Below are 57,671 nucleotides of genomic sequence, written 5' to 3' on the forward strand. Positions count from 1 at the left end.
GCCGTTGGCCTGCATCAGGGCGAGAATCTCCTGATGGGGATGGGAGTTTTTCGAATAGGTAATGATCCGTTCCCGCGCCAGGTCGGCAATCCCCGAATACTCGCGGTTGTAGATCGAGTTAGTCGCCACAATCCAGCCCATTGGGTGACTGGCCAGCTCAAGGCTGCGCACGCTTTCCTGACGCAACAGGTCGGTTTGCAGGATCAGATCGAGAAAGCCTTTTTGCAGCTGATCGCAGAGGTTGAGCGCCGTATCGGCCACCAGCTCGATTTCCACCAGCGGATAGTGATCCATCATCTGTGCCACCAACGGGCTCAACCAGGTATGGATGACCGTGTCCATCACGCCGATGCGGACCCGTCCGACCTTGCTCGAACGGGTTTCGATCGACTGCTTGAGGGTTTGCATGGTGTCCATCATTTGCTTGGCGTACTCGAGCACTTTCAAGCCTTCGGGCGTCAGGCTCACGCCACGTGAATCGCGCAGGAACAGCTTCACGCCGAGCTCGCCTTCGAGCACCGCGATGCGGCTGGAAATCGACGCCTGGGTGGTGAAGAGCTTGTCTGCCGTCAGGCGAAAACTCTTGAGTCGGGCGACCCAGACAAAGGTCTCGAGAAACTTCAGGTTCATGGGGTCTGCTCGGGGATAAAGAATTCTTATGTCTAGGGCGGGGTTTTATTAGTTGGACGCAACAGGGCCGGACAACCAAAAATCAGGCCATCCGGTTCCCACGATAGGCGTCGTCGGGGCTCAGAACAATACCAATAAAATTTGCACGGAGATTTGCCATGAGTGCGCCCGACACGCTCGACATCCCCAAAACCACGCCTCGCCCGGGACCTTTCGACTGGTACCGCAACATCAATCAGCAGGAACGCCGCACCTTCTGGAGCTGCAAGATCGGCTATGGCCTGGACGGCATGGACACCCAGATGCTCAGCTTCGTGGTGCCGACCCTGATTGCCATGTGGGGCATCACCACCGGCGAGGCCGGGCTGATCCATACCAGCACGCTGATTGCTTCGGCTATCGGCGGTTGGGTGGCGGGGATTCTGTCGGACCGCATCGGCCGCGTGCGCACCTTGCAACTGACGGTGCTGTGGTTCGCCTTCTTCACTTTCTTTTGCGGCTTCGCGCAAAACTACGAGCAACTGTTGATCAGTCGCACCCTGATGGGCTTCGGCTTTGGCGGTGAGTGGACCGCCGGCGCAGTGCTGATGGGCGAGGTGATTCGCGCCAAGGACCGCGGCAAGGCGGTGGGCATGGTGCAATCGGGCTGGGCGCTGGGGTGGGGGCTGACGGCGATTCTTTATGCGCTGCTGTTCTCGGTATTGCCGCCGGAAGATGCCTGGCGCGCGCTGTTCATCCTCGGCATCGTGCCGGCGATTTTCGTGATTTTCGTCCGCCGACTGGTCAAGGACCCGGAAATCTACCGCGAAGCCAAGGCCAAACAGGAGCCGGGCAACGCCGCGAAGTTCTACGAGATCTTCGCCCCCGGCATCCTCTTCACTACGATTCGCGCTTCGGTGCTAACCACTGGGGCACTGGGCGGTTACTACGCGATCACCTCCTGGCTGCCGACGTTTCTGAAAAACGAGCGTGGTTTGAGCGTACTCGGCACGGGCGGTTATCTGGCGATGGTGATCGTCGGTTCCTACGTCGGCTACGTCATCAGCGCGTATTTGACTGACATCCTCGGCCGCAAAAAGAACTTCATCCTGTTCGCTGTGGGCTCGTTCACCATCGTATTGCTCTACACCCAACTGCCGGTCAGTAACGGCGTGATGCTGTGGCTGGGCTTCCCGCTGGGCTTCTTCGCCTCGGGGATTTTCAGTGGCATGGGCGCGTTTTTGACCGAGCTGTTTCCGACGCGGATTCGCGGTTCGGGGCAGGGCTTTTGCTACAACATCGGCCGGGCCTTGGCGGCGTTGTTCCCGCTGCTGATCGGTTTGCTGAGTCAGACGGTGCCATTGAGTGTGGGAATTGGTGCGTTTGCGGCTGTTTCCTACGGCGTGGTGATTCTTGCGGCGTTGAGTCTGCCGGAAACCCGTGGCAAGCAACTTGAAGCCGAGTAACTGATAATCTGCGGGGCAACTGCCCGACAGTAAAAAAGAATATGCCTACAGGAGTGTTCACCGTGAGCCGCCTGCTATTGAACTGCGACATCGGCGAGAGTTTCGGCAACTGGACCATGGGTCTGGACGCCGAGGTCATGCCCTTCATCGATTGCGCCAACATCGCCTGCGGCTTCCATGCCGGCGACCCGAGCATCATGCGCAAGACCGTCAGCCTGGCCCTGAGCAATGGCGTGCAGATCGGCGCACATCCGGCTTATCAGGATCTGGTGGGTTTCGGCCGCCGTTCCATGGCCTACGCCGCCCAGGAACTTCAGGACATTGTGCATTACCAGATCGGCGCCCTCGATGGCATCTGCCGGGCCCAGGGCGGGCGCGTCAGTTACGTCAAACCCCACGGCGCGATGTACAACGACATGATGGCCAACCCGGCGCAGTTGCGCGCGGTGCTTCAGGCTGTGGCGGCGTATGACCGGACCTTGCCGCTGATGCTGATGGCCACGCGCGACAACAGCGCCGCCCAACAACTGGGCGATGAATACGGCATGACCCTGTGGTTCGAAGCTTTCGCCGACCGCGCCTACGACAGTGCCGGCATGTTGGTTTCGCGGCAACTGCCGGGGGCGGTGCACCACGATCCCGAAAAAATTATCGAGCAAGCGCTGACCATTGCCCGTGGCGATAACCTCACCGCCAGCGACGGCAGCGCCTTGCACTTGCAGGCCAACACTCTCTGCGTCCACGGCGACAACGCCAGTTCGGTGGCGGCTGTGCGCCGGATTCGCGAAGCCCTTGATCAGCAGAGCGCACCATGAAACCGCGGGTTGAGGTGGTGGCGCTGGATTGCCTGATGGTGCGTCTCTTTGATGAGATCGCCGAGGCCAATATGCCGTGGATGCTGGCGGCCAGCGAAAACCTGCGCGCGGCGTTCGCCGGGCATCTGATCGATCTGGTGCCGTCGTACACGACGTTGATGGTGCATTACGACCTGACTGCGTTGAACCCGGCTCAGGCCCGGGAATTGATCGCCGAAGCGCTGATCGACCTGTCGCCCAACGCGAGCGCCCGCGGTAAATGCCATGTGCTGCCGGTCTGGTATGACTTGAGCGTCGGCCCGGAGTTGAGCCTGTTGTCCCGCCGCAGCGGGTTGGCGGTGGACGAGGTGATCCGCCGTCACAGCGAGCGAGAGTATCAAGTGTTCGCCTTGGGCTTCGCACCGGGGTTCGCCTTCATGGGGCTGGTGGAAGAAGTGCTCGCCGCGCCGCGCCTGAATACGCCGCGCAAAAAGGTTGCCGCCGGCAGTGTCGGTATTGCAGAGCGGCAAACCGCGGCCTACCCGGTGGTTTCCCCTGGTGGCTGGAATTTGATCGGCCGCACGCCGGCCAAATTGTTCGACCGCGAACGCGACGGCTACAGCCTGATGCAACCGGGCGACACCGTGCGCTTTGAAGCAGTCACTCATGCGGAGTTCATCAACCTGGGCGGTGACGACACGCCATTGGAGGCCCAGGCATGAGCCGTCTACTGATTGAAGCGAGTACGCCGCTGTGCCTGTTACAGGACGCGGGTCGTTTCGGCGTGCGGCACTTGGGCGTGACCCAGGGCGGCGGGCTGGATTGGCGCTCGATGTCGTGGGCCAACTGGCTGCTGGGCAATGGAGTGGATGCGCCGGTCATTGAAATCACCCTCGGCGGCTTCAGCGTGGTGGCCGAGGACGATTGCGTATTGGCGCTGGCCGGGGCGGATCTGGGTGCGCAAGTGGATGGCGAGGCATTGGCGCCGTGGCGCAGTTTCCGGCTGAACAAAGGTCAGCGATTGCAGTTCACTCAACCGCTGCTCGGCGCTCGGGCTTATCTGGCGGCGCCCGGCGGGTTCGACGCGCCAAAGGTGCTGGGCAGCAGCGCGACGGTGGTCCGTGAAGAACTCGGCGGCCTGGATGGCATGGGCCGGCCGTTGGCAAAAGACGCTTCGTTAAGCTATCGCGGGAGCGCGTTGATATTGCTGCGGGAGTTACCGGCAGAACACCGGCCGGACTTCAACGTCGATTCGCCACTGGATGTGGTCCTCGGCGCGCAGATCGGTGAATTCAGCGGGCAAAGTCTGTTCGACGCCTTCAACAGCGTCTGGACCCTCGACAGCCGTGCCGATCGCATGGGCATTCGCTTGCTGGGAACGGCGTTGCAGTATCAGGGCAAACCGATGATTTCCGAAGGCATCCCGCTAGGCGCGGTCCAGGTGCCGCCGGACGGGCAGCCGATAGTGTTGCTCAATGATCGGCAGACCATTGGCGGTTATCCGCGATTGGGGGCGTTGACGCCGTTGGCATTGGCACGACTGGCGCAGTGTCTGCCGGGGGCGAAGGTGCGATTGCGGCCGGTGGTGCAGGAGGTGGCGCATCGGCAACAAGTCGAGTACCTGCGCCGGTTTGCTTCGCACTGATCGTTCCAACGCTCTGCGTGGGAATGCCTCACCGGACGCTCCGCGTCCGCTTTGGGGACGCAGAGCGTCCCTGGCCGCATTCCCACGCGGAGCGTGGGAACGATTGGCGGTCTATTTGGAAAGAAACCGCATCCCTTCCTCCAGCCCCCGCAACGTCAACGGATACATCTGGTCATCAATCAAGTCCCGCACGATATTGGTCGACGACGTATAGCCCCACGTATCTTTCGGATACGGGTTGATCCAGATGACCTTCTTGTACTTCTCCATGAACCGCTGCATCCACACATAACCGGCTTCTTCGTTCCAATGCTCGACGCTGCCGCCGGCCTGGGTGATTTCATAAGGCGCCATCGCAGCATCGCCAATGAAGATCACTTTGTAGTCGGCACCGTACTTGTGCAGCAGGTCCTGGGTCGAAGTGCGCTCGGAGGTGCGGCGCATGTTGTTCTTCCACACCGATTCATAAATGAAGTTGTGGAAGTAGAAGTACTCCAGGTGCTTGAACTCGGTCTTGCAGGCCGAGAACAACTCCTCGCAAATCTTCACATGCGCGTCCATCGAGCCGCCGATGTCGAACAGCAGCAACAGCTTGACGGTGTTACGCCGCTCCGGCCGCATCTGGATATTCAGCAGGCCGGCATCGCGCGCGGTGTGGTCGATGGTGCCGTCGATGTCCAGCTCTTCCGCCGCCCCCTGACGGGCGAATTTACGCAGCCGCCGCAGGGCGACCTTGATGTTGCGCGTGCCCAGTTCCACCGAGTCGTCGAGGTTCTTGTACTCGCGCTGATCCCACACCTTGACCGCTTTGCCCTGGCGCTTGCCGGCATCGCCGACCCGAATGCCTTCCGGGTTGAAACCGCCGGAGCCGAACGGGCTGGTGCCGCCCGTGCCGATCCACTTGTTGCCGCCGGCGTGACGTTCTTTCTGTTCTTCGAGGCGTTTCTTGAACTCTTCGATCAGCTTGTCCAGACCGCCGAGGGACTGGATCGCGGCCCGCTCTTCTTCGGACAGGGAACGCTCGAATTCCTTGCGCAGCCAGTCTTCGGGAATCAACGCCTGAAGGTGATCGTCGAGTTTTTCCAGGCCATTGAAGTAGGCGCCGAACGCGCGGTCGAACTTGTCGAAATGCCGTTCGTCCTTCACCAGAATCGCCCGGGACAGGTAATAGAACTCGTCCATGTCGGCGAAGGTCACGCGCTGTTTCAGCGCATTGATCAGGTCCAGCAGCTCACGCACCGAGACCGGCACCTTGGCTGCGCGCATTTCATTGAACAGGTTGAGCAGCATGGCGATCAGCCTCTTAGCGGGTGCCGCGACGGCTCATGAATGCCAGGCGCTCAAGCAATTGAACATCCTGTTCGTTCTTCACCAGGGCGCCTGCCAGCGGCGGAATCGCTTTGGTCGGATCGCGTTCGCGCAATACCGCTTCGCCGATGTTGTCGGCCATCAGCAGCTTCAGCCAGTCCACCAGTTCGGAGGTCGATGGCTTCTTCTTCAGGCCCGGCACCTTGCGCACGTCGAAGAACACGTCCAGCGCTTCGCTGACCAGGTCTTTCTTGATGTTCGGGTAGTGCACGTCGACGATTTTTTGCAGCGTCACGCGATCCGGGAAGGCGATGTAGTGGAAGAAGCAGCGGCGCAGGAAGGCGTCCGGCAGCTCTTTCTCGTTGTTGGAGGTAATGATGATGATCGGGCGTTTCTTGGCCTTGATGGTTTCGTCGATCTCGTAAACGTAGAACTCCATTTTGTCGAGTTCTTGCAGCAAGTCGTTCGGGAATTCGATGTCGGCCTTGTCGATTTCGTCGATCAGCAGGATCACCCGCTCTTCGGACTCGAACGCTTCCCAGAGCTTGCCTTTTTTCAGGTAATTGCGAACGTCGTGGACCTTTTCCGTGCCCAGCTGCGAGTCACGCAGACGGCTGACCGCGTCGTACTCGTACAGGCCCTGATGCGCCTTGGTGGTGGACTTGATGTGCCAGGTGATCAATTTGGCGCCGAAGGACTCGGCCAGTTGCTCGGCGAGCATGGTTTTGCCGGTGCCCGGTTCGCCCTTGACCAGCAGTGGACGCTCCAGGGTAATGGCGGCGTTGACCGCCAGCTTCAGGTCATCGGTGGCGACGTAGGCCTGGGTGCCTTCGAACTTCATCTGCTAATCCTCGAACGGTAACGCCGACCTGAACGGGGCAGGGCGGGGCGCAATAATTGTAGTACCCGACTATAACGCGCAGGCTGGTCGACTGTGAACGCAGACGGCTTATTCAGTCTCTGAATGGGGCGTCACATCTTGACTCAGTCTCGGCTGCTGGCCGGGTTTGAGATATCGCCATTTTGGCGATAGTCTCTCCAGCAGGTGAAAATGCTGGAGGACTGGAAACGATGTTACCCATGAAACGACCACGGCTGTCGGCTGTGCAGGCGTTACCGGATTACCGCCTGGCGCTGACCTTCATCGACGGTCAGCAGCTGACCCTCGATTTGAGTCGCGACCTGCACGCCTATCCAGGATTGCAGCCATTGCTGGAGGCTGACGCATTCGAACGTGCAATATCGGGTGATGATGGCTGGAGCGTCGAATGGCCCGAGCAGGATATCCAGATCGGCGCCGATACCCTGTATCTGGATGCCCTTGCGCAAAATGCCTTGGACGAAAACACCCGGATTTTCATCGACTGGCGCGCTCGCACCGGGCTACCGCTCAATCAGGCGGCCGAGGCGCTGGGTGTCAGTGCTCGAAGCATCACCCGATACAGCAGCGGCCGCGAAGCAGTGCCTCGATCATTGGCGCTGGCCTGTCTGGGCTGGCACTTCCTGCAGCAATCGAACCCGGCACGGGCAGCCGAAGAGACTGGTCGCTACACCGTGACGCGCAAACCTTAACCCGGTTCCGGCTTCGGCCGCTCATACCGGGCATTGAACGCCTGGACAAAACCATTGCGCAAAATCTGCAAAAATGCCTGGAACGCGCTGATATCTTGTCGATGCACATTGCCTCTCAGCTCAACGCGAGTGGCAAACTGGTTCTTGCCCTGGTTTTTCAGCACGGTTTCGGAGCCGCCGACAATGGCCTCCCAGATGGAACGGAAAAGCCCTTTGTCCTTGTTTTCCACGTCCTGCTGCCAGTTGAACACGTCGACGTCTTTCAGCAGTGGCTTGATGTAGCCCGTCAGTTTGGCCTTTTTGGCCTGCGCTTCGATCACCACGTCGCCGTGACCGGCATTGAAGTCGAATTTGCCATAGGCGGAGGCAAAGTCGTTCATTCGTTTGAGCTCGATGTCTTTGACCCGCAGGCGGAATTCGAAGTCTTCAAAGTTGCTCAAGGGGTCGAAGGTGGCCGTAGTTTCCAGTGGCGCGTGCCCCAGCAACAGCGCCTTGCCTTCAAATCGGGCGTCGCGTTTGCCTTCGGTATCGACCACGTTGGTCAGGTTGTAAATGCTGGCGTTGACCTGGGAGGCGTTCATGTTGACGGGGGGCTTGGAATTGAAGTTTCGAAAGGTGATCTTGCCGTCGTAGATGCGTATTTCGTTAAAGGTGAACGGCGCCAGTTTGCTCAACTGTGCGCGCCAGTCGGTGCCTTGACCGGTCTGGGAATTCTGTTTGTTGGCGCCGCCGTCGACGAAGTTCACCTCGGGGTTGAAGAACTGCACCTCGGCCACTACGGCGCGGTCGGACCAGAGTGAGTGCCAACTGACAGAAAGGTCGATCAGCGGCGCGTTGACGAAAGGCACCGGGACCTTGCCGTCGACCTTGACGATTTTCAGTCCATTGATTTTGTAAGCGCCGCGCCACAGGGCCAGGTCCACGTCGGTCACCTGGCCTTGGTAATCACCCATGTCTGCCAGTTTGTCGTTCAGGTAGTCGCGCACCAGGTAGGGCAGGGCGATATGCAGGGCAATCAGCAGCACAACGAGGCCGGCGAGGGTCCACAGGGGCCAACTGTATCGACGTTTCATGACGGCAAATCTCTGGCGGTATAAAGCGATTGACTGCGCTGATGACCGGACGTTCGACCTGACTGGACGACCACCGGCAACAGGCATACCTTTGGGAGCTTATTCAACGCTGTACAAGGACCCAGCCATGAGCCGTATTTACGCTGACAACGCCCATTCCATCGGCAATACGCCGTTGGTGCAGATCAACCGTATTGCCCCGCGCGGTGTGACCATTCTGGCCAAGATCGAAGGGCGCAACCCGGGTTATTCGGTCAAGTGCCGGATCGGCGCGAGCATGATCTGGGACGCCGAAAGCTCCGGCAAACTAAAGCCTGGCATGACCATCATCGAACCGACGTCGGGCAACACCGGTATTGGCCTGGCCTTTGTTGCCGCTGCCCGTGGTTACAAATTGATGCTGACCATGCCGGCGTCGATGAGCATCGAGCGACGCAAGGTCCTCAAGGCACTGGGCGCCGAACTGGTGCTGACCGAACCGGCCAAAGGCATGAAGGGCGCCATCGAGAAGGCTGCCGAGATCCTGGCCAGCGATCCGGTCAAATATTTCATGCCGGCGCAGTTCGACAACCCGGCCAACCCGTCCATTCACGAGAAAACCACCGGCCCGGAAATCTGGAACGATACCGACGGCGCGGTCGATGTGCTGGTGGCGGGCGTTGGAACCGGCGGAACCATTACCGGTGTTTCGCGGTATATCAAGAATACGCAGGGCAAACCGATTATCTCGGTGGCGGTGGAACCGGTGGTGTCGCCGGTGATAACCCAAGCGATTGCCGGTGAAGAAATCAAGCCGAGCCCACACAAGATTCAGGGGATCGGTGCCGGTTTTGTCCCGAAGAATCTGGACTTGTCGATGGTCGATCGGGTTGAGCTGGTCAGCGACGACGAATCGAAGGCCATGGCCCTGCGCCTGATGCAGGAAGAAGGGATCTTGTGCGGTATTTCCTGTGGCGCCGCGATGGCGGTGGCGGTACGTCTGGCCGAGACACCGGAAATGCAGGGCAAGACGATCGTGGTGATTCTGCCGGATTCCGGTGAGCGCTACCTGTCGAGCATGCTGTTCAGTGATCTGTTTACCGAGCAGGAGAATCAGCAGTAAGAGCATCAATGCGATGTTTTGATCATTTGGTGAGAGGGCTGATTCAGGTCAGCCCCCGTTCAGGAACCTTATGTTAATAAGTGCTTTATTGCACAAACCTTAATACTGAATGTCGAGTTTTGCGGGTTTTTCCCGAGGCCGGTAATGTTTATCATGGCCGGCTGCCACGTCGGGTAAATGGCGTTGTGCAAAGAGTCTAATCAAGGAGCCGTAGATGACCTTTTCCTTCGCCGCGAAAGCGTCAGCGTTGCTGCTATTTCTGGGCAGCACCCTCTATGTGCATTTGCGCGGCAAGTCGCGATTGCCGGTTCTGCGTCAGTTCGTCAACCACTCGGCCTTGTTTGCACCTTACAACGCCTTGATGTACCTGTTTTCCAGCGTGCCGTCCAAACCCTATCTGGACCGCAGCAAATTCCCGGAGCTGGACGTGCTCAAGGACAACTGGGAAGTCATCCGCGACGAAGCCATGCACCTGTTCGACGAGGGTTACATCCGCGCCGCCGAAAAGAACAACGACGCCGGTTTCGGTTCGTTCTTCAAGAAAGGCTGGAAACGCTTCTACCTCAAGTGGTACGACAAACCCCTGCCATCCGCTGAAACTTTGTGCCCGAAAACGGTGGCGCTGTTGAGCAGTATTCCAAACGTAAAGGGTGCGATGTTTGCGTTGCTGCCGGGTGGCAGCCACCTCAATCCGCACCGCGATCCGTTTGCCGGTTCGTTGCGTTATCACCTGGGGCTGTCCACGCCGAACTCCGATGATTGCCGCATCTTCGTCGACGGTCAGGTGTACGCCTGGCGCGATGGCGAGGACGTGATGTTCGATGAGACCTACGTGCATTGGGTCAAGAACGAAACGGAGAAAACCCGAGTCATTCTGTTCTGCGACATCGAAAGACCGCTGAGCAACCGCGTCATGACCCGTATCAACCGCGGGATCAGCGGCTTGCTCGGTCGCGCCACCGCACCTCAGAACCTTGATGATGAACGTGTCGGCGGGATTAACGAGGCTTATGCCTGGAGCAAGAACTCCAGCGACAGGGTCAGCGGCGTGGTCAAGCGCTGGAAACGTCGTAATCCCAAGGCGTACCGCGTGTTGCGGCCGGTGTTGGCGTTGGTGGTGTTGACGTTGTTGGGGTATTGGTTGTTTGGTTGATCATCGGCAATAAAAAACCGCTCCTTGTGAGCGTTTTTTTTTGAGAGGAATTTAAACGACGCGCCCGCAAGAACATCGTCAGGCTCATCAGCTACAGGATTTGCCGACAGTGGCCTGCTTTCGAACTTTCGAGCTTTCGAGCTTTCGACCTGTACAGCTGATGCCGAAGTTGAGTCCGTTCCCTTGGCATGTGATCGCTTGCATTCCACGTCCCGGCTATTATCTGTATTCCCTTTAAGGCAGATCGAGCGATCGCGCTATCGGTACTGGCCCTTTGTCCAAGTCATTGCAATGCATGTCGGCCGCTGGTTATAGTCGGCGCTCTGTGGTTCTATTACCCCCCGTCCACCCCATCAAAAAAGATCAGCCCATGCCAGCTTCCCTCATCAACGCGGTAGTCGATTCAGCGGTCAACGCTGGCGTCGTGCCGTGCGGGGATCAGCAGCCTGCGCAGATCAGTCATTACCCTCCACCTGTCAGTAGCACGCCGGTGTGCGCAGTCGTATCACCGCCGGGCGTTGGCTTTTCGGGCTGATCAGCTTTTCTTTGCTGTGCCCCGTGCCCGCCTGAAAAAACTACTGAATTTCAGCTTCGGCTGAGTTGGCTTTTTGCCTGACTACAGGTGGTATTCATGTTTGTCCTTTCGAAAAAATCCGCGCTCGCGGCGGCGTCCACGAGCCTGTTCGTTCTGCTGTGGAGCAGCGGTGCGATCTTCTCCAAATGGGGCCTGGCCCACGCATCGCCCTTTGCCTTTTTACTGATTCGCTTTGCCATCGCCTTGTGCGGATTGCTAGTGCTGGTGCCGTTGCTCAAGCTGAAATTGCCCAAGGGCGGCAAGCCGATGTTGTATGCGATGGCCACGGGCGTGGTGTTGCTGGGGGCTTATCAGATTTTCTATCTGCTTGCCCTGGACTTGAAAGTCACCCCGGGCGTGATGGCAACCATCATGGGCGTGCAGCCGATTCTCACGGTGGTGATCATGGAGCGTCAGCGCTCAGCCAGCCGGATGTTCGGCCTGGCGCTGGGACTGGCCGGGTTGATCATGGTGGTTTACCAGGGCATCGGTCTGGCCGGCATGTCGCTGGCCGGGATGCTCTTCGGTTTGCTGGCGCTGGCGAGCATGACGTTCGGCTCGATCATGCAGAAGCGCATCACCGACAACCCGCTCGGCACGCTGCCGGTGCAGTATCTGGCGGGGCTGTTGCTCTGCGGGATTTTTGTGCCGTTCCAGCCGTTTCATTTTGAACACAGCAGCGGGTTTTTCGTGCCCGTGCTGTGGATGGGATTGGTGGTGTCGGTGCTGGCGACGTTGCTGCTGTATCGCTTGATCGCCCGGGGCAATCTGGTGAATGTCACCAGTCTGTTTTACCTGGTGCCGGCCGTGACAACGGTGATGGACTACCTGATTTTTGGTAATCGCCTGGCGGCATTGAGCATGCTTGGGATGGTGCTGATTATTGTCGGTCTGGTGTTTGTATTCCGTAAGACGGGGTAGGAACGAGTCGGGGGCATATCCGTTTCTTTGGTTATGGCGGCTAATGGTTCCGCCCTTACCCAAAAAACGGATATGTACCCCAACCAAAAAACCATGTCACTTGGTCAGCGCATGCTCAGCCCGCACCGAATTCATGAACGCCTGCATCGCCGACGATTGAATCCGGTGGCGTCGGGTGATCAGCCCATACGGCGGCAGCCGTGCCTCAAACTTGATCGGCAACACCGCCAGCAAATCACGGCCCGGATAATCCTCCACCACCGACACCGGCGTGACGCCGAGCATGTCGGTCTGCTGGATCAAGGACAGCAAGGTCATGATCGAGGTGGTTTCAACGATGCTGCTGGGGATGTCGACCCGTGCGTTGTGAAACACCTGATTGATGATCGCGCGCATCGGGCTCGGTTGCTGTTGCAGAACCCAGGTCATGTTCTGCAACTCTGCCCAGCTCAGGTTTTTCTCCTTCGCCAAGGGGTTCTGTGCGCCGGCAATGACGCACAAAGCTTCTTCGCCGAGGCTGTCGAACAGCAACTCCTCGGCCCGCGCGCCCGCCGGAATCCGGCCCAATACGATATCCAGTTGATCCTGCAACAGCGCCTGCACCAGCACATCGCTGGTGTCGACCTGAATGCTCATCGACAAGCGTGGATGGCTTTGCTTCAAGGTCGCGATGGTGCGGGTCAACAGCCCCGAGGCCAGCGCCGGAATCGCGCCAACTGCAACCCGGCCAAGGTTGCCGGATTCCAGCGCGACCAGTTCTTCACGCATGCCGCTCAGTTCAGCAAACACCATGCGGGCGTAGTAGATGACGGTTTCCCCGAACGGGGTGGAGCGCATGCCCCGAGGCAGGCGTTCGAAGAGTTCGACGCCGAGCAGGTCCTCGGCTTCGTGCAACATCTTGGTCGCCGCCGGCTGAGTCATGCCGATGTGGTCGGCGGCGCGGCGCAACGAGCCGAATTCCTGCAACGCCAGCATCAGTCGCAGTTGGCGTAGACGCAGTCGACTGTGGATCACATTGGCAGCAGGAATTCGGGTCATGGGCCGTGCTCGCAATAAGGACTGCGGCAGCCTGACAACAAATGTCAGGCGTTGCCAGCATTGCCGCGTTACAGCACCGATTTAGGCTTGGCGATCTGGGGTTTGCGCAGCCCCATCAGGGTTCCCAGCGCCTTGGAAATCAACGGCCAGAACAGCATCAGCAACGCTGCCGTGGTCAGGCAGCCCACCAACGGGTTGGACCAGAAGATCCCCAAATGGCCGTCGGAGAACAGCATCGACTGACGGAACGCATCTTCCGCCTTATCGCCCAGCACCGCGGCCAACACCAGCGGAGCAATCGGGTAACCGAGTTTCTTGAACAGATAACCCAGCGCACCGAAGCCCAGCATCAACACCACGTCGACGAACGAGTTGTGCACCGAGTAGGCACCGATGGCGCAGACCATGATGATGATCGGCGCAATGATCGAGAACGGAATGCGCAGGATCGAAGCGAACAGCGGCACCGTTGCCAACACCACGATCAGGCTCACCACGTTGCCGAGGTACATGCTGGCGATCAGGCCCCAGACGAAATCGTGCTGCTCGACGAACAACGTCGGGCCAGGATGCAGGCCCCAGATCATCAAGCCACCGAGCATCACCGCAGCGGTCGCCGAACCTGGAATGCCCAACGTCAGCATCGGCAGCAGGGCGCTGGTGCCGGCGGCGTGGTCGGCGGTTTCCGGGGCGATCACGCCTTCGAGTTCACCCTTGCCGAAGTTCTCGCGGTTCTTCGAGAAGCGCCGCGCCAGGCTGTAGCTCATGAACGAGGCCGCCGTCGGACCGCCCGGCGTGATGCCCATCCAGCAACCGACCAGCGTGCTGCGCACAATCGTCCACCAGTAACGCGGCAACTTGGCCCAGGTGCGCAGGATGATCATTGGCGTGATGCGCGCATGCTCGCCGCGAAACACCAGGCCTTCCTCGACGGTGCAGAGGATTTCACCGATCCCGAACAAGCCGATCACTGCCACCTCGAAACTGATGCCCGTCATCAACGCCGGCTGATCGAAGGTCAGGCGCAGGTTGCCGGACACGGTGTCCATGCCCACGGCCGCCATGGCGAAGCCGATCATCATCGCGACCACGGTTTTCAGCGGCGGGTTCTTGCTCATGCCAATGAAGGTGCAGAACGCCAACAGGTACACCGCGAAAAACTCCGGCGAACTGAAGGACATGGCAAACGCGGCGATCTTGGTCGACAGGAAGGTCAGCAGCAACACACCGGCCAGGGCGCCGATCAGTGCCGAACTGAACGCGGCGGTCAGGGCTTCGGCGGCACGACCTTCGCGGGCCATCGGGTAGCCGTCGAAGGTGGTCGCCACCGATGAGGGCTCACCGGGGATGTTGAACAGAATCGAGGTGATCGAGCCGCCGAACAGAGCTCCCCAGTACATGCACGACAGCAGAATGATCGCCGACACCGGCGACATGGTGAACGTCAGCGGCAGCAACAACGCCACGCCGTTGGGGGCGCCGAGGCCGGGCAACACGCCGACCAGAATGCCCAGCAGCACGCCGATCACCATCAGGCCGATGTGGCCCGGGGTCAGGATCAGGTTCATGCCTTGCAGCAGGGAATCGAACTCGCTCATTTGAAATTTCTCCCGGCCAGGGTAATCCAGTCGCCCATCGGGCCGGCATCCAGCGGGACCTTGAACCACAGCGCGAAAATCAGGTAACTGGCCAGCACCGCGCCGAGGGACACGGTGCCAATCATCCACTTGCCATACGGCTTGGCGCGGACCTTGTCACGCCACATGAACCAGGCGATGAAGCAGGCCGAGGCCACGTAGATGCCGGTGAACGGCATGGCGCCGACAAACAGCGCAATCGGGATGAACACCGACAGCACTTGCTTGAATGCACTGCGGCTGACGAATGCAATGCTCAGGGCGTGCCAGCGCACCACGGTCAACACGCCGTTGCCCACGCTCGCGGCGCTCAACAGCAGGCCGATGTAGAAGGGGAAGTAACCCGGCTCGGGGCCGGAATCGCCCCAGCCGATACCTTGTTCGAGACTGCCGAACATCACCACCGCGCCGATCAGCGTGGTGAAGAGTGTCAGACCGAGTTCGACCCAGCGGGTACCGACCAGCGCCGGTGAATCCGAAGAATGGGACATGAAAGCACCTCCAGAGGTGACGGCCGTGCGCACGCGGACGGCCGTGGACAACTCAGTTTTTCAGCCAGCCGGCTTCTTTGAACACCGGCGTGACGCGGGCGGTGTCTTTCTCAATGTAGGCGGTCAGCGGCTCGCCTTCGAGGAAGGTGGGTACCAAAGCGTTCTGCTTGACGTAGGCCTTGAACTCCGGGGTCTCGGTGACTTTGCGCATCAGCTCGACATAGAACGCCCGCTGTTCGGCAGTGACTTCGCCGGGCATGAACACGGTGCGCGGGAAGCGATACTGATCGATGCCCAGACCTTCTTCGTGGCAGGTAGGGACATCGGCCCAGGATTTATCGCCAGCGACCTTGTCGGTATAGCTCATGCGCTCTTTACTGAACACGCAGAGTGGCTCGACCTGGTCGCCGCGCCATTGGCTGATGCTTTCGCTGGGGTTGTTGACGTTGGCGGCGATGTGTTTGCCCGCCAGTTGGGTCGCGGCTTCGCTGCCGCTCTTGAACGGGATGTACACCAGTTTGCTGTTGTTGGTCTGGTTCAGCAGCAGGGTCAGGGTCTGGTCGACATCCTTGGACTGACTGCCGCCCATGCGCAGGTTTGACGGGTCAGCCTTGACCGCGGCATAGAAGCCTTTGGCGTCTTCCCACGGCGCGTCTTTGTAGCTCCAGAGAATGAAGTCGTCCTCGGCCACGGCCGCGACCGGGGTCAGCTCCTGCCATTGATACCCAAGCTTGGAAACCAGCGGCAACAGGTAGATGTTGTTGGTGCCGATCACCAGCTTTTCCGGATCGCCCTTGTTCATTTTCAGGTCGAGGAAGGCTTCGGCGCCGTTGCCGCCGCCCTTGTTGAGGACGATGGTATTGACGTCGAGGAACTTGTGCGTGGTGATGATCGACTGGATCAGCCGACCGAGTTGGTCAGTACCTCCACCAGGGCCGCCGGCAACGACGATTTCGACGTTCTTGTCCGGCTGCCAGGCGGCGTTGGCGAGAGCGGGGAGGGCGCCGGCGGCGATCAGCGTGCAGCCAAGAACCAGACGGGATGTGCGATGGACGAATGCATTTCGCATGGAAGGGCCTCGTTTTTTGTAATTGTTATGAATGACTTGTCGGTGCTCAAAAACTGCAAGCCTGGCCTGAGTGTGGGAAGCCTCCGCCCCGGCGTCTAGTCAAAACAAAACATACACCGATAGCCTGCGGTTATAGGTCGAGACGGAAAAATCAGTGATTGTCGCTGAACGCTTTGCGCCAGAGCCTTTTGAGCGGAAAGTCGGCATAGGCGGCCGACCGTGAAAGCGCCCCGAAAACAGCGCTTGCCATAACCCGAGGCTATCGCCGTATCTCAATCATTGATTAGACGGTTATCACTGAGCCTTCGATAGTGCTCACCAACGCCGTGAAAACGCGGCAAGACGCCGAACCCGGCTTGCTGGCGATAGCGGTGCATCATCCAACATCAATCAGAGATCGACGTCTGCACTTCACAAAAATAATAAAAGAGGTACGCACCATGGCTCGTCCCAGTGCTTCCCTGCATTTGCCCAGCGCAGGTGTTCAGCCAGCGGCCACACCGCTGACCAGCGCCACCAAAGACAGTAGCGTGCGCTGGCGGATCTTCGCCATCATTTTCGCGCTGACCATGGTCAACCTGATCGATCGGGTCTCGCTGTCGATCGCGATGCCGACCATCGCCGATGAATTTTCCCTGTCGCCGAGCACGCAAGGACTGATCCTCAGCAGCTTCTTCTGGGCCTATGCGCTGTTGCAGATTCCCGGCGGCTGGCTGATCGACCGCTTCGGTCCGCATCGGGTCATCAGTTGGTCCACCGGGTTGTGGGGCACCTTTCAAGTGCTGGCGGCATTTGCGACGGGCGGCTTGTCCTTGCTGTTCGCCCGGGTTGCACTCGGTGCCGCCGAGGCGCCGTTGTTTCCGTCTGGCGGCAAGCTGATTTCCCTGTGGCTGGCGCCGAGCGAGCGCAGTCTCTACTGGAGCTTCCCGGCGTTGCTGGCGGCACCGGCGCGGGTCGGGTTGCTCGGCGGCGTGATGAACATGGCCGGCAGCACCGGATCGTGCGTGAAGTGATCGCGATGTTCGGCACCGACCGGGCGATGTTCGCCAGCAACTTTCCGGTGGACAGCCTGTGCAGCTCGTTCGACGACATCTACAGCGGTTTCAAATCCATCGTTGCTGATCTGCCGAGCGCCGATCAGGAGCGACTGTTCTACAGCAACGCGCAGCGAGTCTATCGCTGCGAGCCTTGCGCCATTGACCGCCAATGGCCTGAATCCTTGAGGAGTGAAGCATGAACAAGACAACCATCGCCATGGTGCTGGGTGACCCGGCGGGCATCGGCCCGGAACTGATCGCACGCCTGCTGGCGGAGCCTCAAGTGCGCAGCCAGGCCAATGTGATTTTGATCGCCGACGAGGCCGAAATGCGCCGTGGCATGCGCATCGCCGGGACGGAGTTTCCTTACCGTCGCGTCGAGTCGCTGGATCAGCTGTCGTTTGTCGATGACACGCCGCTGTTTTATGACTTTCGTGGCGACACCCTCGGTGAGTTTCCACGCAGTGAAGCCAGTGTCATCGGCGGTCGCTACAGCCTCGACACCTTGGAAAAAGCCCTGCGCCTGACCGAGGCCGGGACCACCGACGCGGTGCTGTTCGGGCCGTTGAACAAGACCTCGCTGCACATGGCCGGCATGGCCCACAGCGACGAGCTGCACTGGTTCGCCGAGCTGCTGGATTTCCACGGGCCGTTCTGCGAATTCAACGTGCTCGACAACCTCTGGACCTCCCGCGTGACCTCCCACGTGGCGCTGGCCGAGGTGCCGGGCATGCTCAGCCAGACGCGGGTGGTGGAAGCGATCCAGCTGATCGATACCGCGCTCAAGCGCAATGGCCTGGAAAAACCGCGCATCGGCGTGTGTGGGCTGAACCCGCACAACGGCGACAACGGCTCGTTCGGACGCGAAGAGCTGGACATCATTGGCCCGGCGGTTCGTTCGGCCCAAGCGCTGGGGATTGTGGCCGAAGGGCCATACCCCGCGGACACGATTTTCCTCAAGGTCCAGGGCGATGCCAGTGCATTTGACGCGGTGGTGACGATGTATCACGACCAGGGGCAGATCGCGATCAAGTTGATGGGCTTCTCCCGGGGCGTGACGGTGCAGGGTGGGTTGCCGATCCCGATCACCACACCGGCACACGGCACTGCATTCGACATCGCGGGGCAGGGCAAGGCAAACGTCGGGGCGATCCGCCAGGCATTCGAAATCGCCTGCCGGATGGGCGTCAACAGCTACTGACCCCCGATTTCTAAAACAACATCAATCCCCGGTGGGAGCGGGCTTGCCCGCGATAGCGGTCTGTCAGTCACAGCAGAAGTGACTGACCTGCCGTCATCGCGGGCAAGCCCGGTCCCACATTTTTTTGTGTGGTGGCTGATAACCCTATCTACCTACAAAACGATCTATGCGATCACCCCAGGTTATCGCCGGATACGCATAAGTGATTATCCGCACCCCCCGAGCGCTGGCTAAAGTCGCTCCATCGAATGCCGGAACCCGCCACCCGAGCGGTTCTGCGCAGCGACCCGACAACTACAAAAAGCCGGCAGCGCAAGGAACTGTATTCATGAAAATCAAAGCCATCCGTACCCGCGTTTTTGAGTGGAAAGGCAAAGTCGTTCCGCCTCAAGCACACTTCTGCACCAACGCCAGCGACATCCTGTTCGAGCGCGGCGACGCCATGGGCTCGTTCCGTTTCCATGGCTGGCTGGTGGTGGAAGTCGAGACCGATACTGGCCTCGTCGGCATCGGTAATTGCGCCCTGGCGCCCCGTGTGGCCAAGGAAATCATCGACACCTACCTGGCGCCAATCGCGATTGGCGAAGACCCGTTCGACAACGAATACATCTGGCAGAAGATGTACCGCCAGAGCCACGCCTGGGGCCGCAAAGGCATCGGCATGGCGGCGATCTCGGCGATCGACATCGCCATCTGGGACATCATGGGCAAAGCCGTGAACAAACCGGTGTTCAAACTGCTCGGCGGGCGCACCAAAGAGAAGATCTGGACCTACGCCTCCAAGCTCTACGCCAATGACAACCTCGACCTGTTCCTCGAAGAAGCCCAGGGCTACCTGAACCAGGGCTTCACCGCGCTGAAAATGCGCTTCGGCTATGGCCCGAAAGACGGCCCGGCGGGCATGCGCAAGAACATCGAGCAAGTGCGCGCCCTGCGTAATCTGGCCGGTCCCGACATCGACATCATGCTCGAGTGCTACATGGGCTGGACCCTGGAATACGCCCGCCGCATGTTGCCAAAACTCGCCGAGTTCGAACCGCGCTGGCTCGAAGAGCCGGTGATCGCCGACGACATCGAGGGTTACATCGAGCTGAAAAAAATGGGGATCATGCCGATCTCCGGCGGCGAGCACGAATTCACCTCCTACGGCTTCAAAGACCTGCTGGAACGCCGCGCCGTCGACGTGATCCAGTACGACACCAACCGCGTCGGCGGCATCACCGCTGCGCGCAAAATCAACGCCCTGGCCGAAGCCTGGTCGGTGCCGGTGATCCCGCACGCCGGGCAAATGCACAACTACCACCTGACCATGTCCACCACCGCCTCGCCGATGGCCGAGTTCTTCCCGGTGTTCGACGTCGAGGTCGGCAACGAACTCTTCTACTACGTGTTCAAGGGCGAGCCGCAACCGGTCAACGGCTACATCCAGCTCGATGACGACAAGCCGGGCCTGGGCCTGGAAATCTCCGATGAGTACTTGAGCGACTTCAACATCATCGAGTGATCCAAATCCACGACTTTCTGGAGGCCGTCATGCGCCTGATTCAATTTGAAAACACTGCCGGTGAACGCCAGGTCGGCCTCGTCGACGGGGCGCAGGTCCAGGTGCTGAAAGGCACCCGCAGCACCCGTGAACTGGCCCTCGCGGCGATTCGCGCCCAGCGCAGCCTGCAAGAAGAAGTCGCTTTACGCGGCACCGAGCCTGGCCCGGATTACGCCCAGCTGTTGCAGCAGGGCAACGTCCTGCCGCCACTGGACCACGAAGACCCGGCCCATTGCCTGATCAGCGGCACCGGCCTGACCCATTTGGGCAGCGCCTCGGCGCGGGACAAAATGCACCAGCAGGAAGGCGCGGTGGAAGCCGGCATGACCGACACCATGCGCATTTTCAAGTGGGGCCTCGAAGGTGGTAAACCGGCAGCCGGGCAGGTCGGCGCGCAACCGGAATGGTTCTACAAAGGTGACGGCAGCATCGTCGTGCGCCCCGGCGCGGACTTCCCGGTACCGCCGTTTGCCGAAGACGCTGGCGAAGAGCCGGAACTGACCGGCCTCTACGTGATCGGCGACGACGGCCAGCCGTACCGCGTCGGTTATGCCTTGGGCAACGAGTTCTCCGACCATGTGATGGAGCGCCGCAACTACCTCTATCTCGCCCATTCGAAATTGCGTTTCTGCGCCTACGGTCCGGAGCTGCGGGTCGGTGAATTGCCCAAGCACCTGGCCGGCACCAGCCGCATCACGCGCAATGGCGAAACGCTCTGGGAAAAAGAGTTTCTCAGCGGCGAAGACAACATGTGCCACAGCCTCGCCAACCTCGAATTCCACCACTTCAAATACGCGCAGTTTTTGCGTCCCGGCGATGTCCACGTGCATTACTTCGGTACCGCAACGTTGTCGTTTGCCGACGGGGTGAAAACCCAGCCAGGGGATCGTTTCCAGATCAGCCTCGAGGAATTCGGTGCACCCCTGATCAACGGCATCGGCGAGAGTGCCCAGCCGTTGGCCATCGGCCAGGTGCGTGCGCTTTAAGTCTTCAATCACCGGCGTTGTCGGCCGGTCAAGGAATCACTCATGACCACGCTACTCGGACACAACTACATCGGCGGTCGCCGCAGCGCCAATGGTACGCAGCAGCTGCAAAGCCTCGATGCCACAACGGGCGAAGCGCTGCCGGGCAGTTTTTTCCAGGCCACTGAAGCGGAAGTGGACGCGGCAGCCAACGATGCGGCCGCTGCCTACCCGGTCTACCGCAACCTCAGCGCGGAAAAACGTGCGTTGTTCCTCGACGCCATCGCTGATGAAATCGATGCGCTGGGCGATGACTTCGTCGCCACCGTGTGCCGCGAAACCGCGTTGCCGGCCGGCCGTATCCAGGGCGAGCGCGGACGCACCAGCGGCCAGATGCGCTTGTTCGCCAAGGTCCTGCGGCGCGGCGATTTCTACGGTGCGCGCATCGATCGGGCACTGCCGGATCGTCAGCCGTTGCCGCGTCCGGACCTGCGTCAGTACCGCATTGCCTTGGGGCCTGTCGCGGTGTTCGGTGCCAGTAACTTTCCGTTGGCGTTTTCGACCGCCGGCGGCGATACCGCTTCGGCGCTGGCCGCCGGTTGCCCAGTGGTGTTCAAGGCGCACAGCGGGCACATGGCGACGGCCGAGTGGGTCGCGGACGCGATCATTCGCGCCGCCGAGCGCACCGAAATGCCGCCCGGCGTATTCAACATGATCTACGGCGGGGGTGTCGGCGAATGGCTGGTCAAGCACCCCGCGATTCAGGCGGTGGGCTTCACCGGTTCGCTCAAGGGAGGCAGTGCCTTAAGCCACATGGCCGCAACCCGGCCGCAACCGATCCCGGTGTTCGCCGAGATGTCGAGCATCAACCCGGTGTTCCTGCTGCCCGAAGCGCTCAAGGTTCGCGGTGAGCAAATCGCTGCGCAACTGGCCGGTTCGGTGACCCTGGGATGCGGGCAGTTTTGCACCAATCCGGGCCTGGTCATCGGTCTGCGCTCGCCACAGTTCAGCCTGTTCCTGGAAACGTTTTGCGCCAGCATGAACCAGCAACCGGCCCAGACCATGCTCAATGCCGGCGCGCTGGTCAGTTACAGCCGAGGCCTTGGCGAGTTGCACGAACATCCGGGGCTGATGCACCTGGCGGGCAACCCGCAACAGGGCAATCAGGCGCAACCGCAAGTGTTCAAGGCTGACGTCAGTCTGTTGCTCAAGGGCGATGAGCTGCTTCAGGAAGAGGTGTTCGGACCGACCACCATCGTCATCGAAGTTGAGAGCCGGGCACAGCTGGCGGCGGCGTTGCACGGTCTGCGCGGGCAATTGACGGCGACGCTGATTGGCGAGGCCGAAGAGTTGCTGGAGTACCGCTGGCTGGCGGAGTTGCTGCAGGAAAAGGTCGGACGGATTCTGCTCAATGGCTACCCGACCGGGGTCGAGGTGTGTGAAGCGATGGTGCATGGCGGGCCGTACCCGGCGACGTCCGACTCGCGCGGCACATCGGTTGGCACCTTGGCGATTGACCGGTTCCTGCGGCCGGTGTGCTTCCAGAATTATCCGGATGCGTTGTTGCCCGAGGCCTTGCAGAACGCCAATCCGCTGGGGATTCGGCGGTTGGTGGATGGGGAGGTGAGTCAGGCAGCTTTGTAGTGTCGGAGCTGACGCCATCGCGGGCAAGCCCGCTACCACAGGTTTAGTGTCGTGCTCAATGTATGTGAGCGATACAGCATTGTAGGAGCGAGGCTTGCCCGCGAAGGCGTCTTCAGCCTCACCACAAATTACTTGGCGGCCACCGCCGCAGCCTTCACCACCGAAGGCTTCAACACCAGCCACAACGCCGCCGCAATCAACACCCCGCCATAGATATGCGCCATCGACAACGGCTCATCCAGCAACAGCGCCCCCCACAACACCCCGAACGGCGGGATCAGGAAGGTCGTGGTCATCGACCTCACCGGCCCGATGGAGCTGAGCAGGCGGAAGTAAATAATGTACGCAAGCGCGGTACACATCAGCCCCAATCCGAGCAACGACAACCAGACATTCCAGCCGCCCCAGCTTGCCGGCGGCTGGCTGATCACGCTGTAGCCGAACAACGGCAACAGGAACAGCGTCGCCCCGAGCATGCTGCCCAGCGCCGAAAGACGACTGTCGAGACCGCCCGCGTGATCGAGCCAGCGGCGCGCCAGGAACCCGGCAAAGCCGTAACAGGTGGTGGCGAGCAGGCAGGCGACGGCGCCCATCAGCAATTCCATGTCGAACGCCACCGGACCGGCACGGGTCAGGACGCCCACGCCAAGAAGCCCGAGGAACACCCCGCCAAGCTTGGCCGCGGTGAGTTTTTCATGGAAGAACAGGCCGCCGATCAACACCCCCATCAGCGGCGTGGTGGCGTTGAAGATCGCCGAGTAACCGGCCGGCAGCACTTGCGCGGCCACGGAATACAGGGTCGCCGGAATCCCGGAGTTGATCACCCCGAGCAGCATCACCGTCTTGAGCTTGCCTTTGAAGTCCCAGCTGATGCGCATCAGGCCGAGGATCACCAGCAAGCCGACGGCGGCAATCGACACGCGGAAAAAGGCCGTGGGGATTGTGCCAATCACGGGGGCGATGATGCGCATGAACAGAAAGCTCGCGCCCCAGATCGCGGCCAGCGACAGTAAACGGAAAATATCGACAGGGCTCACGGTGCACTCCTTCCTTGATGGGGACGAGAGTGTTGCCGAGCGCCTTATCCATGGCAACCGAAAAACGAGCATTTAACCCGAGCCGAAAATTACGCTTCTCCTGCACCCGGTTCACTGGCTAAGCTCAGGGCTCACGAATTCCCGCAGAGGTCTCACCATGCCGCAGCAATGGCCAGCCGCCGACATCGCCCGAATGATCCTCGATGGCTTTGACGATTACCGCGAGCATTTCCGCCAGATCACCGACGGCGCCCGGGCCCGCTTCGAGCAGGCCAAGTGGCAGGAGGCGCAGGTCGCCTCGGCCGCGCGGATCAATCTGTACGAAGAGAAAGTCAGCGAAACGGTGGAACGGCTGCGCATCGCGTTTGACACCGACACGCTGGACGTCAGTTGCTGGCCGCTGGTCAAAAGCGCTTACATCACCCTGATCGACCTGCGTTTCGACGATGAACTGTCCGAGACCTGGTACAACTCGATTTTCTGCGGGCTGTTCAGCCATGACCTGATCAGCGACGGCTGCATGTTCATCCACACCACCCGGCCCAGCCTGCGCCGGGCCCGTGCCGCGCAAACCCGGACCTATAAGCCCCAGGGCCAGTTGTCCGGCATGCTCGCGAGCATTTTTGCCGATTACGGCTTCAGCGAGGATTACGCCGACCTGGCCGGCGACCTGCGCCGCCTCGAAGCGCAACTGCGTGAGAACCTGCCGGATTGGGTGTGCAAGGACCCGGAACTGAGCGTCGAGCTGTTTTCCTCGGTGCTCTACCGCAACAAGGGCGCGTACCTGGTGGGGCGCATCTTCACCCGGGACGAACAATGGCCGCTGGTGATTCCGCTGCTGCACCGTGAAGGTCGCGGGATCCAGATCGATGCGTTGATTACCGACGAAGCGGACGTGTCGATCATCTTCTCGTTCACCCGTTCGTATTTCATGGTGGATGTGCCGGTGCCGGCCGAGTTCATCGGTTTCCTCAAGCGCATCCTGCCGGGCAAGCACATCGCCGAGCTGTACACCTCGATCGGCTTCTACAAGCACGGCAAGTCCGAGTTCTACCGGGCGCTGATCAATCACCTGGCCAACACCGACGACCAATTCATCATGGCCCCCGGTGTGCGCGGCATGGTGATGAGCGTGTTCACGCTGCCGGGTTTCAATACCGTGTTCAAAATCATCAAGGACCGTTTCTCGCCGTCGAAAAACGTCGACCGTGCCACGGTCATCGAAAAATACCGTCTGGTGAAAAGTGTCGATCGGGTCGGGCGCATGGCCGATACCCAGGAGTTCGCCGACTTTCGCTTCCCGTTGAGCAAGTTCGACCCCGCGTGCCTGGAAGAACTGCTTGAGGTGGCCGCGTCCACGGTGTCGGTGGAAGACGACACCGTGCTGATCCGCCACTGCTGGACCGAGCGGCGGATGACGCCGCTGAACTTGTACCTGGAAAACGCCAACGAGGCGCAAGTCCGCGAGGCGCTTGAGGATTACGGTCTGGCGATCAAGCAACTGGCGGCGGCGAACATCTTTCCCGGCGACATGCTGTTGAAGAACTTCGGCGTCACCCGGCACGGGCGGGTGGTGTTTTATGACTATGACGAGATCTGCTTTCTGACCGAAGCCAACTTCCGCCACATCCCGCAACCGCGTACACCGGAAGACGAGATGGCGTCGGAACCGTGGTATTCAATCGGGCCGCTGGATGTGTTTCCCGAAGAGTTTCCGCCGTTCCTGTTTGCCGATTCCGGGCAAAGGAAGCTGTTTGACCAGTTGCATGGCGAGCTATACAACGCTGATTACTGGAAAAGCCTCCAGGAAGCCATCCGCGCCGGCAAGGTGATCGATGTGTTCCCGTATCGCCGCAAGGGCCTCGATAACGAGTAGCCCATCTGAGTGAACACCTGTGGCGAGGGGGCTTGCCCCCGTTGGGTCGCGAAGCGACCCCAAAACCATCCCCCCGAGGTGTTTCAGATAAACCGTGATGACTGGATTACGACTGCTTCGCAGCCGAACGGGGGCAAGCCCCCTCGCCACAAAAGCCCTTCACAGTCGTGTTTGGTGCCACAAATCTGCGACAATCCGCCCCCTGCGCCACTAGACGACTTATTGCGTACCTGATGACTGACGAATCGCCTTCCATCGACAAACTGCTGAAAAACCTCGATCACGCCATGCTCGCCGACCGCCACCGGCTGCGGCGGCAGTTGCTTGAGCTGCGCAAGAAACCCGACGAGGCCAAGCTGGCCCAGTGGGTGACGCGCATGCAGGCGTCTTGTGACCAGGTACTGGCACGGCGGGCCAGCCTGCCGGTGATTCGTTACGACGACAGTTTGCCGATCGCCGCCAAGCGCGATGAAATCAAGGCAGCGCTGCTCAAGCATCAGGTGCTGATCATTGCCGGTGAAACCGGTTCGGGTAAAACCACCCAGTTGCCGAAGATCTGCCTGGAAATCGGCCGTGGCCAGCATGGCCTGATCGGCCACACCCAACCGCGTCGAATCGCTGCGCGCAGCGTCGCCAGCCGGGTTGCCGAAGAACTGGCGACGCCATTGGGCGCGCTGGTCGGCTATCAGGTGCGGTTCGAGGACCAGAGCGATTCCAACACCCTGATCAAGCTGATGACCGACGGCATCCTGCTGGCGGAAACCCAGAACGACCGCTACCTCGAACGCTACGACACGATCATCGTCGACGAAGCCCACGAACGCAGCCTCAACATCGACTTCCTGCTCGGTTACCTGAAAACCCTGCTACCGCGCCGTCCGGACCTGAAAGTCATCATCACCTCGGCGACCATCGACCTGGAGCGCTTCTCCAAGCACTTCGATGACGCGCCGATTGTCGAAGTCTCCGGCCGCACCTTCCCCGTGGAAACCTGGTATCGCCCGCTGACCCTGGAGCAGGACGAAGAGGGCAACCGCGTCGAGGATGACTTGACGGTGGATCAGGCGATCCTCGCCACCCTCGACGAAATCGCCGCGTTCGAACGCAGCGAGCGCAAGAGCCCCGGCGATGTGCTGGTGTTCCTGCCCGGCGAGCGCGAGATTCGCGACGCCGCCGACATGCTGCGCAAGGCCCAACTCAAACACACCGAAATCCTGCCGCTGTATGCGCGGTTGTCGCCAGCCGAACAGCAGCGGATTTTCCAGTCGCACCCAGGACGCCGCGTGGTGTTGGCGACCAACGTCGCCGAAACCTCGCTGACCGTGCCGGGCATCCGTTACGTGATCGACAGCGGCACCGCGCGCATCAGCCGTTACAGCTACCGCGCCAAGGTCCAGCGCCTGCCCATCGAAGCCATTTCCCAGGCCAGCGCCAACCAGCGTAAAGGTCGTTGCGGACGGGTCGAGCCGGGCATTTGCATCCGTCTCTATGGTGAAGACGACTTCATCGGTCGCCCGGAATTTACCGATCCGGAAATTCTGCGGACCAACCTCGCGGCGGTGATTTTGCAGATGCTGCATCTGCGCCTCGGCGAGATCACCGACTTCCCGTTTATCGAGCCGCCGGATGGCAAGGCGATCAGCGACGGTTTCAACCTGCTGCAAGAACTCTCGGCCGTGGACCGCAACAGCCAGCTGACCCCGCTCGGTCGCCAGTTGGCGCGCCTTCCGGTGGACCCGCGCATGGGTCGCATGCTGCTGGAAGCGGCGAAACTCGGCAGCTTGCAGGAAGTGCTGATCGTCGCCAGCGCCATGTCGATTCAAGACCCGCGCGAGCGTCCGCCGGAGCGTCAGCAAGCGGCGGATCAGGCCCATGCACAGTGGAAAGACGTGGACTCGGACTTTGCCGGGCTGGTCAATCTGTGGCGTGGTTTTGAAGAACAGCGCCAGGCGCTGACGGCGAGCCCGCTGCGCAACTGGTGCCGCAAGAATTTCCTGAATTACCTGCGCCTGCGCGAATGGCGCGACTCGCACCGTCAGTTGAGCCTGATCTGCCGCGACATGCAGTTGAGCCTCAACAAAGAGCCGGCGGATTACCCGAAGCTGCACAAAGCCGTGCTCTCGGGACTGCTCAGCCAGATCGGCCAGAAAACCGATGAAGGCGATTACCTTGGCGCCCGTCAGCGGCGCTTCTGGATTCACCCGTCATCGGGCCTCGGTAAAAAGCGTCCGCAATGGCTGATGGCCGCCGAACTGGTGGAAACCACCAAGCTCTACGCGCGCATGGTCGCCAAGATCGATGCCGACTGGATCGAACCCTTGGCCGGGCACCTGATCAAGAAAAACCACTTCGAACCCCATTGGGAGAAGAAGCGCGGTCAAGTCGTGGCGTTCGAGCAGATCACTTTGTTCGGGCTGATCGTGGTCGGTCGCCGGCCGGTGCATTACGGGCCGATCGACCCGGTGGTGTCTCGTGAGTTCTTCATTCGCGAAGGCCTGGTGCGTGGCGAGATTCAATCCAAAGCCAAGTGCCTGACGGCCAATGCGCAACTGCTGGAACAACTCGACGAACTGGAAGCCAAGGCCCGGCGTCGCGACATTCTCGCCGACGAAGAAACCCTGTTCGCGTTCTACGATGCGCGATTGCCCGCAGAGATCCACCAGACCGCGACTTTCGACAGCTGGTACCGGGTCAACAGCCAGAAAGACCCGCAGCTGCTGATCATGCGCGAAGAAGACGTGCTGGCCCGTGAGGCCAGCGAAGTCACCGCGCTGCATTACCCGGACACCTTGCACATCGGCGATCTGGAACTGGCCCTCAGTTACCACTTCGAGCCGAATCACCCGCGCGATGGCGTGACCCTGCGCGTGCCGGCACCGCTGTTGCCGATGTTGCCGCCGGAACGTCTGGAATGGCTGGTGCCCGGCGTGATCGAGGCCAAGTGCATCGCCTTGGTGCGCAACCTGCCCAAGGCCCTGCGCAAGAATTTTGTGCCGGTGCCGGACTTCGTCAAAGCCGCGTTGCAGCGCATGACCTTCGCCGAGGGCTCGTTGCCGCAAGCGTTGGGCCGTGAATTGCTGCGCATGACGGGCGCGCGGGTCAGCGATGAGGCGTGGGCGGAAGCTTCGCAGCAAGTCGACAGTCATTTGCGGATGAACCTGGAAATCGTCGATGGCCAAGGCAAGTTCCTCGGCGAAGGGCGAGATCTGGCCGAACTGACCGCACGCTTTGCCGAGGCCAGTCAGGCCGCGTTGGCCGTGCCGCAAACCGCGAAAAACCAGCAGCCGGTGGAGCCGAAAGTCTTTGCCGCCGTCGCCGAGAAAACCCAGCAGAAGATCGCCGGGTTGTCGATGACGGTGTATCCGGCGCTGGTGGAAGAGAGCGGGACGGTCAAGGAGGGGCGCTTTTCGACCCCGGCCGAAGCCGAGTTCCAGCATCGCCGCGCCTTGCAACGATTGCTGATGCAGCAATTGGCCGAGCCGGCGAAGTTTCTGCGGGGCAAGCTGCCGGGGCTGACCGAGCTGGGGCTGATGTACCGTGAACTGGGGCGCATCGATGCGCTGGTGGAGGACATTCTGCTGGCCAGCCTCGACAGCTGCATTCTCGAGGGCGAAGACCCGTTGCCACGCGATGGCGCCGGGTTGGCCTCGTTGGCCGAGCGCAAGCGCGGTGGCTGGACCGAGCACGCCGAGCGCCTGGCCAAATTGACGCTGGAGATCCTCAAGCTCTGGCACGGCCTGCAAAAACGCTTCAAGGGCAAGATTGATCTGGCGCAAGCCGTGGCCCTGAACGACATCAAGCAGCAGCTCAGTCATCTGGTGTATCCAGGGTTTGTCCGGGAAACGCCGATGCAGTGGCTCAAGGAATTACCGCGTTACCTGAAGGCCGTCGAGCAGCGCTTCGAGAAAATCGGCGCTCAGGTGCAGAGGGATCGGGTCTGGAGTGGCGAATTGTCCGGTCTGTGGGCCCAATACCAGACCCGCGCCAACAAACACGCCCAGGAAGGCAAGCGCGATCCGCAACTGGAACTCTATCGTTGGTGGCTGGAGGAATACCGGGTTTCGCTGTTCGCCCAGCAACTAGGGACCAAAGTGCCGATCTCCGACAAGCGCCTGAACAAGCAATGGACCCAGGTTGAACCCTAGCGGGGACTGCTTTTGTAGGAGCCAGGCTTGCCGGCGAAGGCGTTATTGAGGGCGCCTTCGCCGGCAAGCCTGGCTCCTACAGGTATTGTGTCGTTCCTTCGGCGGGCGTTTGCTCTTGCAAATAGGGCCAAATCCCAGCGTTTATGGCAAACTTCGCGCCTATAAACGCCGGCCCCGCGGTTTTGAGCCTCTACAGGTTCGGGCGGATCGGATTAAAGCGATGCCAGGTGTGCTTCCCGTGACGGGAACAGACCCTTTATGTGTTGGTACGTCGGTGCCAACGCTTTCTGCCTGAACAGATTAGAGAAACGACCATGCATAACGTCGTCATCAGCGGCACCGGCCTGTACACCCCGGCCAACAGCATCTCCAATGAAGAGCTGGTGCAGTCTTTCAACGCTTACGTCGCGCAATTCAACGCCGACAACGCCGACGCCATCGCCCGTGGCGAAGTCGAAGCGTTGACCGAATCCAGCGCTGCGTTTATCGAAAAAGCCTCCGGCATCAAAAGCCGCTTTGTCATGGACAAGGACGGCATCCTCGACCCGCAACGCATGGCACCGCGTCTGCCTGAGCGTTCCAACGACGAATGGTCGGTGCTTTGCCAGATGGCCATCGGCGCGGCCGAACAAGCCTTGCAGCGCGCCGGCAAAACCGCCGCCGACATCGACGGCGTTATTGTGGCCTGCTCCAACCTGCAACGCGCCTACCCGGCCATCGCCATCGAAGTCCAGGAAGCGCTGGGCATCCAGGGTTTCGGTTTCGACATGAACGTGGCCTGCTCCTCGGCGACCTTCGGCATCCAGGCCGCCGCCAACAGCGTGCAACTGGGCCAGGCCCGGGCAGTCCTGATGGTCAACCCGGAAGTCTGCACCGGTCACCTGAACTTCCGCGACCGCGACAGCCACTTCATCTTCGGCGACGCGGCGACAGCGGTGATCATCGAACGTGCAGACCTGGCGACGTCCAAGCATCAGTTCGACGTGGTCAGCACCAAACTGCTGACCAAGTTCTCCAACAACATCCGTAACAACTTCGGCTTCCTCAACCGCGCGGCGGAAGAGGGCGTCGGTGCCAAAGACAAACTGTTCGTCCAGGAAGGCCGCAAGGTGTTCCGCGACGTCTGCCCGATGGTCGCCGAGCTGATTGCTACGCACCTGGAAGAAAACAAACTCAACGTCAGCGACGTGAAGCGCTTCTGGTTGCACCAGGCCAACCTCAGCATGAACCACCTGATCGTCAAGAAACTGCTGGGCCGCGAAGCCACCGAAGAAGAAGCCCCGGTGATTCTCGACACCTACGCCAATACCAGCTCCGCCGGCTCGGTGATTTCGTTTCACAAACATCAGGACGATCTGGCCGCCGGTTCCCTCGCCGTGCTCAGCTCGTTTGGCGCGGGTTACTCGATTGGTAGCGTGATTTTGCGCAAGCGTTGATACGAGGTTTGAATGGCAGTTGCTGACGACACCCAACTGCTCGAGCGCCTGTTGGCGGGCGAGCAGATGGCTTATAAGGAATTGGTCAGCACTTACCAGAGCCCGATGCGTGCAGTGGCTTATGCGATCGTCGGCAGCCGGCATGCTGACGAAGTGGTGCAGGATGCGTGGCTGTCTGTGGTGCGTAATCTGAGCAAGTTCGAGGCGCGTTCGAGCCTCAAGACCTGGTTGCTGACCATCACCGCCAATGCGGCGAAGGGCCGTTACAAGCAGAACCGTCGCGAGGTGCTGCTTGATGACCTTCCATCGCCCCATGGCACAATCGATGATGGTCGTTTTTCGTCCGCTGATGGCCACTGGCTGGTGGCGCCGTTCGCCTGGCACCAGGACACCCCGGAGGCGTTGCTCACCGAAAACGAGTTACGCGAATGCCTCGAACACACGTTGCTCAGCCTGTCGGAATTGCAAAGCAGCGTCTTGCTGTTGCGCGAGCGTCAGGGCCTGGAACTGGAAGAGATCTGTAATCTTCTGGAAATCTCGCTCTCCAATGCTCGCGTGCTGCTGCATCGGGCGCGGTTGAAGGTCTTTGCGACCGTGGAGCATTTTGAGGAAACCGGCGAATGCTGACCTGTAAGGAGCAAGTGGCACGTTCCAGTGATTATCTCGATGGCCAGTTGAGCTTTCGGGAGAAGTTGCTGGTGCGGCATCATTTAATGTTCTGCCCCAATTGCCGGCGATTCATTCGTCAGATGCGTTTGATGCAGGCGACGCTGCGCGTCTTGCCGGAGAAGGCGGTGCCGGATGTCGATGCACTCGCCGAACGTCTCGCTGCGGAGCGTCGCAAGGACATTCCGTAGAGTCGTGGCGCTATTGCAGGGAAGAGAAGCAGTCCGGCGTGGATGCATCGAACGGATGATGGGGATCGATCCATCAACGCCAGACTGTAAAAACGCCTCAAGCATCCATGACCTGAGGCGTGGAGCAGGAGTGCTTAGAATTTGGCTTCTGCGTCCAGTTGCAGGGTGTTGATCTTCGAATCCCGCAGGGTGGCGTTGGTGTAGTCGGAGTCAGCCATAAAGTACGTCGCGCCGAGGGCGAAGTTCTTGTCCAGCTCGTAGCTCACTTTCAACTTGCTGCCACGCGAACCGGTGAAGCCGTTGGCGAAATCGGAGTCGGTGAAGGCGCCGACCACCGCATTACGCTGTACGTCGCGGTAGTTGTAGTCCACGCCGAAGCCGAAGACCTTGGTCTTGACACCGGCCAGCCAGGCCATGTCTTGATCGTTGCTCGCACTGTCGTTGTTGGCAACTTGACCGTACAACGATAGCGGCATTGGCAGGCCGCTGATGTCGATCTGACCAAAGCCTTCGTACACTTTGAACTCTTCGCCCGCGCTGTTGCCGTTGATGGCCAGTGTGGCGGTGTCCTCGTCGTTGTCGTAAGCGTAGACACTGCCACCCAGCGTCATTTTCAGGTTGTCAGTGATCGCGAAGCGCGCGCCCAACTGGCCCGCGTACAGACGCAGGTCGTGACGGAACTGCTTGCCTTCGCCGTCGACGTTGTCCTGGAGGGTGTAGTGGCCGGCGCTACCGAACAGCTCGGCCGTGCTGCCTAGCGGGTATTTGTAAGTCAGGGCCAGACCTTCCGGGCTGATGTCGTTATCCCAGATGATGTCACCCATGCTCACCCATGGTTGCGGCATCTTGCCGCCGATCAAGTGCAGGTTCTTGATGGCAGTCGGGTGGTAGTCGACGTAGCCCTGGTCCAGCCAGATATCTTTCTTGGAGAAGTTGCCTTCCAGACTCTGGTTGGTGGAGCGAGCATCGTTGTTATTGCCAGTGGCGATACGAATGCCGGTGTCCACTTGCGGATTGATTTCGGTGTAGGCACCCAGGCGCACACGAATACGTTGACGATCCTGGTCGCCGGTGTTCGATACACCATCGTTCTTGACCGTTTCCTGACGGAAACGCACGTCACCCTTGAACTGGGTCTTGGCAGCCCAGGCCAGTTTCTGGTCGAAGGTGCTCAGTTCATTGGTTTTCTTCGCGGTGGCCGCGATCTGCTCGTTGGTCTCTTGCTGAGCCTGACGGGCGATTTGCTGCTCTTTCTGATCCCTGGCCAGCTCGGCTTGCAGTTCGCTGTATTGCGCGTTGGTAATCGAGCCGTTTGCCTTAAGCATGTCGAGCAGTTTGGCGTCGACTGCGGCACTGGCCGGAACACTCATGGCCAGCAGCAGACCGCCACACAGGGCCGCCGCAGTTTTCGTGGAAGCAAGACGCATATCAATCTCCGAAGATGTAAGGGGATGACTGAGCCATCCGGGACACAACCGACCATTGACGGACGGAAACAGTGGCCGGGTAGAACCCGACGCTCTAAAAACTGGCGCCAGTATCGCGATGGTTTATTACAGAGCAGTGGCAAAGTGATGGCGTCTCGATGACGATACAAAGACTGTCTGAACTTTTGATCCAGAGCCCTGTCGGCGGTTTTTGACGGATGTGTAATGGCGGGCGATAGGCGATACTCGCCGGGCTGTTACGCGAAGAAGTAGAGAGGGTGTCAATGCCGCTGCAACGTCTGGAAAGCCTGTCCGATATTGGTCCGCGCACGTGGGATGCCCTGGTGCCGGATAATCAGCCGTTTCTGCGCCATGCCTTCCTCAGCGCACTGGAAGACAGCGGCAGCCTCGGCCCCCATTCCGGCTGGCAGCCCGAGCATCTGTTGCACCTCGAAGAAGGGCGTCTGATCGCTGCGCTGCCCAGTTACCGCAAGTGGCATTCCTACGGCGAGTACGTGTTCGATCACGCCTGGGCCGATGCCTGCGAGCGTGCCGGCATCGACTATTACCCCAAGCTGTTGACCGCCGTGCCGTTCAGCCCGGTCAGCGGGCCGCGGTTGCTGACGCGTAAGGTCGAGGATGGTTTCGAGCTACTGAAGAGCCTGCCGGGCTACCTTGAAATCGAAGAACTCTCCAGCGCGCACATCAACTTCACGGACCCTTTCACCGACGCGGCATTGGCCGAACAACCCGGCTGGTTGCAGCGGATCGGCTGTCAGTACCACTGGCAGAATCGCGGTTATCGGGATTTTCAGGACTTCCTCGACGTCCTCAGTTCGCGCAAACGCAAGCAGATGCGCAAGGAACGCGAGCAAGTGGCGGGGCAGGGTATTGAGTTCGAATGGCTTGAAGGCAGGCAACTGGATCAGGTGCAGTGGGATTTCGTCTATGCCTGTTACGCCAATACCTACGCGGTGCGTCGACAAGCGCCGTACCTGACGCGGGAATTTTTCAGCCTGCTGGCGGAGCGCATGCCCGAATCCATTCGTGTGGTGCTGGCCAAACAGGGTTCGCGCCCCGTGGCCATGGCTTTCAGCCTGGTGGGCGGCGACAGCTTTTACGGCCGCTACTGGGGCTGCCTGGCGGAGTTCGACCGCCTGCATTTCGAGACCTGTTTCTACCAGGGCATGGACTACGCAATTGCCAATGGCTTCCAGCGTTTTGATGCCGGCGCCCAGGGTGAACACAAGCTGATTCGCGGGTTCGAACCGGTGATTACCCATTCCTGGCACTACCTGCGTCATCCAGGGCTGAAAGCCGCGGTCAAAGACTTCCTGCACCAGGAACGTCTCGGTGTGTTGGCCTATGCCGAGGAAGCGAGGACCGCGTTGCCTTATCGGCAAGCATGATCCTCGCCCGTGGCCTCAAGTGCCTTCCTTGCCCAGCCAGCGATAGGTCACGCCGCCGATCACCGCCCCCAGCAGCGGTGCCACCCAGAACATCCACAATTGCGCGATGGCCCAGCCGCCGACCATCAACGCCGGGCCGGTGCTGCGGGCCGGATTGACCGAAGTGTTGGTGACGGGGATCGAGATCAAGTGAATCAGCGTCAAGGCCAGGCCAATGGCAATCGGTGCAAGCCCGGCGGGCGCGCGTTTGTCGGTGGCGCCGAGGATGATCAGCACGAACATCGCGGTCATCACCAGTTCACAGACAAATCCTGCGGCCATTGAGTACTTGCCCGGCGAGTGTTCGCCGTAGCCGTTGGAGGCCAGGCCGGCGGAGAGATCGAAGCCTTCCTTGCCGCTGGCGATGTAGTAGATCAGCGCGGCGGCGATAATGGCGCCAATCACCTGGGCGATGATGTACGCGGGCAACTCCCGGGCCGGAAACCGGCCGCCAACGCACAGGCCGACGGAGACGGCAGGGTTGAGGTGACAACCGGAGATATGGCCAATGGCGAACGCCATGGTCAACACGGTGAGACCAAACGCGATGGCCACACCCAGCACCCCGATCCCGAGGGGAGAAGACGCGGCGAGCACCGCACTGCCGCAACCTCCCAGTACCAGCCAGAACGTACCTAATAACTCAGTGACTGAACGTTTGAACAGCGACATGAGAGTGTCCTTGATAGGCGACCTATCGAGACTGTAATGCGTGATGCATCCTGCAGGCTTACAACAGGCTCAGCTCCAGAACCTTGGCTGAGTACAGCAGGGATTTTGCGGATTTCCAGCGGGTAGGTGGGGCTGATCGTTCCCACGCTCTGCGTGGGAATGCAGCCCGTGACGCTCCGCGTCACTGGACGCGGAGCGTCCCTTGAGGCATCCCCACGCGGAGTGTGGGAACGATCAGCCAGGGAGTGGTCAGTCGATACCGACAAACCCACCCGTCTGGTGCTGCCACAGCCGCGCATACAATCCGCCATGCGCCAGCAGTTCGGCGTGGGTGCCGGTTTCGGCGATCTTGCCTTTTTCCAGCACCACCAGCCGGTCCATCCGGGCGATGGTCGAGAGCCGGTGGGCGATGGCGATCACGGTTTTGCCCTGCATCAGGGTTTCGAGACTTTCCTGGATCGCGGCTTCGACTTCCGAATCCAGTGCCGAGGTCGCCTCGTCCATGATCAGGATCGGTGCGTCCTTGAGCAGCACACGAGCAATCGCAATCCGCTGACGCTGGCCGCCGGAGAGTTTCACCCCGCGCTCACCCACATGCGCATCGAAACCGGTACGGCCTTCGGCGTCCGACAGCAACGGAATGAACTCATCGGCGCGCGCCTTGTGCACCGCTTCCCACAACTCGGCGTCGGTGGCATCGGGCCGGCCGTACAGCAAATTGTCGCGGATCGAGCGGTGCAACAACGAGGTGTCCTGAGTGATCATGCCAATGCGCTCGCGCAGGCTTTCCTGGCCGACTTCGGCGATGTTCTGCCCGTCGATGAGGATTCGCCCGCCCTGCACGTCATAGAGGCGCAGCAGCAGGTTGACCAGGGTCGATTTGCCCGCGCCGGACGGTCCGATCAAGCCGATTTTCTCACCAGGCTTGATCGTCAGGTTGAGGTCGCCAATGATCCCGCTCTTCTTGCCGTAGTGAAAATCCACGTGCTCGAAGCGCACTTCGCCACGGGCCACGGTCAGCGGTTTGGCTTGATCGCGGTCGGTGATGCTGACCGGTTGGGCGATGGTCCGCAAACCGTCCTGGACCATGCCGATGTTTTCGAAGATGCCGGTGACCACCCACATGATCCAGCCGGACATGTTGACGATGCGGATCACCAGGCCTGTGGCCAGGGCAATCGCGCCCACCGAGATCAGCGACTGCGTCCACAGCCACAGGGCCAGGCCGGTGGTGGTGACGATCAGCAAGCCGTTCATGCTGGTGATGGCCACGTCCATGCTGGTGACCACGCGCCCGGCCAGTTGGGCTTTTTCGGTTTGCTCCTTGATGGCTTCCTTGGCGTACTGCTGTTCATAGTTGGTGTGAGCGAACAACTTCAAGGTGGTGATGTTGGTGTAGCCATCGACGATCCGTCCCATGAGTTTGGAGCGCGCATCGGAGGATTGCACCGAGCGGTCCTTGACCCGAGGCACGAAGTAATAAAGCGCACCGATGAACCCAGCGATCCAGGTCGTCAGCGGGATCATCAGGCGCCAGTCGGCTTCGGCAAACAGCACCAGCGCGCTGATGGCGTAGATCAGCACATGCCACAGGGCATCCACCGCCTGGACGGCGGAATCGCGCAGGGCGTTGCCGGTTTGCATGATGCGCTGGGCGATGCGTCCGGCGAAGTCGTTCTGGAAGAAATTAAGACTCTGCTTGAGTACGTAGCGGTGGTTCTGCCAGAGAATCAGGCTGGTCATGCCGGGGGTCAGCGTCTGGTGCACCAGCAGGTCGTGCAGACCGAAGAAAATCGGCCGCAGAATCAGGGTCACCACCACCATCCAGGTCAGTTCAAGCGCGTGGTCCTGGAAAAAATCGGGGTTCGGCGTGCCTTGTGCCAGGTCGATGATGCGGCTCAGGTAGTTGAACAGCGCGACTTCGATCAAGGAGGCGAACAGGCCGACAATCAGCAGAGCGGCGAAACTCGGCCAGACCTGCTTCAAGTAATAGGTATAGAAGGGGAGAACCCGATCTGGCGGAGCCGCCGTCGGAGCGTCGCGGAATATGTCGATCAGTTTCTCGAAACGGCGATAAAGCATCAGTTCTCCGCCCGCGCACGGGCTCTCCTTTAAACGATATGAGCGGCGCCGGATACCGGCCGCCGCTCAAGCACTCCTGTGCAGATTAGTCGATGACTTTGGCTGACTTGATGAACACAGGGTCGGCCGGCACGTCTTTCATGCCGCCACGGGTGGTGGTTGGCGTGTTAACGATAATGTCCACCACGTCCATGCCTTTGACGACTTTACCGAACACGGCATAACCATCACCGCTGTCGAGGAAGTCGTTGTCTTTGACGTTGACAAAGAACTGGCTGGTGGCCGAATCCGGGTTCGAGGTGCGGGCCATGGACAGCGTGCCACGCACGTTATGCAAGCCGTTCTTGGACTCGTTCTTGATCGGTGCCTTGGTTTCTTTTTGCTGCATTTGTTGAGTGAAACCACCGCCCTGGACCATGAAGCCAGGAATCACACGGTGGAAAATCGTGTTGTTGTAGAAGCCGCTGTTGACGTAATCAAGGAAGTTCTTGGTACTGATTGGCGCCTTGACCGGGTCCAGTTCGATTTCGATCTGGCCGTTGGTGGTTTCCAGCAACACGTGCGGCGCCTTGGCGGGTGTTGCGGCCATCAGGTTGGCGGCAAACAGAACGGAGCCGGCGACGAGGGCGATTTTTTTCAGCATGGGTCAGTGATCCTGAGTGAGGTGGTGTCGACTGCGGTGAGAAACTCGAGCAGGGTTTGGTTGAAGCGTTCGGGTTGATCCAGCGGGGTGGCGTGGCGCGAATCGGCGATCACCACCAGCCGTGCATCGGGTAGCAGTTTTACGTAGGTTTCCTTCAGCGAGACCGGCGTGTAATCGCGGTCGGCGCTGACGATGAGGGTTGGACAGGTGACCTTCGAAAGTCGTTCCTGAACACCCCAGCCAACGATGGCATCGAAGCTGGCGAGATAAGCATGTTTGTCGTTTTTTGCCCAGCGCTCAGCCATCTTTTGCCGCAAGTCAGCTTGTTCGGGTTTGGGGAACAGCTTGGCGCCCAGGGCCTTGCCGATGGTGCCCAGACTGAGGACACGCATCAGGCTCCAGCGCTTGAACCACTGCCAGTAATCGTCGCGGCTGCGCAGTTTGACCTCAGGCGCGCTGTTGACGATGCACAGGCTTTTGAGCATGTGCGGCTGATCCACGGCCAGTTGAAAACCGATCATGCCGCCCATGGACAAGCCGACGTAATGCGTAGGGCCAAGGTTCAGGTGCTCCATCAGGGCGACCAGGTCGGCACTGAACCCGGCGATGTTGTAGCGCTCGCGGGGTTTGTCGGAGCGACCGTGGCCGCGCACATCCGGAACGATCACACGGTAATGGGCTGACAGCGCCGGGATCTGCTTTTCCCAGTCCAGGGTGCTGGAGCCCAGCCCGTGGACCAGCAGCAACGGCGTGCCGTGGCCGTATTCCTCATAGTGCAGGTTGCAACCTTCATGTTCGAAATAGGCCATGCAAATACTCCGTGTCAGGCTTGTTCAGGGGCGGCGAACGGCGCATCCAGCGGCGCCGTGTCGAAGGTGCGCAGCAGTTCGATCAGGATTTGCGTCGCCGGGCCCAGGGGTTTGTCCTTGTTCGAATACAGATAGAAGCTCGGGTTGCGGCTGCCACCCTGGTCCAACGGTAGCAGCTTGAGCGTGCCTTCCTTGAGTTCGCGTTCGATCATGTGCCGGGGCAGCCAGGCGAAACCCAGGCCACTGCTGACAAAAGTCGCCGCGGTGGCCAGGCTGCCGACGGTCCAGCGCTGTTCGGCGCCGAGCCAGCCGACGTCTCGTGGTTGCTGGCGACCGGAGTCGCGGATGACCACTTGCATCTGGGTTTCCAGGTCCTGGAAGTTCAGTTCGCGGTTCAGACGATGCAGCGGGTGTTCGGGGTGGGCGACGGCGACGAATTCAACATCGCTCAGTTCCGCGCCGAGATAGCCGGGAATGCTGAACCCTGTGATCGCCAGGTCGGCCACGCCTTCCAGCAATACTTCTTCGACACCCGACAACACTTCTTCGCGCAGACGCACCCGGCAACCACGGCTCTGCGGCATGAACGCGGTCAACGCGCGGACGAGGCGGGCGCTCGGGTAAGCGGCGTCGACCACCAGCCGCACTTCCGCTTCCCAGCCTTGCTCCATGTGGTGAGCCAGGTCTTCCAGCTGGCTGGCCTGTTTCACCAGTTGCCGCGAGCGACGCAACAACACGCCGCCGGCTTCGGTCAGCACCGCTTTGCGGCCGTCGATGCGCAACAGCGGCACGCCGAGCTGGTCCTGCATGCGCGCCACGGTGTAGCTCACCGACGATTGCGAGCGGTGCAGCGCTTCGGCGGCCTGGGCGAAACCGCCGTGGTCGACCACGGCTTGCAAGGTTCGCCATTGATCAAGGGTCACGCGGGGCGCTTTCATGAATAGCTCCTCTTGTCCTAAGCTGGCAGTCCTAATTGGAGACTGCTGAATGAAAAAATTCTGTTGTGTGTTGTTGGCGATGCTGCCGCTGACGGCGTTTGCTTATCCGATCGATGTAACCAAGCAGCTCAATGGCATGAGCATCGACTACAACGCCTTTGACACGGATAACGACATCGCTTCCATTCAGGTCAATAATTACGGCTCCACCGATGCGGTCTGTAAGGTGGTTTTCAACAATGGCCCGGAAGCGCCGCGTACACGCCAGATCGAAGTGGCCGCCGGCAAACACAAAAATGCCACTGCCAAATTCACCCGCACCATCATCAAGATGCGCATCAACCTGACCTGCACCCCCAAATGACATGAAACCCTGTAGGAGCGAGGCTTGCCCGCGAATGCGGTCTGCCAGTCGACATAGATGCTGAATGACACGGCCCCTTCGCGGGCAAGCCTCGCTCCTACAGAGTAAGTATGCTCAGCTTATAAACGAATTTATTGATGGGTTATAGCAGTTATTTGCGCTTTTTCATCGATATGACTCTGTTTAACCTTCACTCCATCGCCTTACAGCATTCTCAGATGGAGCCTACATCCCATGTCACGCGTTCTGATCATCGAAAGCAGCGCCCGTCAGCAAGACTCGGTTTCCCGTCAGTTGACCCAGACGTTCATCAGCCAGTGGAAAGCCGCTCACCCGAACGACCAGATCACCGTGCGTGACCTTGCCGTCAACCCGGTGCCGCACCTGGACATCAATCTGCTGGGCGGCTGGATGAAAACCGCCGAACAGCGCAGCGACATCGAACAGGTCTCCCTGGAACGCTCCAACCAATTGACTGACGAACTGTTGGCCGCTGACGTGTTGGTCATGGCCGCGCCGATGTACAACTTCGCCATCCCCAGCACCCTCAAAGCCTGGCTCGACCATGTGCTGCGTGCCGGCGTGACCTTCAAGTACACCGACACTGGCCCGCAAGGTTTGCTCAGCGGCAAGCGGGCCTACGTGCTGACCGCTCGCGGCGGGATCTACGCCGGTAGCACCGCCGATCACCAGGAACCGTACCTGCGTCAGGTGATGGGTTTCATCGGGATTCACGACGTGACCTTCATTCACGCCGAAGGCATGAACCTGGGCGGTGACTTTCAGGAGAAAGGCCTGAACCAGGCCAACGCCAGGCTTTCCCAGGTGGCCTGAGGCTTTAATCGCCAGATAATCCCTTGATGTTCAAGTGGCCTGGCGCAACCCCTTCAAGGCTTTACGCGCATCGAACCTCCCTTTGCACTTGTTGCTCCTGAGTGCTGTCGCCCGATTGAACGCTTTAGCGAGATCGGGCTTTTTTTTGCCCAGGATTTATTGGATCGGCACACAGTCCCTGCGGGAGCGAGCTTTTGTGGTGAGGGGATTTATCCCCGTTGGGCTGCGAAGCGGCCCCAAAATCGGAATACCCGGTGTGTCAGGTACACCGCAAACAATGGTTTACGACTGCTTCGCAGCCGGACGGGGATAAATCCCCTCGCCACAAAGGCTCGGTCCCACAGGGGATCTGTGTGTGGCCGGCTGTCGCGGTGACGGGTAAAACCCGCTATCGTCGCCGCCATTCGAAACGAGGCGAGCATGGGCTATCTACTTTTTGTCACGCTGATCCAGGCGTTTTCCTTCAGTCTGATCGGCGAATACCTGGCCGGTCATGTCGACAGTTACTTCGCGGTGCTGGTGCGGGTGTTGTTGGCGGGGCTGGTGTTTATTCCGCTGACACGCTGGCGTCAGGTCGAGCCGGCGTTCATGCGCGGCATGCTGCTGATCGGCGCGTTGCAGTTCGGCGTGACCTACGTTTGCCTGTACCTGAGCTTTCGGGTGCTGACGGTGCCGGAAGTGTTGCTGTTTACCATCCTCACACCGCTGCACGTGACCTTGATCGAAGATGCCCTGAACCGGCGCTTCAATCCGTGGGCGCTGGTGGCGGCACTCGTGGCGGTGCTCGGCGCGGCGGTGATTCGTTACGACCGGATCAACCCGGATTTCTTCATGGGCTTCCTGCTGCTGCAACTGGCCAACTTCACCTACGCCGCCGGGCAAGTACTTTATAAGCATCTGGTGGCGCGTCATCCGAGCGATCTCCCGCACTACCGACGCTTCGGCTACTTCTATCTGGGCGCGCTGGCGGTGGCCTTGCCAGCCTTCCTGATGTTCGGCAAACAGAACTTCCTACCCGAAGCACCGCTGCAGTGGGGCGTGCTGGTGTTCCTCGGTCTGGTCTCGACCGCGTTGGGGTTGTACTGGTGGAACAAGGGCGCCTGCCTGGTGAATGGCGGGACGCTGGCGGTGATGAACAACCTGCATGTACCGGTGGGGTTGCTGATCAACTTGCTGATCTGGAATCAGCATGAAGAGCTGGGGCGGTTGTTCTTTGGCGGATCGGTGATTTTGATGGCAGTGTGGATCAGTCGGTTGGGTGTACGTAGGCCTGCTATCGCATGATCGTTCCCACGCTCTGCGTGGGAATCCCGCCCGGGACGCTCCGCGTCCCTACGCATGTGACGCAGAGCGTCACTGGATGCATTCCCACGCGGAGCGTGGGAACGATCAGTTCGGTGGGCTACATGATGTGTTTTTCGGGCTCGGGAATGTGGCTCGCGCCTAACATGGCCGGCAGCAACCCGGCCCTTAAATCCCCGCCACTCGGCTGCTGATAAAGGCTCAACCCAAACTCCGGCAGCACCGCCAGCAGGTAATCGAAAATATCCCCCTGAATCCGTTCGTAATCCGCCCACGCGGTGGTGCGGGTGAAGCAGTAGATTTCCAGCGGAATGCCCTGCGCGGTGGTTTGCATCTGGCGGACCATGCACGTCATGTTCGGCTGGACCTCCGGGTGACTCTTCAGATACGCCAGTGCGTAGGCGCGGAATGTCCCGATATTGGTCATCCGTCGACGGTTGGCCGACATCGCCGCGACGTTCCCCTGAGCCTCGTTCCAGGCCTTGAGCTCGGCCTGTTTGCGGCTGATGTAGTCGGTCAGCAGATGCACCTGGGACAGCTTCTGCTCTTCGTCATCGCGGATGAATCGAATACCGCTGGCGTCGATGAACAGGCTGCGCTTGATCCGTCGTCCGCCGGACTGCTGCATGCCGCGCCAGTTCTTGAACGATTCGGACATCAGGCGCCAGGTTGGGATCGAAACAATCGTTTTATCGAAATTCTGCACCTTGACCGTGTGCAGCGTGATGTCCACCACATCTCCGTCGGCGCCCACCTGCGGCATCTCGATCCAGTCGCCGACCCGCAGCATGTCGTTGCTGGTCAGCTGCACGCTGGCGACGAACGACAGCAGGGTGTCCTTGTAGACCAACAGAATCACCGCCGACATGGCGCCCAGGCCTGACAGCAGCAACAGCGGCGAACGGTCGATCAGCGTGGCGACGATGATGATCGCGCCACACACGAACAACACCAGATTCGCCAGTTGCACGTAACCCTTGATCGAGCGGGTGCGAGCGTGTTCGGTGCGAGCGTAGATATCCAGCAGGGCATTGAGTAACGCGCTGATGGCCAGCATCAGGAACAGAATGGTGAACGCCAACGCGACGTTGCCGAGGAAGTTCAGGCTCTTCTTGCTCAATTCCGGCACCAGATACAGGCCGAACTGGATTACCAGCGATGGCGTCATCTGCGCCAGGCGATGAAACACTTTGTTATGTCGAAAATCGTTGACCCAGTGCAGCGCCGGTTGGCGACCGAGCATTTTCGTCGCATGCAGAATGAGGTAACGCGCCACTCGTCCGAGGACCAGCGCAATCACCAGCAACACGATCAATGCCAGACTGGAATGCAGGAGCGGGTGCTGGTCGAGGGCACCCCAGAGGTCTTGGACGTTGAGCCAGAGCTGTTTGATATCCATGGGTAAAAATGGTTCTTCTGTAGGATGCGACGGGGCGATTAGAGCATCTAAGACGCTTTGCATGACGTTTTGAGACAAATCAGGCAACAAAAAAGCCACTGTTTACCGCCGTTTGCATAAAGAAACTCGGCCTCGGCGCTCGAAACCGTTACCCTATGCAGCTGTTTTTTTGTATTTCTTCGAGGTAGCACCCGTGTTTTCCCAATTCGCCCTGCACGAACGCCTGCTCAAAGCCGTGGCCGAGCTTAAATTTGTCGAGCCAACGCCTGTGCAAGCAGCGGCTATTCCGCTGGCGCTCCAAGGGCGTGACCTGCGGGTGACAGCGCAAACCGGTAGCGGCAAGACCGCTGCATTCGTTTTGCCGATCCTCAACCGTCTGATCGGCCCGGCGAAAGTCCGCGTCAGCATCAAGACCCTGATCCTGCTGCCGACCCGCGAGCTGGCCCAGCAGACCATCAAGGAAGTCGAGCGCTTCGCGCAATTCACGTTCATCAAGTCCGGTCTGATCACCGGCGGTGAAGACTTCAAGGTCCAGGCCGCCATGCTGCGCAAGGTGCCGGACATCCTGATCGGTACGCCGGGCCGGATGATCGAGCAACTGAACGCCGGCAACCTCGACTTGAAAGAAGTTGAAGTGCTGGTCCTTGACGAAGCCGACCGCATGCTTGACATGGGCTTTGCCGAAGACGTGCAGCGTCTGGTGGAAGAATGCACCAACCGTCAGCAGACCATGCTGTTCTCGGCCACCACCGGTGGGTCGGGTTTGCGCGAGATGGTCGCCAAGGTCCTGAACAATCCAGAACACTTGCAGCTGAACAACGTCAGCGATCTGAACGCGACCACCCGTCAGCAGATCATCACCGCTGACCACAACCAGCACAAAGAACAGATCGTGAACTGGCTGCTGGCCAACGAGACCTACCAGAAGGCCATCGTGTTCACCAACACCCGGGCCATGGCCGACCGTATCTACGGCCGTCTGGTGGCGCAGGAATATAAAGCGTTCGTCCTGCACGGTGACAAAGACCAGAAAGACCGCAAGCTGGCCATCGACCGCCTGAAGCAGGGCGGCGTGAAAATCCTCGTCGCCACCGACGTCGCCGCTCGCGGCCTCGACGTGGAAGGCCTGGACCTGGTGATCAACTTCGACATGCCGCGCAGCGGCGACGAATACGTTCACCGCATCGGTCGCACCGGTCGCGCCGGCAACGATGGCCTGGCCATCTCGCTGATCTGCCACGGCGACTGGAACCTGATGTCGAGCGTCGAGCGCTACCTCAAGCAGAGCTTCGAGCGCCGCACCATCAAGGAAGTCAAAGGCACCTACGGCGGACCGAAAAAGGTCAAGGCCTCGGGCAAAGCCGTTGGCGTGAAGAAGAAAAAAGTCGACGCCAAAGGCGACAAGAAGAAAACCGGCGCCAAGGCCCCGACCAAACGCAAGATCGCCAACCGCCCGAAGACCGACGCCCTGTCGCTGGTCAGCAAGGACGGCATGGCGCCGCTCAAGCGCCGCAAGCCGGAAGCGCCGGCTGCTGAGTAACGCGCTGTAGCGTTCCAATAAAAAACCCGGACAAGTGTCCGGGTTTTTTTAGGTCCAGGGTTTGTCAGCTCCCCAACAGCCCACTGGTGTCCGCATCAAAGCGTTGCTTGGCCTGATCCGCTACCGGTTTCAGCAAAGCAAGCAGAGCAGCCTCGCTGTACAACCGAGTGACCGCCAGTTCCTTGGGCGTCGGCTCAATCGGGATCAGCACATCGCTATCGCCTGCATGCAGCCAGATCGCCACCAAGTGCAACGCCGAAACAAACAGCACCCGCAGCTCAACGGTTTTACCCTGCAGTTGCGGCGACTGTTCCGCCAGTTTCAACGCACCGACCGTCGCGGCGGCCATGGCCCCGTGGTTCAGCGAGGCGAACTCGACATGGCCGCGGACGTCGGCCAGTTGCGCATTGGCAATCGTCACGCCATCGGAAAACACCAGGTAATGCCAATCGCCGATCTTGGCGTCTTTCAGGCCTTTGCCCTGGCTCACGTCCTCCAGGCTGAGCGAGTACCCACGGTAGGCCTCGCTGAGGCTGATCTTGCTGGCCGTGGCGTTGGCAAACTGCCGATTAATGCCGAAGCCTTGGGTTTGCAGGGCGGCTTGCAGCGCCGGACGCAAGGTCTGCACGCCGTTGGAAGGCGCCTTTGGATAAGTCAGTTGCATGATGTCGCCCTCCTAGTTTTTAACGGTGAAGTAAGTGTTGGTCCAGTTGCCGCCACCGTTGTAGGAACCGGGGAACGAGTTCAACGCTCGGGTCGAGTAGCCGTAGATCGAGTCAGCGACCAGCACGTAGTTGCCGTTGGTGCCATAGATCGTCAGGAAGTGCGCACCGCCACCGTACCAGGCACAGCGCAAACCGATCGGTCGGCCCATGTTGATCTGGTTCTGGATGGCCGGCATCTGCAGCGAACCCTGGTTCATGCCGTTGAAACTGCGGGTAATCGTCAGGGCTGTATCCAGATAACCGTAGACGTTGCACGGCCCGGGTTGATTGCAGCAGTTGCGGTCGAGTGCAGTGGTGGCCACGCCGCATTGGGTCCAGGATCCGGTGCCGTAATAGTTGCCGACCGAGGCGGAAACCGCCGCCCAGCACCAGTTGGTCTGGGTTTGCTTCTGCATTGTGAAGTTCAGGCTGGCAGCAGCCAGTGCGCCGAGGGGGGCAGCCGATTCGACATCGGACAGTTGCGGGTTGAGCAGATGACCGGTCAGGCACCTTGGCAGGGTTTCGCCGATGAATGACGTGGCTTCAGTGGTTAACATTTTTCAATCCTCCATGAGTGAAAACTAGCGTCCAGCTAGTGAGTCTGTAGCGGTGTAACTGAGCGATCGGTGTGTGCGGTTTGCCATGTTGGATGGCCGGCTCCGATCCAGGCTCGGGGTAACCTTAGGCAGATATATGCGTCTGTGCAAATAATTAAATGCACTAGTGCAAATTCCAGATCGAAAGGACGGCGCCTTGGGCAGCGCCGGAGGGATCGTCATTTTTGCGTAGGAATGACCGAAGGCTGCAAACCCTGGTTTTAGCTCTCGGCCTTTTTATCTGCCGTCTTCAGCTCTTTCAACCGCTGATCAATCAGCTGGCATTTGTCGGGAAGATCCGCGCTGGCGGTGCCCAAATCCATCTTCTGCAACTCGGCGTTGATCTCTTTGGCCTTGGCTGGATTCTGTTCCGTGAGCCTGGTGACTTCCTTGGCCAGCTCTTCACGCTTGGCCGTTGCTTCTTCGGGAGTGCAGGCCCAAGCGGGGAGGGCGCAGGCAAATGTGGCGACGAGGGTGAAGGTCATTAGCGTTTTCATGGAAAGCCTCGAGTTCCGTGTTGGGCGGTTAAACGGTGGAGGCTCCGCCTTGCCGAAAGTTCAGCTTTCTGTAGGACACATCGTCTCTCGGAAATGCCCTGTCAGTTGCGACTCCTTTTCTTGAATGCATCGGGAAAACTCCTGCGCGTTAACAAGAAGCAGCTGATTTTTCCGTGACCGTTCGTCGCCTAATCTATTCGAGTGGATCCATTATTTGACGTCAGAATGATGGCTCTCTAACATCGCGCCACTATTTTGCTATCACTCTCCATTTCGAGGGATCGAACATGTACCCACCCGCCCTCGTGGCGAGGTTGTGCCTGGCTTTGCTGTGCCTTTCTCCCCTTAATCTTGCTCATGCCGCCCCAACTCCAGGGGAAACCGACCTCATCCGCGAGCGCCAGGATCGCCTGCTCGAAGAGCAACGTCGGCGTCTCGAAGAGCTCAAGGAATTACCCGGCAAGGAAGTCAAACCCGCCGCCCCGACGGCGCCCGCCGACACCCGTTGTTTTCCGATCAAGGACATCGAACTCAAAGGCGCCGACAGCCTTTCCGAGCGCGAGAAAAATAGTCTGCTCGAGCCCTACATCGGCCAATGCCTGGGCGTCACGCAGCTCAACGAACTGCTGAAAGTCATTACCGATCACTACATCGAAAAAGGCCTGGTCACCAGTCGTGCCTACTTGCCGCAGCAGGATTTGTCCGGCGGTCATTTGAAGGTGTTGGTGGTCGAGGGCAAGCTCGAAGGGTTGAAGGGCGCGCAAGACAGCCAACTGTCGGACCGCGAGTTGGGCATGGCTTTTCCCGGCAAGACTGGCGAGCTGGTCAACCTGCGGGAAATCGAGCAACTGGTCGATCAGCTCAACCGTTTGCCCTCGAATCAGGCGCAGATGGAATTGGCGCCGGGCAAGAACGTTGGCGGCAGCGAAGTGCTGGTCAAGAACACCCCGCAAAAGCCGTGGCGTGTCGGGTTGTCTCGCAGCAACGACGGCCAGCGCAGCACCGGTGAGCAGCAGTGGGGCACCACGTTTGATTGGGACAGCCCGCTGGGTCTGGCGGATCAGCTGAATCTGCGCGGCGGTCACGATGCGATGACCGATCACCAGCACACCTCCAACAATGCGCTGCTCAATTACAACCTGCCGTGGGGCTGGTGGAACTTCAATTACACCTACAGCCAGAGTGAATACCGCTCGCAGGCGCAAGCCAACGGCTTCAACTTCAAGCAGACCGGTGACAGCGAAAACCATCAACTGCGCGTCGAGCGGGTGATCCATCGCGACGCCGTAAGCAAGACCTCCCTCAGCACCGGCCTGTCGTACCTGCGCACCAACAACTTCATCGAAGACAGCAAGCTCAAGCTGAGCAGCAACCGCATCAGCGAAGCTCAGTTCGGCATCAACCACGGTCGGCGAGTTGGCAGTGCGTTTGTCAACCTTGACCTCGGCATGCAGCAAGGCATCGGTGCGTTCGATGCCCAGGGCAACGGTCACCCGGGCCCTGGCGAACCGGATGCGCGCTACCGCAAATACACCGCCACCGCGAGCTACCTGCAACCGTTCAAGGTGTGGGGCGAGTCCTTCAGCTTCAGCAGCCTGATGACCGGCCAGCGCAGTGAAGACGTGCTGTTCAGCCCGCAGCGCACCAGCCTCGGCGGGCAGTCGTCGATCCGCGGTTACAAGGATCAATCCTTGTCCGGCGACAGCGGCGGCTACTGGCGCAACGACCTGCGCTGGAGCCGTCCGGTAACGCTGGAATGGCTACGCCCGGCCTTCGCCGGATACGGCACCAGCCTCGGTTACGACCAGGGCGTGATCCGTGGCGACCGCTACAACGGTGACCAGCACGGGCGCATGTCCAGCAACTCGGTGGAGCTGTTCGCCCGAGGGCAGCACCTGGCCGCCAGCGTGACCTTTGCTCATTCCCTGGAACGTCCGGACACCCTGACCGAGCGCGAAGCGCCGATCTATTTCCGTATGGATTTCTTCCTCTAATTACGCTGCATCGAGACCTTCGACATGGACGCCCGTCAATTCGCCTTCCTGAGCCGTCAGCCTTCTTCTTCCGTGAAAACCCGCGAGCACTTCTGGGGCATGCCCAAGCGCGGACTGGCGTTCCTGTTGGCCAACGTGATGTTCTGGCAACCGATGTGGGCCCAGGCGGAAGGGATCGTCGTGGCCTCGCCAGGCACCAGTCTCGGCCAGGCGGGCAATGGCGTGCCGATCGTCAACATCGCCACGCCCAATGGCACCGGTCTGTCGCATAACCAGTTTCACGATTACAACGTCGGCACCCAAGGCGTCATCCTCAACAACGTCGCCAACCAGACCGGCGCGACGCAATTGGGCGGCATCATCGTCGGCAACCCCAACCTCACCAACCGGGTCGCAGCGCAGACCATCCTCAACGAAGTGGTCGGCGGCAGCCCGAGTCAGCTGCGCGGTTATACGGAAGTGGCGGGGCAGTCGGCGCGCGTCATTGTGGCGAACCCTTACGGCATCAGCTGCAATGGCTGCGGTTTCATCAACACGCCGCGTGTGACGTTGACCACCGGCAAACCGGTGCTCGACAACGGGCGTGTGGATCGCTATCAGGTCGATCAGGGCAGCGTCTCCATCGACGGCGCCGGGCTCAACGCCAACAACGTCGACAGCTTCGAAATCATCACCCGCAGCGCGAAGATCAATGCCGAAATCCAGGCGAAAAACCTGACGATTGTGGCCGGTCGCAACGACGTCAATGCACAGACCCTCAATGCCACCGCCCGAGCCGATGACGGCAGCGCGAAACCGCAACTGGCCATCGACTCCTCGGCGCTGGGCGGGATGTACGCCGGGGCGATCAAACTGGTTGGCACCGAGGCCGGGGTCGGGGTGAAACTGGCCGGCAATCTGGCCGCCAGTGGCGGTGATATCCAGATCGATGCCAATGGTCATCTGAGCCTGGCGCAGACCTCTGCTGCCGGCGCGGTAAACGTCAAAGCCGCCAGCCTCGACGCCCAGGGACCGGTCTATGCCGGCAGCTCCGTCAATGTGCAAACCCAAGGCAACCTGACCAACCAGCAAACCCTCGCGGCCCGGGACGGCATTGTCCTGAACGCCGGAGGCCAGTTGACCAACAACGGCATCATCGAGGCAGGGGTCAATGCCGATAACAGTCGCAACGCCAATGGCGATGTAAGTCTGATCGCACAAAACCTCAACAACACCGGCAAAAGCGTGGTTGCCAGCCGCAACCTGTCGATCAATACCGCACAGACATTGAGTAACCAGGGCGGCACGCTTAGCGCTCAACACGCCACCAACATCAACGCCGGGACTCTGGACAACCAGAACAATGGCCGGGTACAGGGCAGCGGCGCAGTGTCTTTGAGCGCTACTCAGGTTCTCAACACCCAGGGTGTGATCACCAGCAACGGCAACCTCACCGCCACCCTCGGGCACTTGAACAACAACAATGGCGAAGTCTCAAGCGCGGGCAATACCAGCGTTTCCGCGACAACCCTGGACAACAGTGACGGTCAGGTGACGGGTGACGTTGCGCTGAACATCGGCCTGATCGGGGCCTTGAATAACCGCAATGGTGTACTGGGTTCGGGGCAGAGCGTGAGTATCCACGCGGCCAGCCTGGACAACAGTCATGGCGGCAGTCTGGTCAGCGATGGCAGCCTGACGGCACGCATCACGGGTCTGTTCGATAACCAGAACGGTGACCTGAGCGCCCAAGGCGCGGTTGACCTGCAGACCGGCAGCCTCGACAACCGTAATGGCAACCTGACCGGCAAGGACCGTCTGACCCTGCGCAGTGATTCGCTGGACAACCGCACCGGCAAAGTGCGCGCCAGCAACGACCTGCAACTGAACGTCGGGCAACTGGATAACCGCCAGCAAGGCCTGCTCAGCAGTCAGGCGGCTATCAACTTCAACGGCACTCATCTGGACAACCGTGGTGGCTTGCTCAGTGCGGCAGGTCCGGTGCGTCTGGACGCGACCAGCGTCGACAACAGCGGCGGCCGCCTCTCCAGCAAAACCGATCTGACGGCGAACGTTGGGCAGTTCACCAACCAGACCGGTGAACTGGTTGCCCAAGGGATGCTGACGCTCAGCGGCAAGGGCCTCGATAACCGCAACGGCGGTTTGGTGGGCGCGACAAAAGCGCTGAAAATCAACGTCGATGAGATGGACAACCGTGGTGGTGAAATCTCCAGTGCCGTTGATGTGAGTCTGCAAGGCCTGCACCTGAACAACAGCGACAACGGCAAGATTCTGGCCGGCACCGATCTGGGCCTGAAAGTGGCGCAGATTCTCAACCAGACCAAGGGGCTGGTCTTCGGCAAGGGCATCATCACAGTCGCGGGCCAGAGCCTGGACAACAGCGGTGGCAGCCTCGTCACTCAGTCAGGTCTGGACATTCGTCTCGACAATGCCTTGAGCAATATCGATGGGCTGATCAGCAGCGAAGGCACGCTGACGGTTAATGCCGCCAGTCTCGACAACACGCGCGGTAGCCTGTCGAGCGCTGACGCGTTGGCGGTGACCACGACTGGCGCCTTGATCAACCAGGGTGGTTCCATCACCACCAACAACGGTCTGACGCTCAAGAGCCAAAACCTGAACAACAGCCAGAGCGGTCTGCTCAGTGGCAAAAACGCGATCACCGTCACCACCGGCGCGTTCGATAACACCCAGGGCGGTCGCTTGATAAGCGGCGACACCCTCGACCTGACCGCGACTCAGGTCAGCAATGGCGTGGGCAGCCGGATCGCCAGCGAAAAGGCGTTGACCGCCAGTGTTATCGGTTTCGATCAACAGGGCGGTCAGCTTTTCAGCAAAACCTCTCTGAGCCTGGATGTGAATAACGGGCAACTGAACAACCAGAATGGCCTGATCAACGCACCGTTGCTGATGTTGAAGAACCTCAATGACGTCAACAACCAAGGCGGTGAAATCTCCAGCGCCCAGGCCTTCACACTGGCCGCCCGCAGCCTGGACAACAGCAACGGCAGGTTGATCAGCAACCAGGGCCTGACCCTGCGCATCGAACAACTGCTTGCCAGCATCAAAGGCCTGATCGCTGCCCAGACTGTGGATGTGCACAGCGCGCGCCTGGACAACAGCGGCGGGCTGATCAGCAGTCGCGGCACGCTCGGGCTGACGGTTGAGGGTCAGCTCGTCAACCAGGACGGCACACTGATCGCCGACGGTGATGTGCACCTCAGCGCCGACAACCTCGACAACACCGGTGGCCAGATCGCCGGTAAAACCGATGTCACGGCCAACGTCGCGACGCTCGACAACCACGGCGGCCAACTGGTCGCAACCGGTGCCTTGACGCTGACGGGCACTCACCTCGACAACCGCGATGGCGGTCTCGTCGGCGCGAACAATGCGCTGCAGCTGACCATCGGATCCGTCGACAACCGAGGTGGCGAGTTGTCGAGCAAGTCGGACGTAACGTTGGTTGGCACCACGCTGAACAACAGCGATGGCGGCCAGGTGTTCGCCGAAGGTGCGTTGTCCTTGACGGTGGATCAGGTGATCAACCGCGCCAAAGGCTTGCTGTCCGGCAAGACTGACCTGATGTTGAGCGGCCGCGAACTGGACAACAGCGGCGGCACTCTGTTGAGCCAGAAAAACCTGAAGGTCGATCTCACGGCTGATCTGAACAACAGTCAGGGCGTGCTGAGCGCCGAAGGCACGTTGGATGTCACGGCCGCCAGTCTGACAAATACACTCGGCACCCTGTCCGCTGCCGGGCCGTTGACCCTGACTACCACAGGCGTGGTGCTCAACCAGGCCGGCGAGATTGTGACGGACGCCGGCCTCACGCTAAAAAGCGCCAGCCTCGATAACCGCAACAAGGGCAGCATCAGCGGCAAAGGTGCCGTCGTCGTCAACACTGGGTCGCTCGACAACAGCCACGACGGACGCCTGAACAGCGGCGCCAGCCTGAGCCTGACGGCCACCCAACTGACAAACCAGGACAAAGGCCGTATCGCCAGTGTCGGTGCGTTGACCGCCAGCGTCACGGGCCTGGATCAACAAGACGGGCAGCTGTTCAGCAACACGTCCCTGGAACTGGATCTGAACCATGGCCAGTTGAACAATCAAACCGGGTTGATCAGCGCACCCTTGCTGATGCTCAAGAACCTGGCGGACGTCAACAACACCGGCAACGGTGAAATCTCCAGCGCCCAGGCCTTCACACTGGCGGCGCGCAGCCTGGACAACAGCACCGGCAAGGTGCTGAGCAATCAAAGCCTGACCCTGCGCATCGAGCAGGCGCTGACCAGCATCAAAGGCATGATTGCCGCCGCGGCGCTCGACGTCAAAGCGGCCAGCCTGGACAACAGCGGCGGCACCTTGACCAGTCTTGCCAGTCTCGACCTGAACCTCGACGGACAATTGAAAAACCGGGACCTGGGGCTGATCAACGGCACCACCGGTCTGACCATCAACAGCAGCGGTATCGACAACCAGAACGGCTCGCTGCTGGGCAGTGCGATCGCCATCGATTTCGGCGCAGCCACCGGTGACCTGAACAACAGCGGTGGCGGGATGATCACCACGACCGGTGCCCTGAGCATCCAGCACCTGCGTGACCTGAATAACCGCAGCGGCGAAATATCCAGCAGCCAGAGTATCGACCTGAAAACCCATGCGCTGGATAACCGCAGCGGCCGACTGATCAGCAAAAACCTGCTGACGGTAAACGCCGATACCGTGAACAACCAGGGCGGGCTGATCTCCGGCTGGAAGGGCCTGAGCCTGACCAGCAACAGCCTGGATAACCGCAACAAAGGCACGCTGTCGAGCGGTCATGTCGACAACAGCGTAAACGTTCCCGGTGACATGGCCGTCACGGTCAGCGGTGACCTGCTCAACAGCGCAAACGGTGCGTTGGTCAGCCTGGGGAACCTGAGCGTCAACGCGGCGAACCTGGACAACAGCAGCACGGGCATTCTCTCGAGTGCCGGTGCCCAGACCCTGACCCTCAGTGGTCTGTTGAACAACGCCCAGGGCGGTCTGATTTCCAGTGGCGCAACCCTGGCCATGCAAGCCATGACCCTGGGCAACGCCAGCGGCACCGTCAACGCAGAACAAGCCCTGAGTTTTACCGGCACCACGCTGGATAACACCGGTGGCAATCTGGCCGGCAACGCCGCGGTCACCGTGGATCTGCTCGGCGCCCTGACCAACACCAATGGCAAACTGGCCAGCGGCGGCTCGCTGCTGATCCAGCGCACCACCCAGATCAATAACCAGGGCGGCCAACTCGCCAGCCAAGGCTTGATGACGCTACTCACCGATGGCCTGGACAACCGCAATCGCGGCACCGTCGCGGCCAACGACCTGTTGACCATCACCACACCGGGCGCCGTTCAGAACAGCGCCGACGGCCTGATCTACAGCCAGAATGGCGACCTGAAAATCCAGGCCGCCAGCCTCGCCAATGCCAAAGGCACGCTGCAAAGTGGCAGCGCGCTGAGCCTCAAGACGGACGGCGATATCGACAACCAAAGCGGCCGGATCGTCGCCAAGGCCGGTGACCTGAGCATCACTGCCGGCAATCTCGACAACCGGGGCGGTGTGCTCTCCAGCCTGCAAGCCGCGTTCACCGTCCAACTGACTGGCGTGCTGAAAAACGGTTATGACCTGAACAACAATCGTCAGGGCGGCATCACCCAGGCGCAACGTCTGAACCTGACCGCCCTGGGCGGGATCGACAACTATGGCGGACGCCTTTCTGCGCAAAGCGGTGACGCAATCATCGCCACCGGCAACTTCGACAACCGCAACGGCGGTCTGTACGCCAAAGGCAAGATCAATGTCACCGGCAACAATTTTGACAACAGCGGCGACAACGGCGGGCAAGTCGCCGGTCAACAAATCGACCTCAACCTCACCAGCGCGCTGAACAATCGCCTGGGCATCATCGAGAGCGACAGCACCCTGGCGATCAAGGCCGCCAGCCTCGACAACCAGACCGGTCAACTGCGCGCCCTGGGCACCAGCGGTAAAACCAGTTTCCAGATTGGCGGTCTCTTCGATAACCGCAACGGTACGCTGGAAAGCGCCAACACCGACCTGGGCATGGCGGTCGGCAGTTTTCTCAACGGCGGCGGCAGCCTTCTGCACGTGGGCAACGGCACCTTCGACATCTCCACTGCGAACGTCACCGGTGCCGGTGGCACCATCGTTACTCGCGGCGGTTTGACGCTTAACGCCGATACCTGGAGCAACAGCAACGTCATCCAGGCCGGACGCCTGACCGTCAACGTCAACAACTTCACCCAGACCGCAAGCGGCCAGTTGCTGGCTTCCGACAGCCTCGTCGGGACCGGCATCAATTGGTTCAACGAAGGCCTGATTGCCAGTGATGGCAGCCTGAGCGTGGGGCTGAGCGGTGCTTACTGGGGCGGCGGGCGTCTCAGCAGTCTTGGAACTCTTGGCCTGAGCGCCGCGCAAGTGAGCCTCAATGCCGCCACGTCGAGCATTGCCGGTGGTGGTAACACCACGCTCAATATCAGTGGGCAACTGGATAATGGTGGGCGGCTGACATCTGCAGCCGACCTGACGGTCAACTCAGGCGGGATCAATAACTTCGGAACGCTGGCCGGCGCTCAAAAGCTGACGGTCACTACCGGGACGTTGGTCAACAGTCGTGGGCTGATCTTCAGCGGGGGCGACATGCAGCTCCTGAGCCCCAGCTTCACTAACAGCTACGGGCAGGTCTACAGCCTGGGCAGCATGCTCATTGCACGGGACAAAAACGGGACCAAGGCCGATCTGCTGGACAACAGGTCCGCAGGGATTGATAGCACGGGCGATCTGACGATTGCAGCCACGACGGTTAACAACGTCATGGATGTCTTGCAGTACACGGAACATGAGAAAAGTGTTGCCACTATCACCTCTCTGCCGTGCGCACTGATCTCGTATGGATGTGACAGTCGTGGCGGTGGCCGCATAAACGGTCTTTGGGAAATTGCAGAAACCGATCGTTTGAAGGTCACGCTTCATTCTGAAGCTGCCTCGATCAACAGCGGCGCGGACCTGACAATTAACGCAGGAGAAGTGAACAACATCAGCAGCAACGTGACGGCCTCTGGTGATTTGGCGATCACGGCTTCGACGATCAACAACAAAGGTCTGCAAGAGCAGGAAATCCTGTCCACTCGAAGGTACGTGAGCTGGGTCAATGAAACAGCCTCGGCCATCAGCATGGCTGGCATCTTCACCCAACGAAACAACCCGACGCCTTCGGCCACGGTCGAACAGGACATGAGTAATTTTCTGAAATGGATGGGAGAAACACTGCCCGCCAACACTCGCGTTATCAATGGTGAGTCTCTGGATGCAATTATCCAGGCCGGCGGAAACGTATCCCTAAACGCTGCACAGAACATCAATAACAGCGTGGTGCGTCCCTACTACGCCTATGTCGCGGCAGGTCGTAGCAAAGCTGACACCGGAGCAGGCAGCGCTTACTCGACGCCGATCTACATCAACGCGCAACTCCCGCCCAACCTGGCGCAGCAACAAGTCAACCCGTTGGCACTTCCCGGTTTCAGCCTGCCCACGGGCCAGAACGGCTTGTTCCGCTTGAGCGGGCAAGACAGCAGCACTCCGGTGGCCAGCGGTCCGCAGAGCTGGACGATGGGCGGTGCCACCGTTAGCCCGATCCAGCGTCAGCAACCATTACCTGATGCCAAGCCTCGGGACATTCAACTGGCCGGCAACGCTCAGGTTTCAGCGACCACCGCAGACCTGACCACGGTTGATCGTCAAGCGCCCGATATGTTTGCAGGGGCCAGCGCGATCGATGTCAGCGCACCGCTTGCTGACTCGACCAGTGCCGCACTACCCGGACGTGCCACGGCATTGACGGTCAATCGCGTGCAAGGTTTGCCGGCCGGCAGCCAGTCCAAGCCACACAAATACTTGATCGAAACCAACCCGGTACTCACCGACCTCAAGCAATTCATGAGCTCGGATTACCTGCTGTCCAACCTCGGTTACGACCCGGACAACAGCGCCAAGCGACTGGGTGACGGCCTCTATGAACAGCGCCTGATCCAGCAAGCCGTCGTGGCGCGTACCGGTCAGCGTTTTATCGATGGTCAGACCTCCGATGAGGCGCTGTTCAAGTACCTGATGAACAACGCCATCGCCAGCAAAAACGAGCTCAACCTTGCGTTGGGCGTCTCCCTGACTTCTGAG

42 protein-coding genes and 3 pseudogenes (2 of these 45 cut by a window edge) are annotated in these 57,671 nt (G+C 60.1%); 26 read left to right on the forward strand and 19 right to left on the reverse strand.

Annotation, left to right across the window (positions count from 1 at the left end; genetic code table 11):
- Positions 1-630, reverse strand: partial view of a LysR family transcriptional regulator gene (locus ACIQV9_RS05730; RefSeq protein WP_403099104.1) — the 5' portion only. The gene continues 300 nt to the left of window position 1, outside the view; the window shows 630 of its 930 coding nt (coding positions 1-630); its start codon is at positions 628-630; its stop codon lies off the left edge, out of view.
- 158 nt (positions 631-788) lie between these two features.
- On the opposite strand from ACIQV9_RS05730, the gene ACIQV9_RS05735 reads away from it, so the two are divergent.
- From ACIQV9_RS05735 to ACIQV9_RS05750, 4 genes are all read left to right on the forward strand, one after another.
- Positions 789-2,075, forward strand: coding sequence for an MFS transporter (locus tag ACIQV9_RS05735; RefSeq protein WP_403099107.1), 1,287 nt, complete (start codon positions 789-791; stop codon positions 2,073-2,075).
- A gap of 62 nt (positions 2,076-2,137) precedes the next feature.
- The gene (locus ACIQV9_RS05740; protein ID WP_403099110.1) at positions 2,138-2,890 is read left to right on the forward strand and encodes a 5-oxoprolinase subunit PxpA; all 753 of its coding nucleotides are present in this window, start codon (positions 2,138-2,140) and stop codon (positions 2,888-2,890) included.
- Positions 2,887-3,591, forward strand: coding sequence for an allophanate hydrolase subunit 1 (locus ACIQV9_RS05745; protein ID WP_403099113.1), 705 nt, complete (start codon positions 2,887-2,889; stop codon positions 3,589-3,591). The genes ACIQV9_RS05740 and ACIQV9_RS05745 overlap by 4 nt, the downstream gene beginning before the upstream one ends.
- Positions 3,588-4,514 (forward strand): biotin-dependent carboxyltransferase family protein, encoded by a 927-nt coding sequence (locus tag ACIQV9_RS05750; RefSeq protein WP_403099117.1) that lies wholly within the window; start codon positions 3,588-3,590, stop codon positions 4,512-4,514. The genes ACIQV9_RS05745 and ACIQV9_RS05750 overlap by 4 nt, the downstream gene beginning before the upstream one ends.
- 111 nt (positions 4,515-4,625) lie before the next feature.
- Here ACIQV9_RS05750 and ACIQV9_RS05755 read toward each other — a convergent pair whose 3' ends face one another.
- The gene (locus ACIQV9_RS05755) at positions 4,626-5,804 is read right to left on the reverse strand and encodes a VWA domain-containing protein (protein WP_403099120.1); all 1,179 of its coding nucleotides are present in this window, start codon (positions 5,802-5,804) and stop codon (positions 4,626-4,628) included.
- Between the two features lie 13 nt (positions 5,805-5,817).
- The gene (locus ACIQV9_RS05760) at positions 5,818-6,663 is read right to left on the reverse strand and encodes a MoxR family ATPase (protein WP_010462104.1); all 846 of its coding nucleotides are present in this window, start codon (positions 6,661-6,663) and stop codon (positions 5,818-5,820) included.
- Between the two features lie 230 nt (positions 6,664-6,893).
- Here ACIQV9_RS05760 and ACIQV9_RS05765 point away from each other — a divergent pair, with 230 nt between their 5' ends.
- Complete coding sequence (locus ACIQV9_RS05765) at positions 6,894-7,394, forward strand: DUF2442 domain-containing protein (RefSeq protein WP_403099124.1); 501 nt, start codon at positions 6,894-6,896, stop codon at positions 7,392-7,394.
- On the opposite strand, the gene ACIQV9_RS05770 is transcribed toward ACIQV9_RS05765, so the two are convergent.
- Positions 7,391-8,467, reverse strand: coding sequence for a DUF748 domain-containing protein (locus tag ACIQV9_RS05770; RefSeq protein ID WP_403099127.1), 1,077 nt, complete (start codon positions 8,465-8,467; stop codon positions 7,391-7,393). The genes ACIQV9_RS05765 and ACIQV9_RS05770 overlap by 4 nt on opposite strands.
- Positions 8,468-8,594: 127 nt before the next feature.
- Between ACIQV9_RS05770 and cysK the strand changes: the two genes are divergently transcribed.
- The 3 genes from cysK (at position 8,595) to ACIQV9_RS05785 (ending at position 12,217) form a co-directional block, all read left to right on the forward strand.
- On the forward strand, positions 8,595-9,569 hold the full coding sequence (cysK, locus tag ACIQV9_RS05775) for a cysteine synthase A (RefSeq protein ID WP_403099130.1): 975 nt from the start codon (positions 8,595-8,597) through the stop codon (positions 9,567-9,569).
- 214 nt (positions 9,570-9,783) lie between these two features.
- Complete coding sequence (locus ACIQV9_RS05780; protein ID WP_403099133.1) at positions 9,784-10,722, forward strand: aspartyl/asparaginyl beta-hydroxylase domain-containing protein; 939 nt, start codon at positions 9,784-9,786, stop codon at positions 10,720-10,722.
- A gap of 631 nt (positions 10,723-11,353) precedes the next feature.
- Positions 11,354-12,217, forward strand: a complete 864-nt coding sequence (locus ACIQV9_RS05785) for a DMT family transporter (RefSeq protein ID WP_403099136.1) — start codon at positions 11,354-11,356, stop codon at positions 12,215-12,217.
- A gap of 96 nt (positions 12,218-12,313) precedes the next feature.
- Here the strand turns inward: ACIQV9_RS05785 and ACIQV9_RS05790 are convergent, their stop codons facing one another.
- The 4 genes from ACIQV9_RS05790 to ACIQV9_RS05805 all read right to left on the reverse strand — a co-directional run bounded on the left by ACIQV9_RS05790 (position 12,314) and on the right by ACIQV9_RS05805 (position 16,452).
- A complete protein-coding gene (locus ACIQV9_RS05790; protein WP_403099138.1) occupies positions 12,314-13,255 on the reverse strand; it encodes a LysR family transcriptional regulator in 942 nt (313 codons plus the stop codon).
- 68 nt (positions 13,256-13,323) lie between these two features.
- Positions 13,324-14,853, reverse strand: coding sequence for a tripartite tricarboxylate transporter permease (locus ACIQV9_RS05795; RefSeq protein ID WP_403099140.1), 1,530 nt, complete (start codon positions 14,851-14,853; stop codon positions 13,324-13,326).
- Entirely contained in the window at positions 14,850-15,383 is a 534-nt protein-coding gene (locus ACIQV9_RS05800; RefSeq protein ID WP_403099143.1) for a tripartite tricarboxylate transporter TctB family protein, read from the reverse strand. Before ACIQV9_RS05800 ends, ACIQV9_RS05795 begins: the two co-directional genes overlap by 4 nt.
- A gap of 52 nt (positions 15,384-15,435) precedes the next feature.
- Complete coding sequence (locus tag ACIQV9_RS05805) at positions 15,436-16,452, reverse strand: Bug family tripartite tricarboxylate transporter substrate binding protein (protein ID WP_403099145.1); 1,017 nt, start codon at positions 16,450-16,452, stop codon at positions 15,436-15,438.
- Positions 16,453-16,892: 440 nt separating this feature from the next.
- Between ACIQV9_RS05805 and ACIQV9_RS05810 the strand changes: the two are divergent.
- The 6 genes and pseudogenes from ACIQV9_RS05810 to ACIQV9_RS05835 form a co-directional block, all read left to right on the forward strand.
- Positions 16,893-17,363, forward strand: a pseudogene (locus tag ACIQV9_RS05810) (MFS transporter); the annotation flags it as partial.
- A gap of 86 nt (positions 17,364-17,449) precedes the next feature.
- A pseudogene (locus ACIQV9_RS05815) lies at positions 17,450-17,689 on the forward strand (amidohydrolase family protein); the annotation flags it as partial.
- Positions 17,686-18,690: a 4-hydroxythreonine-4-phosphate dehydrogenase PdxA gene (locus ACIQV9_RS05820; RefSeq protein ID WP_403099148.1), complete on the forward strand. Its 1,005-nt coding sequence runs from the start codon at positions 17,686-17,688 to the stop codon at positions 18,688-18,690. The pseudogene ACIQV9_RS05815 and the gene ACIQV9_RS05820, both read left to right, overlap by 4 nt.
- A 328-nt stretch (positions 18,691-19,018) precedes the next feature.
- Positions 19,019-20,194, forward strand: a complete 1,176-nt coding sequence (locus ACIQV9_RS05825) for an L-rhamnonate dehydratase (protein WP_094468607.1) — start codon at positions 19,019-19,021, stop codon at positions 20,192-20,194.
- Positions 20,195-20,223: 29 nt separating this feature from the next.
- Positions 20,224-21,219 (forward strand): AraD1 family protein, encoded by a 996-nt coding sequence (gene araD1, locus ACIQV9_RS05830; protein WP_403099152.1) that lies wholly within the window; start codon positions 20,224-20,226, stop codon positions 21,217-21,219.
- A gap of 42 nt (positions 21,220-21,261) precedes the next feature.
- Positions 21,262-22,842 carry an aldehyde dehydrogenase (NADP(+)) gene (locus ACIQV9_RS05835; RefSeq protein WP_403099155.1) on the forward strand — a complete coding sequence of 527 codons (1,581 nt, stop codon included), beginning with the start codon at positions 21,262-21,264 and terminating at the stop codon, positions 22,840-22,842.
- A gap of 128 nt (positions 22,843-22,970) precedes the next feature.
- Here the strand turns inward: ACIQV9_RS05835 and ACIQV9_RS05840 are convergent, their stop codons facing one another.
- The gene (locus ACIQV9_RS05840; RefSeq protein WP_403099157.1) at positions 22,971-23,879 is read right to left on the reverse strand and encodes a DMT family transporter; all 909 of its coding nucleotides are present in this window, start codon (positions 23,877-23,879) and stop codon (positions 22,971-22,973) included.
- A gap of 157 nt (positions 23,880-24,036) precedes the next feature.
- On the opposite strand from ACIQV9_RS05840, the gene aceK reads away from it, so the two are divergent.
- The 5 genes from aceK to ACIQV9_RS05865 all read left to right on the forward strand — a co-directional run bounded on the left by aceK (position 24,037) and on the right by ACIQV9_RS05865 (position 32,193).
- Positions 24,037-25,755 carry a bifunctional isocitrate dehydrogenase kinase/phosphatase gene (aceK, locus tag ACIQV9_RS05845; RefSeq protein WP_403099159.1) on the forward strand — a complete coding sequence of 573 codons (1,719 nt, stop codon included), beginning with the start codon at positions 24,037-24,039 and terminating at the stop codon, positions 25,753-25,755.
- Positions 25,756-25,988: 233 nt separating this feature from the next.
- Positions 25,989-29,900 (forward strand): ATP-dependent RNA helicase HrpA, encoded by a 3,912-nt coding sequence (hrpA, locus tag ACIQV9_RS05850; RefSeq protein ID WP_403099162.1) that lies wholly within the window; start codon positions 25,989-25,991, stop codon positions 29,898-29,900.
- Between the two features lie 314 nt (positions 29,901-30,214).
- The gene (locus ACIQV9_RS05855; RefSeq protein WP_403099164.1) at positions 30,215-31,336 is read left to right on the forward strand and encodes a beta-ketoacyl-ACP synthase III; all 1,122 of its coding nucleotides are present in this window, start codon (positions 30,215-30,217) and stop codon (positions 31,334-31,336) included.
- A 12-nt stretch (positions 31,337-31,348) separates the two neighbouring features.
- Positions 31,349-31,963, forward strand: a complete 615-nt coding sequence (locus tag ACIQV9_RS05860) for an RNA polymerase sigma factor (protein ID WP_403099167.1) — start codon at positions 31,349-31,351, stop codon at positions 31,961-31,963.
- The gene (locus ACIQV9_RS05865) at positions 31,957-32,193 is read left to right on the forward strand and encodes an anti-sigma factor family protein (RefSeq protein ID WP_403099170.1); all 237 of its coding nucleotides are present in this window, start codon (positions 31,957-31,959) and stop codon (positions 32,191-32,193) included. Before ACIQV9_RS05860 ends, ACIQV9_RS05865 begins: the two co-directional genes overlap by 7 nt.
- A 134-nt stretch (positions 32,194-32,327) precedes the next feature.
- Here the strand turns inward: ACIQV9_RS05865 and ACIQV9_RS05870 are convergent, their stop codons facing one another.
- Positions 32,328-33,620, reverse strand: coding sequence for a putative porin (locus tag ACIQV9_RS05870; protein ID WP_403099174.1), 1,293 nt, complete (start codon positions 33,618-33,620; stop codon positions 32,328-32,330).
- Between the two features lie 284 nt (positions 33,621-33,904).
- Here ACIQV9_RS05870 and ACIQV9_RS05875 point away from each other — a divergent pair, with 284 nt between their 5' ends.
- Positions 33,905-35,029, forward strand: coding sequence for a GNAT family N-acetyltransferase (locus ACIQV9_RS05875; protein WP_403099177.1), 1,125 nt, complete (start codon positions 33,905-33,907; stop codon positions 35,027-35,029).
- A 15-nt stretch (positions 35,030-35,044) separates the two neighbouring features.
- Here the strand turns inward: ACIQV9_RS05875 and aqpZ are convergent, their stop codons facing one another.
- The 5 genes and pseudogenes from aqpZ to ACIQV9_RS05900 all read right to left on the reverse strand — a co-directional run bounded on the left by aqpZ (position 35,045) and on the right by ACIQV9_RS05900 (position 40,212).
- Positions 35,045-35,740, reverse strand: a complete 696-nt coding sequence (gene aqpZ, locus ACIQV9_RS05880; protein WP_010462058.1) for an aquaporin Z — start codon at positions 35,738-35,740, stop codon at positions 35,045-35,047.
- A gap of 249 nt (positions 35,741-35,989) precedes the next feature.
- Positions 35,990-37,822, reverse strand: a complete 1,833-nt coding sequence (locus ACIQV9_RS05885) for an ABC transporter ATP-binding protein (protein ID WP_403099180.1) — start codon at positions 37,820-37,822, stop codon at positions 35,990-35,992.
- 85 nt (positions 37,823-37,907) lie between these two features.
- Positions 37,908-38,465 carry a peptidylprolyl isomerase gene (locus ACIQV9_RS05890; RefSeq protein ID WP_403099183.1) on the reverse strand — a complete coding sequence of 186 codons (558 nt, stop codon included), beginning with the start codon at positions 38,463-38,465 and terminating at the stop codon, positions 37,908-37,910.
- A 3-nt stretch (positions 38,466-38,468) separates the two neighbouring features.
- Positions 38,469-39,274 (reverse strand): annotated as a pseudogene (locus ACIQV9_RS05895) (alpha/beta fold hydrolase).
- A gap of 14 nt (positions 39,275-39,288) precedes the next feature.
- Positions 39,289-40,212, reverse strand: coding sequence for a LysR family transcriptional regulator (locus ACIQV9_RS05900; RefSeq protein WP_403099186.1), 924 nt, complete (start codon positions 40,210-40,212; stop codon positions 39,289-39,291).
- A gap of 49 nt (positions 40,213-40,261) precedes the next feature.
- Here ACIQV9_RS05900 and ACIQV9_RS05905 point away from each other — a divergent pair, with 49 nt between their 5' ends.
- From ACIQV9_RS05905 to ACIQV9_RS05915, 3 genes are all read left to right on the forward strand, one after another.
- A complete protein-coding gene (locus tag ACIQV9_RS05905; protein ID WP_403099189.1) occupies positions 40,262-40,576 on the forward strand; it encodes a 3-phosphoglycerate kinase in 315 nt (104 codons plus the stop codon).
- A 234-nt stretch (positions 40,577-40,810) separates the two neighbouring features.
- The gene (locus tag ACIQV9_RS05910; protein WP_403099192.1) at positions 40,811-41,410 is read left to right on the forward strand and encodes an FMN-dependent NADH-azoreductase; all 600 of its coding nucleotides are present in this window, start codon (positions 40,811-40,813) and stop codon (positions 41,408-41,410) included.
- Between the two features lie 420 nt (positions 41,411-41,830).
- The gene (locus ACIQV9_RS05915; protein ID WP_403099195.1) at positions 41,831-42,694 is read left to right on the forward strand and encodes a carboxylate/amino acid/amine transporter; all 864 of its coding nucleotides are present in this window, start codon (positions 41,831-41,833) and stop codon (positions 42,692-42,694) included.
- A 118-nt stretch (positions 42,695-42,812) separates the two neighbouring features.
- Here the strand turns inward: ACIQV9_RS05915 and ACIQV9_RS05920 are convergent, their stop codons facing one another.
- Positions 42,813-44,111 carry a mechanosensitive ion channel family protein gene (locus ACIQV9_RS05920; RefSeq protein ID WP_403099198.1) on the reverse strand — a complete coding sequence of 433 codons (1,299 nt, stop codon included), beginning with the start codon at positions 44,109-44,111 and terminating at the stop codon, positions 42,813-42,815.
- Between the two features lie 193 nt (positions 44,112-44,304).
- Between ACIQV9_RS05920 and ACIQV9_RS05925 the strand changes: the two genes are divergently transcribed.
- Entirely contained in the window at positions 44,305-45,651 is a 1,347-nt protein-coding gene (locus ACIQV9_RS05925) for a DEAD/DEAH box helicase (RefSeq protein ID WP_008153197.1), read from the forward strand.
- Between the two features lie 64 nt (positions 45,652-45,715).
- On the opposite strand, the gene ACIQV9_RS05930 is transcribed toward ACIQV9_RS05925, so the two are convergent.
- From ACIQV9_RS05930 to ACIQV9_RS05940, 3 genes are all read right to left on the reverse strand, one after another.
- On the reverse strand, positions 45,716-46,315 hold the full coding sequence (locus ACIQV9_RS05930; RefSeq protein ID WP_403099200.1) for a hypothetical protein: 600 nt from the start codon (positions 46,313-46,315) through the stop codon (positions 45,716-45,718).
- A gap of 12 nt (positions 46,316-46,327) precedes the next feature.
- Positions 46,328-46,912 (reverse strand): papain-like cysteine protease family protein, encoded by a 585-nt coding sequence (locus ACIQV9_RS05935; RefSeq protein ID WP_403099202.1) that lies wholly within the window; start codon positions 46,910-46,912, stop codon positions 46,328-46,330.
- A gap of 260 nt (positions 46,913-47,172) precedes the next feature.
- Positions 47,173-47,448 (reverse strand): hypothetical protein, encoded by a 276-nt coding sequence (locus ACIQV9_RS05940; protein WP_403099205.1) that lies wholly within the window; start codon positions 47,446-47,448, stop codon positions 47,173-47,175.
- Positions 47,449-47,735: 287 nt separating this feature from the next.
- Here ACIQV9_RS05940 and ACIQV9_RS05945 point away from each other — a divergent pair, with 287 nt between their 5' ends.
- Both ACIQV9_RS05945 and ACIQV9_RS05950 read left to right on the forward strand, forming a co-directional pair.
- Positions 47,736-49,442: a ShlB/FhaC/HecB family hemolysin secretion/activation protein gene (locus ACIQV9_RS05945; protein ID WP_403099207.1), complete on the forward strand. Its 1,707-nt coding sequence runs from the start codon at positions 47,736-47,738 to the stop codon at positions 49,440-49,442.
- A gap of 24 nt (positions 49,443-49,466) precedes the next feature.
- Positions 49,467-57,671, forward strand: the 5' portion of a protein-coding gene (locus tag ACIQV9_RS05950; protein ID WP_403099210.1) for a hemagglutinin repeat-containing protein. 4,479 nt of this gene lie beyond the right edge of the window; 8,205 of the gene's 12,684 nt are visible here — the first part of the coding sequence; its start codon is at positions 49,467-49,469; its stop codon lies beyond the right edge, outside the window.

Source organism: Pseudomonas sp. NPDC099000 (assembly GCF_044759925.1).
GTDB lineage: Bacteria > Pseudomonadota > Gammaproteobacteria > Pseudomonadales > Pseudomonadaceae > Aquipseudomonas.

What these genes read in the sequence shown, in the direction of transcription:
- ACIQV9_RS05735 (WP_403099107.1), top strand. Translation starts at nt 789, where the DNA reads ATGAGTGCGCCCGACACGCTCGACATCCCCAAAACCACGCCTCGCCCG.
- ACIQV9_RS05745 (WP_403099113.1), top strand. Translation starts at nt 2,887, where the DNA reads ATGAAACCGCGGGTTGAGGTGGTGGCGCTGGATTGCCTGATGGTGCGT.
- ACIQV9_RS05750 (WP_403099117.1), top strand. Translation starts at nt 3,588, where the DNA reads ATGAGCCGTCTACTGATTGAAGCGAGTACGCCGCTGTGCCTGTTACAG.
- ACIQV9_RS05755 (WP_403099120.1), bottom strand. Translation starts at nt 5,804, where the DNA reads ATGCTGCTCAACCTGTTCAATGAAATGCGCGCAGCCAAGGTGCCGGTC.
- ACIQV9_RS05760 (WP_010462104.1), bottom strand. Translation starts at nt 6,663, where the DNA reads ATGAAGTTCGAAGGCACCCAGGCCTACGTCGCCACCGATGACCTGAAG.
- ACIQV9_RS05765 (WP_403099124.1), top strand. Translation starts at nt 6,894, where the DNA reads ATGTTACCCATGAAACGACCACGGCTGTCGGCTGTGCAGGCGTTACCG.
- ACIQV9_RS05770 (WP_403099127.1), bottom strand. Translation starts at nt 8,467, where the DNA reads ATGAAACGTCGATACAGTTGGCCCCTGTGGACCCTCGCCGGCCTCGTT.
- cysK (WP_403099130.1), top strand. Translation starts at nt 8,595, where the DNA reads ATGAGCCGTATTTACGCTGACAACGCCCATTCCATCGGCAATACGCCG.
- ACIQV9_RS05780 (WP_403099133.1), top strand. Translation starts at nt 9,784, where the DNA reads ATGACCTTTTCCTTCGCCGCGAAAGCGTCAGCGTTGCTGCTATTTCTG.
- ACIQV9_RS05785 (WP_403099136.1), top strand. Translation starts at nt 11,354, where the DNA reads ATGTTTGTCCTTTCGAAAAAATCCGCGCTCGCGGCGGCGTCCACGAGC.
- ACIQV9_RS05790 (WP_403099138.1), bottom strand. Translation starts at nt 13,255, where the DNA reads ATGACCCGAATTCCTGCTGCCAATGTGATCCACAGTCGACTGCGTCTA.
- ACIQV9_RS05795 (WP_403099140.1), bottom strand. Translation starts at nt 14,853, where the DNA reads ATGAGCGAGTTCGATTCCCTGCTGCAAGGCATGAACCTGATCCTGACC.
- ACIQV9_RS05800 (WP_403099143.1), bottom strand. Translation starts at nt 15,383, where the DNA reads ATGTCCCATTCTTCGGATTCACCGGCGCTGGTCGGTACCCGCTGGGTC.
- ACIQV9_RS05805 (WP_403099145.1), bottom strand. Translation starts at nt 16,452, where the DNA reads ATGCGAAATGCATTCGTCCATCGCACATCCCGTCTGGTTCTTGGCTGC.
- ACIQV9_RS05820 (WP_403099148.1), top strand. Translation starts at nt 17,686, where the DNA reads ATGAACAAGACAACCATCGCCATGGTGCTGGGTGACCCGGCGGGCATC.
- ACIQV9_RS05825 (WP_094468607.1), top strand. Translation starts at nt 19,019, where the DNA reads ATGAAAATCAAAGCCATCCGTACCCGCGTTTTTGAGTGGAAAGGCAAA.
- araD1 (WP_403099152.1), top strand. Translation starts at nt 20,224, where the DNA reads ATGCGCCTGATTCAATTTGAAAACACTGCCGGTGAACGCCAGGTCGGC.
- ACIQV9_RS05835 (WP_403099155.1), top strand. Translation starts at nt 21,262, where the DNA reads ATGACCACGCTACTCGGACACAACTACATCGGCGGTCGCCGCAGCGCC.
- aceK (WP_403099159.1), top strand. Translation starts at nt 24,037, where the DNA reads ATGCCGCAGCAATGGCCAGCCGCCGACATCGCCCGAATGATCCTCGAT.
- hrpA (WP_403099162.1), top strand. Translation starts at nt 25,989, where the DNA reads ATGACTGACGAATCGCCTTCCATCGACAAACTGCTGAAAAACCTCGAT.
- ACIQV9_RS05855 (WP_403099164.1), top strand. Translation starts at nt 30,215, where the DNA reads ATGCATAACGTCGTCATCAGCGGCACCGGCCTGTACACCCCGGCCAAC.
- ACIQV9_RS05860 (WP_403099167.1), top strand. Translation starts at nt 31,349, where the DNA reads ATGGCAGTTGCTGACGACACCCAACTGCTCGAGCGCCTGTTGGCGGGC.
- ACIQV9_RS05865 (WP_403099170.1), top strand. Translation starts at nt 31,957, where the DNA reads ATGCTGACCTGTAAGGAGCAAGTGGCACGTTCCAGTGATTATCTCGAT.
- ACIQV9_RS05870 (WP_403099174.1), bottom strand. Translation starts at nt 33,620, where the DNA reads ATGCGTCTTGCTTCCACGAAAACTGCGGCGGCCCTGTGTGGCGGTCTG.
- ACIQV9_RS05875 (WP_403099177.1), top strand. Translation starts at nt 33,905, where the DNA reads ATGCCGCTGCAACGTCTGGAAAGCCTGTCCGATATTGGTCCGCGCACG.
- aqpZ (WP_010462058.1), bottom strand. Translation starts at nt 35,740, where the DNA reads ATGTCGCTGTTCAAACGTTCAGTCACTGAGTTATTAGGTACGTTCTGG.
- ACIQV9_RS05885 (WP_403099180.1), bottom strand. Translation starts at nt 37,822, where the DNA reads ATGCTTTATCGCCGTTTCGAGAAACTGATCGACATATTCCGCGACGCT.
- ACIQV9_RS05890 (WP_403099183.1), bottom strand. Translation starts at nt 38,465, where the DNA reads ATGCTGAAAAAAATCGCCCTCGTCGCCGGCTCCGTTCTGTTTGCCGCC.
- ACIQV9_RS05900 (WP_403099186.1), bottom strand. Translation starts at nt 40,212, where the DNA reads ATGAAAGCGCCCCGCGTGACCCTTGATCAATGGCGAACCTTGCAAGCC.
- ACIQV9_RS05905 (WP_403099189.1), top strand. Translation starts at nt 40,262, where the DNA reads ATGAAAAAATTCTGTTGTGTGTTGTTGGCGATGCTGCCGCTGACGGCG.
- ACIQV9_RS05910 (WP_403099192.1), top strand. Translation starts at nt 40,811, where the DNA reads ATGTCACGCGTTCTGATCATCGAAAGCAGCGCCCGTCAGCAAGACTCG.
- ACIQV9_RS05915 (WP_403099195.1), top strand. Translation starts at nt 41,831, where the DNA reads ATGGGCTATCTACTTTTTGTCACGCTGATCCAGGCGTTTTCCTTCAGT.
- ACIQV9_RS05920 (WP_403099198.1), bottom strand. Translation starts at nt 44,111, where the DNA reads ATGGATATCAAACAGCTCTGGCTCAACGTCCAAGACCTCTGGGGTGCC.
- ACIQV9_RS05930 (WP_403099200.1), bottom strand. Translation starts at nt 46,315, where the DNA reads ATGCAACTGACTTATCCAAAGGCGCCTTCCAACGGCGTGCAGACCTTG.
- ACIQV9_RS05935 (WP_403099202.1), bottom strand. Translation starts at nt 46,912, where the DNA reads ATGTTAACCACTGAAGCCACGTCATTCATCGGCGAAACCCTGCCAAGG.
- ACIQV9_RS05940 (WP_403099205.1), bottom strand. Translation starts at nt 47,448, where the DNA reads ATGAAAACGCTAATGACCTTCACCCTCGTCGCCACATTTGCCTGCGCC.
- ACIQV9_RS05945 (WP_403099207.1), top strand. Translation starts at nt 47,736, where the DNA reads ATGTACCCACCCGCCCTCGTGGCGAGGTTGTGCCTGGCTTTGCTGTGC.